The sequence below is a fragment of the Acidovorax sp. FG60 genome (assembly GCF_057808995.1).
Map to the genome: position 1 here is coordinate 1 of NZ_JBMDJC010000030.1, position 48,020 is coordinate 48,020.

Genomic DNA, 48,020 nt, shown 5'->3' on the forward strand with positions numbered 1-48,020 from the left:
CCCCTTATAAAAACACAGCATCCAGGGTGCCACTGGAGCTAAGTGGATACCCCTTTTTTAAATACAGTATTTTTCAGTCCGACACACAATCTGCCGCGCGGGTGGTGCTACGCCCCTTGCATGGCCCGCAGTTCTTCAGACCCACCCCTCCAGCACCAGCTTGCCCCGCGCCTTGCCGCTCTCGATCAGCGCATGTGCGCGCTTCAGATTCGTGGCATTGATCGTTCCAAAGCGCTGGTCCAGCGTCGTGCGAATCAGCCCCGCATCCACCAGCTGCGCCACCTCGGTCAGCAGCCGGTGCTGGCCGATCATGTCGGCGGTGCCGAACAGTGCGCGGGTGAACATCAGCTCCCAGTGCACCGACACCGACTTGCGCTTGAACTTCGTCACGTCGAGCGACACCGGGTCATCGATCAGCGCGAACTGGCCCTGCGGCGCGATGGCCTCCACGATCTGGTCGAAGTGCGCGTCGGTCTGCGTGAGGCTCACGATGATGTCCACCGTGGGGTGGCCTATGCGGGCCAGTTCTTGCGTGAGCGGCTGGCTGTGGTCGATGACGTGGTGGGCGCCCAGGTCGCGCACCCACTGCTGGGTTTCGGGGCGTGATGCGGTGCCGATCACCGTGAGGCTGGTGAGCCGAGCCGCCAGCTGCGTGAGGATGGAGCCCACGCCGCCGCTCGCGCCGATGATGAGCACGGTCTTGTTGGTGGGCTGCTTGCCGGGCGCCACGCGCAGGCGGTCAAACAGCAGCTCCCACGCGGTGATGGTGGTCAGCGGCAGTGCGGCGGCTTCGGCAAAGTCCAGCGACTTCGGCGCGTGGCCCACGATGCGCTCGTCCACCAGGTGCAGTTCGCTGTTGGTGCCCTGGCGGGCAATGGAGCCTGCGTACCAGACGCGGTCGCCGGGCTGGAACAGCGTCACATCCGGGCCCACGGCGCGCACGATGCCGCTGGCGTCCCAGCCCAGCACCTTGTAGTCGGGGCCGTCACCGCTGCGCGAGCTGCTTTTGCGCACCTTGGTGTCCACGGGGTTCACCGAAACGGCATGCACCTCCACCAGCAGATCGTGGCCGGTGGCCACGGGGTCGGGCAGGGTGATGTCGAGCAGCGACTCGGGGTGGTCAATGGGGTAGGCGGTTTGGTAGCCGATGGCTTTCATGGTGCAGGTCCTGGTGTGTGGAGTGGGAGTGATGGGGATAGGGTTGCGTGTGGTCAGCTCAAGCCAGGGCCTCAGCGGCGGGCTGTTGTGCTGCAGTCGTGCGGGCGGCGCTGTAGTCGCTGTAGCCATGCTCGGTGCCGCCGAACAAGGTCGCGGGGTCGAATGCGGCCAGCGGCAGCCCCGCGGCGTAGCGCGCTGGCAGGTCGGGGTTGGCAATGAAGGGGCGGCCAAAGGCCACAAGGTCTGCCATGCCGGATGACAGGATCTGCTGCGCGCGCTCGGGCGTGTATTTGCCCGCCACGATCACGCGGCCGCTGTAGGCATTGCGCAAGGCCTGGCGGAAGTCCTCGGGGATGCTGGGGGCATCGTCCCAGTCGGCCTCAGCCAGGTGGATGTAGGCCAGGCCCAGCGTGTCCAGTTGGCGCGCAAGGTGCAGCATGGTCGGAATGATCTCGGGGCAGTTCATGTTGCGCTGGGTGATGAACGGGGCCAGGCGCATGCCGGTGCGCTCGGCGCCCGCCTCGCTGGCCACGGCGGCGGCCACTTCGCGGGCGAAGCGGGTGCGGTTGTCCATGGTGCCGCCGTAGGCATCTGTGCGGTGGTTGGACGTGGTGCGCAGGAACTGGTCGATGAGGTAACCGTTGGCCCCGTGGATTTCCACCCCGTCAAAGCCTGCCCGCATGGCGTTGGCAGCGGCGCGCCGAAAGTCGTCGATCACACCCGCGATCTCGGCGGTGCCCAATGCCCTCGGCACCGGGCTATCGACCATGCGGCCCACGCCGTCGTCACCCACCACCCAGACTTTGGCCTCGGGCGACAAGGCGGATGGCGCCACGGGCAGGCCATCGGCGTGGAAGCTGGGGTGCGACATGCGGCCCACGTGCCACAACTGCAGCACCATACGGCCGCCAGCGGTGTGCACGGAATCCGTCACCCGGCGCCAGCCTTGCACCTGGGCTTCGGTGTAGATGCCCGGCGTAAAGCTGTAGCCCTGGCCCTGGCGCGAGATCTGGGTGGCCTCGCTCACGATGAGCCCGGCGCTGGCCCGCTGGGCATAGTAGGTGGCCATCATCGCGTTGGGCACGTCACCGGGCTGGGTGCTGCGAGCGCGGGTCATGGGCGCCATCGCCATGCGGTTGGGCAAGGTGAGGGGGCCAAGAGCCAAAGGGGCAAAAAGAGCAGATGTGGCAGTGCGGGTCATGGTCGAAGCGTGTGGAGTGGGCTGGACAGGCTTGTATGGTCGCTTTGTCTTATTTGTTTTTAAATAGGATGTTGATTGAAAGAATATTCAAAGAAAATTTGAAGATGGCCAGCTCAACGCCACGACCAAGACATGAAAAGCCTGCAAGACCTGGACATCTTTGTGCGCACTGTGGACAGCGGCAGCCTGTCGGCCACGGCCCGGGCGCTGGACCTGACCCCGGCAGCGGCCAGCGCGGCACTCAAGCGGCTGGAGGCCGAGCTGGGCGTGCTGCTGTTCGTGCGCTCCACGCGCAGCCTGCGGCTCACGCCCGAGGGCACGCTGTTTCTGGAGCACTGCCGCCCCGCGCTGGCCGCGCTGCAGCAGGTGCAGGGGCAGCTGGCCAGCGGCCGGGCGGGTGCGCTGAGCGGCACGCTGCAGCTGGCGGCGCCGTCCGACCTGGGGCGCAATGTGTTGTTGCCCTGGCTCGACGAGTTCCAAGTCGAGCACCCGGGCATCGCCGTCCGATTGCAGCTGTCAGATCGCATGGCCAACGTGTACAGCGAGCCGGTGGACGCCGCCTTTCGCTATGGCAAGCCCCAGGATTCGGCCCTGGTCGCGCTGCCGCTGGCGGCCGAGCACCGGCGCGTGCTGTGTGCGGCCCCGGCCTACCTGGCGGCCCACGGCGCGCCCCCCACCCCGCATGCGCTGGTGGACCATGACTGCCTGTGCTTCATGCTGGGCGAGGATGTGCACGACCGCTGGCGGTTCTGGGATGCGGCGGGCCAGGAGGCGCAGGTGCGTGTGCGCAGCCACAACGTGGCCAATGACGGCGATGCCGTGCGCCGCTGGGCCGTGCTGGGGCGCGGCATTGCCTACAAGTCGTACTTTGACGTGGCGCACGACCTGGCTGCCGGTCGTCTGGTGCCACTGTGCACCGACTGGACCACGGAGGCGGTCCCGCTGTTTCTGGTGGCCCCCAGCCGCAGGCAACTCACGCCGCTGGTGCGTGCGCTGCGTGACTTCATGGCCACGCGGCTGCAGGCGCTGCAGTAGCAAGAGGTCGCCTCCTGATCTTTGCGTGTCGCGGGCGAGGGAGGAGAGGGGGGCCGCCGGCCGCCAATCGGTGGTCCGGATTCAGCGAGTGCCTGGGGCAGGGCGGTTTTACGCTCCGGTCGGAGTGGGGCGCCAAGCCATCGCTCGCCCGGCTGGCGGCGCAACTGGCGCCCGGCATTTCTCCCCAAGACCCAAAGGCATCTTCATGAATATCGTTCTTTTGCACGGCAGCTGGCATGGCGCCTGGTGCTGGCACAAAGTGGTCCCGCTGCTGCAGGCCCGGGGGCACCAGGTGCATGTGCCTGACCTGCCCGCCCATGGCCGCCACTGGCGGCTGGCGCGGGGGCGTACCAAGCTCTCAGCCATGGCGGCGCATGTGTGCCGGGTGCTCGATGCGCTGGATGGCCCGGCGCTCGTCGTGGCGCACAGCCGGGGCGGCATTGTGGCGTCCACAGTGGCCGAGCAGCGGCACCACAAGCTGGTGGGTGTGACCTACCTGGCCGCCTACATGCTGCGCCATGGCGAGCGGGTGACCGACTTCTTCCGCCAGGACAAGACCTCGCTGGTGGCGCGCCACATCCATGTCAGCCGCAGCACCTTGACCGACCACCTGGCGCCCGAGGCCTACCGCCCCGCGCTGTACGCCGATTGCTCGGACGCCGACGTGGCGCTGGCCCAGGCGCTGCTCACGCCCGAGCCCTCGCTGCCCGCACTCACCCGGCTTTCGCTGACGGCGCCGCGCTACGGCAGCGTGCCTCGGCACTACATCGAGCTGACGCAGGACCGGGCCGTGACCATTGAGCTGCAGCGCAAGATGATCGCGGCCTCGCCTTGCGCCACGGTGTCGTCCATCGAGGCGAGCCACTCTGCGTATTTCTCGCAACCCCAGCGGTTGGCGGACGCCGTGCACCAGATTGCCGGTTTTCGCTGACGGGCCCAGGATGAGCGCGGCGGCCGCAGGGCTATCGCCCACGCGACGCCGCCGGGGCGCGGGTGCGCCGCACAATGCGACCCCCAACGGCGCATGCGCCGGCCTCGCCCAGAAAGACCCCCATGCTGAATTTCGACTTCCACAACCCCACCCACATCGCCTTCGGCCAGGGCCGCATTGCCGACCTGGCCCAGCTCGTGCCCGCTGCAGCCAAGGTGCTGATTCTGGTGGGCGGTGCCAGCGCCGAAAAGACCGGCACCCTGGCCGAGGTGCGCGCCGCGCTGGGCGAGCGCCAGCACGCCACCTTCAGCGGCATCGAGCCCAACCCGAGCTACGAGACCTCGATGAAGGCCGTGGCGCAGATCCGCGAAGGCGGGTTTGACTTCTTGCTGGCCGTGGGGGGCGGTTCGGTGATCGACGCCACCAAGTTCATCGCGGCCGCTGTCCGTTTTGAAGGCGATGACCCCTGGGCCATCCTCGAAAAGCACGGTCGCAACGTCAAGGGCGCCATGCCGTTTGGTTCCGTGCTCACGCTGCCCGCCACGGGTTCTGAAATGAACAACGGCGGCGTCATCACCCACCGCGCCAAGGGCGCCAAGCTGTCGTTTGGTAGCGTGCACACCTACCCCGTGTTCTCGGTGCTCGACCCCACCAAGACCTACACCCTGCCGCCGCAGCAGCTGGCCAACGGTGTGGTCGATGCGTTTGTGCATACGGTGGAGCAGTACCTGACCTACCCGGTCAACGCGCCCGTGCAGGACCGTTTTGCCGAAGGCATCCTGCAGACGCTGATCGAGATTGGCCCGCGCCTGCTGACCGCCCCCGAGCCTGTGTACGACGACCGTGCCAACCTCATGTGGGCCGCCACCATGGCGCTCAACGGCCTGATTGGCGCGGGCGTGCCGCAGGACTGGGCCACGCACATGATCGGCCACGAGCTGACCGCGCTGCACGGCATCGACCACGCGCGCACGCTGGCCATCGTGCTGCCCGCGCTGCTGCACGAGCGGCGTGGCGCCAAACGCGCCAAGCTGCTGCAGTACGGCGAGTGCGTGTGGGGCATCACCACGGGCACAGACGACGAACGCATCACCACCGCCATCGAGCGCACGCGCGATTTCTTTGAAAGCATGGGCATCGCCACCCGCCTGTCGGGCTACGGCCTGGGCGCCGACACCGTGGGCGCCGTGGTGGCGCAGCTGGAAGCGCATGGCATGGTGACCCTGGGTGAGCAGCGCGAGATCACGCCCGCCGTGAGCCGCCGCATCCTCGAAGCCGCGCTGTAAGCCGCCGCCGAGCGGGAGGGCGGGCAGACGCTCGCGCCTCCCGTGGTGCATTTCGCGCCGCGCAGCGGCGTTTCGTCGCAGGGCGCTGGAGCCCGCTGCGGGTGCTGCCTACAGTGCCGTCAAGCCGCCACCTCGGGCGGCCATTGACGAAAGGCGCACCGTGATCCTCATCCTCTTCCTGGCCCTCCGCACCACATGGCGGGTTGTCCGTGCCCCGCTGCTGGCTGCTTTTGTAGCGATGCTGGCCTGGGCCACCCCGGCATCGGCGCAATATGCCGGGCTGCGCACCCTGGTGGTCCCGGGTGCCGAGCCCGTGACCGTGGCCTTGTACTACCCCACCCCCGCCGTGGCGCGCACCATGCCCATGGGCCCGTGGCGGCCCGTGGTCACGCCGGGCGCCCCGGTGGCAACCGCGCCCCTCAAGGGCCTGATCCTCATCTCGCACGGCACGGGTGGCCATGAACTGGGCCACCACAACCTGGCCACGCGCCTGGCGGCCGACGGCTATCTGGTGGCAGCGCTGCGCCATCCGGGCGACAACTGGGAAGACCGGTCGATGATTACCTCGGGCCGCTACTTCAGCGAGCGCCCCCGCCAAGTGAGCCGCGTGCTGGACGCGCTGCTGGCCAACCCCGAATGGGGCCCCCGCATTCCGGCCGGGCGCATTGGCGCCGTGGGCCATTCGGCAGGCGGCTACACCGTGCTGGCCCTGGCCGGTGCGCAGGCCGAACCGGCCCGTGCGGCGCAGCACTGCCGCAGCGTGTCGGACGACCCCGGCTTTTGTAGCCTGGGCAAGCTGCCCGCCCGTGGCCAGACCGCCCAGACTACCAAGGAGGCCCCTGCGGCCGCCACCGCGGTATCCACACAGGCCGGCGCCCCCGCGCTCGATGGTCCGCTGGTCTCGGTGGCAGACCCCCGCATCCGCGCCGTGGTGGCCATGGCGCCCATGGCGGTGGTGTTCACACCAGACAGCCTGAAGGCCATCGGCGTGCCGGTGCGGCTGATGGTGGCCGAGCGCGATGCCGTGCTCACGGGCCAGTACCACGGCGGTTATGTGGCGGCCAATCTGCCCTCCGCACAGGCGAGCACCGTGCCAGGTGCAGGCCACTTCGCCTTCATGGCCCAGTCTGTCTGGCCGCTGGCGTCCGAGGCGGGAGACGCCGCAGCCAACCCCGAAGGCTTTGACCGCGTGGCTTACCATGCCACGCTGGAGAACGAGGTGGCGGAGTTCCTGGCCAGGCAGCTGCGCTGAGATGCTGGGGGGCTTACAGCGCGGTAGTACCGTCCTGTAAGCCAATGCCGCAAACCTGCCTGCATCGCGGGACAACGGGCCCTATGGCTGGTACGGTGGTGGTTTGCTTTTTCCGATCGACCCTCCCACACCGAAAGCGACCTCCATGGCACACCTCCTCATGGTTCTGACGTCCCACGACCAACTGGGCGACACCGGCAAAAAGACGGGCTTCTGGCTGGAAGAGTTTGCGGCACCGTACTACGTGTTCAAGGATGCAGGCGTGCAGATCACGCTCGCATCGCCCCACGGTGGCCAGCCGCCCCTGGACCCCAAAAGCGACGACGAAAACGCCCAGACCGATGCCACGCGCCGCTTCAAGGCCGATGCTTCAGCGAAGCAGCAGCTGGCCAACACCGTGCTCCTGTCCAGCGTGAAGGCCGAGGACTTTGACGCCGTGTTCTACCCCGGCGGCCATGGCCCCCTGTGGGACTTGGCCGAAGACGCGCATTCCATCGCACTCATCGAAAAGACCTTTGCGGCCGGCAAGCCGCTGGCGCTGGTGTGCCACGCACCCGGCGTGTTGCGCCACACCAAGGCGCCCGACGGGTCGCCCCTGGTGAAGGGCAAAAAGGTCACGGGTTTCACCAACACCGAAGAAGACGCTGTGCAGCTGACCCAGATCGTGCCGTTCCTGGTGGAAGACATGCTCAAGGCCAACGGTGGTGTGTATTCCAAAGGCCCTGACTGGGCACCCTATGTGCTGACCGATGGCACGCTGATCACGGGGCAGAACCCGGCATCGTCAGAGCAGGGCGCCCATGCCTTGCTCAAGCAATTGGGTTGATGAGGAAAATGGGCTTCGGCCCCATATTTGCGCCGGGTGGCTGCACCGGGTTATCCGTGTTCCACATTGGAAGAAAAAAAGGCAGCCAGCGCTTTATCCATCAGCGCAAGCAGCTATCAAATTGGAAGTGATCGTGTGGTGATGCCTGGCGCCAGCCCGCGCAACGCGCTCGCTGCATTCAATACGGCAGGATGCCTGGCAACAGCGGGCGGTCCAGCCGGTGGCGCCACCACTTGAGTGCCTCGCCCATGTGCTCGGGTCGCCAGGCCAGCCAGAAGGTTTCGTCCGGGCGGGGCTCCTCCACCTGCAACTCCACCAGAATGCCGGTCTCCAGCTCCACGCGCACACAGGCGCGGGGCACAAAACCGTGGCCCAGACCTGCGGCCTGGCAAGCGATCTTGGCCTGCATCGATGGCACGGTGATACGGCGCTGGCCTGACAGCAACCCCACCGTGCGGTCGTTCAGCGAGCGCGCCCCGTCGCCCACCACCACGGCCGTGTGTTCCAGCAAGTCGCTGCGCGTGAGCGGCCGCTGCAGCTTGGCCAGCGGGTGTGTGGCCGTCACGCAAAAAGCGAAGGCCAGGCTGCCCACGGCCACCGCCTTGTAGCCACCCCCCGCTGGGCCTTCGCCTGCGGCCACGACGATGTCTGCGCGCCCTTCGCGCAGCGCCTCCCAGGTGCCTGTCAAGGCTTCGCTGCTGATGCGCAGTCGGGTGCCGCAGTGCAGGTCTTCAAACGCGCAGATGTCCTGGTTGAACGCGTGCGTGGGGATGAGCGAGTCGTGCATCAGCCGCAGCTCGGACTCGAAGCCCGTGGCGATCTGCCGCATCCGCGATTCGAGCTGCTGCGCGGCGGCCAGCAGCCAGCGCCCCTCCTTGAGCATCTCTTGGCCGGCAGGGGTGAGCGTGACGCGCGGGCCGTTGCGGGTGAACAGGGCCAGGCCCAGCTGGTCTTCCAGCTTGCTCACGGCGTACGAGATGGTGGACGGCACCTTGTGCAGCCGCTCGGAGGCACCTGCAAACGAGCCGTGGCGGGCAATGGCGTCGATGGTTTCAATGGCTTCCAGCGTGAGTTTCAACATGGCCCAATTCCTTGATCTGCATCATCGAAATTATCGATGATGAGTTGGAAAACCTTTCAGCATACGCCCCGGAACGGCGCGAGATACTTTCTTCACCGCAGCACTGAAGCCTTGATGAATAGGGCGATGAGGCAAGAACCTCCCAGTGTGAATCACATCGACGAAGAAAGGACCTGCACCATGCTCGACATCCGCAAAGCCCAACACCGCGGCAACGCCAACCACGGCTGGCTCCATTCGCGCCACACATTCTCCTTTGGCCACTACCACGACGCCAACCAGCAAGGCTTCTCCGACCTGCTGGTCATCAACGACGACCGCGTGGCCCCGGGCAAGGGCTTTGGCACCCACCCGCACCGCGACATGGAAATCTTCTCGTACGTGCTGGAAGGCGCGCTGGAGCACAAGGACTCCATGGGCACGGGCTCGGTCATCCGCCCCGGCGACGTGCAGATGATGAGCGCCGGCACCGGCGTGCGCCACAGCGAGTTCAACCACTCCAGCGACGAGCCCGTGCATTTCCTGCAGATCTGGATCGTGCCCGGTGTGCGCGGCGCCGCACCCCGCTACCAGCAGGTGCATTTCAGCGAGGCCCACAAGCGCGGCCGCCTGCGCCAGATCATCTCGCCCGAAGGGGCTGACGGATCGCTGGCCGTGCACCAGGACGCCCGGGTTTACGCCGGCTTGTTCGACGGCAGCGAGGAGTCGGCCGATCTGGACGTGGGCCCGGGCCGCAACGTGTATGTGCACGTGGCCCGCGGCAGCCTGGACGTGAACGGCGAGCGTCTGTCCGAAGGCGACGGCGCCCGCATCCGCGACGCCGGGGCCCTGCGCTTTGCCAACGGCGAAGGCGCCGAGGTGCTGGTGTTCGACCTGCGGCCCAACGAGCTGCCCACGATGCCGCACTGAGCGAATGGGGGGCCCTGAGGAGTGGGTGGGTGGGCGATGCCGCCCATCACCTGCGCTCCGGCCCGCCGCATTGCCTTGTCTATTTTTTGCTTTTTCTCGACGTCCTTCATCTTCAATTTCCAGGGAGTTCACCATGACCAACGCCAACACGACCGCCGCAGCCAACGCCACCGCCCGCCCCGTCGCCTACGCCAAGCCCGGCGCCACGCTGCTCAACGCCGACGACCACACCCTGGTCATGATCGACTTCCAGTCGCAGATGGCCTTTGCCACGCACTCCATCGATGCAATCACGCTGCGCTCCAACGCGGGCCTGGTGGCCAGCGCGGCCGCCGGGTTTGGCGTGGACACCATCCTCACCACCGTGGCCGAAAAGAGCTTTAGCGGCCCCATGTTCGAGGAAGTGACTGCACCATTCCCCGGCCAGGCGCTGCTGGACCGCACCTCCATGAACACCTGGGAAGACGAGGCCGTGATCGCACGGGTCAACGCCATCGGCAAGCCGCGCATCGTGCTGGCCGGCCTGTGGACCAGCGTGTGCATCGTGGGCCCCGCACTGTCGGCGCTGGACCAGGGCTTCGAGGTGTATGTGATCGCCGACGCCAGCGGCGACATCTCGGCCGAAGCCCACAACCGTGCCATGGAGCGCATGGTGCAGGCCGGCGCTCGGCCCATCACGGCATTGCAGTACTTGCTGGAGCTGCAGCGCGACTGGGCGCGGGGCGAGACGTACGACATGACGACGGGCATCGCGAAGAAGTTCGGCGGCGGCTATGGCCTGGGCATCACCTACGCCAAAAGCATGTTCAACGCCCACGAGGGCTGAAAAGGGCGCATCAGCCTACTGCGCGGCCGGATCCCGCACCTGTGGTCCTTACCGTACAAGAGTACTGGTGCGGTCCTCGGCGCAGGCTTCGGCCGCTCGCTACGGCTGCTGCACCCTTTTTGCGCTCTGCCATTGCTGAAATTCTCTGAGCCCCAAGACATGAACCAACCTGCCACCACTCCCGACCTCATCCTGCGCAACGGCCGCTTCACCACGCTGGACCGCGCCAATCCCACGGCCAGTGCGGTCGCCATTGCGCAAGGGCGCTTTACCAAGGTCGGTGACGACCGCGAAGTGATGGCGCTGGCTGGTGCGGGCACGCGGGTCATCGACCTGGGCGGGCGCAGCGTGTTGCCGGGGCTCATCGACAACCATCTGCACATCATCCGCGGCGGCCTCAACTTCAATATGGAGCTGCGGTGGGACGGGGTGCGCAGCCTGGCCGACGCCATGGCCATGCTCAAAGCGCAGGTAGCCGTGACGCCCGCGCCGCAGTGGGTGCGCGTGGTGGGCGGCTTCACCGAACACCAGTTTGCGGAAAAGCGCCTGCCCACGCTGGCGGAGCTGAACGCCGTGGCGCCCGACACGCCCGTGTTCATCCTGCATTTGTACGACCGCGCGCTGCTCAACGGCGCCGCGCTGCGCGCCGTGGGCTATGGCAAGGACACGCCCGCGCCGCCCGGCGGCGAGATCGTGCGCGACAGCGCGGGCAACCCCACGGGCCTGCTGCTGGCCAAGCCCAATGCGGCCATCCTGTATGCCACGCTGGCCAAGGGCCCCAAGCTGCCGCACGACTACCAGGTCAACTCCACGCGCCACTTCATGCGCGAGCTCAACCGCCTGGGCGTGACCGGCGCCATCGACGCGGGCGGCGGCATGCAGAACTACCCGGATGACTACGACGTGATCCAGGAGCTGGCCGATGCCGACCAGCTCACCATTCGCCTGGCCTACAACCTGTTTACGCAAAAGCCCCAGCACGAGAAGGAAGACTTCCTGAACTGGACGGCCACCTCGCAGTACAAGCAGGGCACGGACTACTTTCGCCACAACGGCGCGGGCGAGATGCTGGTGTTCTCTGCCGCCGACTTCGAGGACTTCCGCCAGCCCCAGCCTGAGCTCGCGCCCGGCATGGAAGGCGAGCTGGAAGAGGTGGTGCGCATCCTCGCGCAGAACCGCTGGCCCTGGCGCATGCACGCCACCTACGACGAGACCATCGAGCGCGCTCTCAACGTGTTCGAAAAGGTCAACCAGGACACACCACTGGCCGGCCTGAACTGGTTCTTCGACCACGCCGAGACCATTTCGGAAAAGTCCATCGACCGCATCGCCGCCCTGGGCGGCGGCGTGGCCGTGCAGCACCGCATGGCCTACCAGGGCGAGTACTTCGTCGAGCGCTACGGTGCCGCCGCGGCCGAGGCCACGCCCCCGGTCAAGCGCATGCTGGAGAAGGGCGTCAATGTGTCCGCCGGCACCGACGCCACCCGCGTGGCCAGCTACAACCCCTGGGTGTCGCTGTCCTGGCTCGTCACCGGCAAGACGGTGGGCGGCCTGCAGCTCACGCCGCAGCGCAACTGCCTCACCCGCGACCAGGCCCTGCGCATGTGGACCGAGAACGTCACCTGGTTCAGCAACGAGCAGGGCAAGAAGGGCCGCATCGAGGCGGGCCAGCTGGCCGACCTCGTCGTGCCCGATCGCGACTTCTTTGCCTGCCCCGAGTCCGACATCGCCGACACCACGGCCCTGCTCACCGTCGTGGGCGGCAAGGTGGTCTATGGCGTGGGCGACTTCGTGCGCTTCGACGACGCGGCCCCGCCGCCCGCCATGCCCGACTGGTCGCCCGTGCGCACCTTTGGCGGCTACGGCGCCTGGGGCGCTCAGGGAGGGCCAGACGGTGCGCCGCTGCAGGCCGTGCTGCGCAACGCGGCGGCGAACTGCGGCTGTGCGAGCAACTGCAACCTGCACGGCCACGCCCATGCCACGGCCTGGAGCAGCAAGCTCCCCGTGTCCGACCTGCAGGGCTTTTGGGGTGCGCTCGGCTGCGCCTGCTGGGCGGTGTGACGGTGCAGCACGCATTGCAAAACGCCGCCACCGCGCCCTGGGTGCAGACGCTGGCGCTGCTGTGCCTGTGCGCCGCGTACCTGCAGGGCGGCATCGGCAAGGCCCGCAACTTTGCGGGCGCCGTGGCCGAGGTGCGCTCGCTCGGCCTGGCCCCCGCCGCGCCCATCGCTGCCGCCACGCTGGTGCTGCAGCTTTCGGCCTCGGCGCTCATCCTGTCGGGCTGGTACCGCTGGCTGGGGGCGCTCGCCCTGGCAGGCTTCACGGCGCTGGCCGCCTTGCTGGCAGACCGCTTCTGGGCCGCGCCGCCCGCCGAGCGGCAGCGCAGTGCCAACGCATTTTTTGAACACTGGGGCCTGGTGGGCGGCATGCTGCTCGTCGCCTGGCACGACCTCGGAGGCCGCCATGTCTGATCACCGCCCAACCAAACCCGACACCACCACCGCACCGGGCAGCTTTGCGCCGCTGGCCATCCCCGTCTTTGCGGTGCTGTGGACCGCCACCGTGCTGGGCAACATCGGCAGCTTCATGCGCGACGTGGCCAGCGCCTGGATGGTGACCGAACTTTCGTCCAGCCCCACCGCGGTCGCCCTGATCCAGACCGCCGCCACCCTGCCGGTCTTTCTGCTCGCCATCCCTGCGGGCGTGCTGTCGGACATCCTGGACCGCCGCCGCTTCCTGATCGGGGTGCAGGTGCTGCTGGCGGCCGTCAGCGGAACGCTGCTCATCCTGGCCAACACCCACACGCTGACGGTGGAGTGGCTGGTGGCCCTGACCTTTGTGGGCGGTATCGGTGCCGCGCTCATGGGGCCCACCTGGCAGTCCATCGTGCCCGAGCTGGTGCCGCGCAGCGAGCTCAGGAGCGCCGTGGCGCTCAACTCGCTGGGCATCAACATCGCACGCGCCGTCGGCCCGGCGGCGGGCGGCCTGCTGCTGGCCAGCTTCGGCGCGGCCATGGCCTACGGCCTGGACGTGCTGAGCTATGTGTTCGTGATCGCCGCGCTGCTGTGGTGGAAGCGCCCCAAGGCCGAGGCCTCAGGCCTGAACGAGCAGTTCTTCGGCGCCTTCCGCGCCGGCGTGCGCTACGCCCGTGCCAGCCGCGAGCTGCATGTGGTGCTGCTGCGCGCAGCCGTGTTCTTCCTGTTGGCCAGCTCCGTCTGGGCGCTGCTGCCGCTGGTGGCGCGCCGCATGCTGGGCGGCTCGGCAGGCTTTTACGGCGTGATGCTGGGCGCCGTGGGCGCGGGCGCCATCCTGGGCGCCGTGCTGCTGCCGCGCTTGCGCCAGCGGCTCGACACCGACGGCCTGGTGCTGCTGGCCTCGCTGCTCACCGCCGCCGTCATGGGCGTGCTGACCGTGGCCCCGCCCCAGTGGGCCGCCGTGGCGCTGATGCTGGTGCTGGGCCTGGGCTGGATCATCGCGCTGACCACCCTCAACGGCGTGGCCCAGGCTGTGCTGCCCAACTGGGTGCGCGGCCGGGGCCTGGCCGTCTACCTCATGGTCTTCAACGGTGCGATGGCAGCCGGCAGCCTGGGCTGGGGCCTCATCGCAGGGCAGGCCGGCTTGCCGGTCACGCTGCTGATGGGCGCGGCCGGCCTGGTCGTGGCGTCGCTCATCCTTCACCGCGTGAAGCTGCCCACCGGCGAGGCCGACCTGCAGCCCTCGAACCACTGGCCCGAGCCCCTGCTGGCGGAGCCCGTGGCGCACGACCGGGGCCCGGTGATGGTGCAGATCGAATACCGCATCGCCAAGCCCGACCTGCCCGCCTTCCTGCAGGCCATGCAGCACCTGTCCCAAGAGCGCCGCCGCGACGGCGCCTACGCCTGGGGCGTGGCCGAACACACGGGCGAGCCGGGCCGGGTCATCGAGTGGTTCCTGGTCGAATCGTGGGCCGAGCATCTGCGCCAGCACCACCGCGTGTCCAAGGCCGATGCCGACCTGCAAGCGGAGGCATTGCGTTTCCATGTCGGACCGGAGCGGCCGGTAGTGCACCACTTTCTGGCACTGACGCCGGGGGGCGTGGGTGAAGAGGGCGCCGCCCCGTCAACGAACGCTTCGCACGCACACTGAGGGGGATTTTTAGTTGGATTGGCCTGTAGCGCCAGTGGAATATGCGCTGAATGCTATCAAATTGATATCGACTCGGTTGCGCAGATGAATGCGATCACACAGATGCCAACGTCGGCGTTTCCACGGTGCTGGCTTCCACCTCCACCAGGCAGTCATAAAACGTCGGCGCGCGGCCCAAGTCCGTGAGGGCCTGGCTGGTGACCTCGTTCACGTTGGTACCGTTCAGCCCCAACTTGCGCCACCAGATGCCCAGGCCATTCACAACCCCGGGCCGTGCGCGGCGCGACACGGTGGCGTGGCACAGGTAGCTGCCCCGGTCGTTGAACACGCGCACCACGGCGTCGTTGGCAATGCCGCGTGCTTCGGCATCGTCGGGGTGGATCTCCAGCACGGGGCGGCCCTCGATGTTGCGCAGGCTCTGCACGTTCACGAAGGTGGAGTTCAAGAAGTTGCGCGCGGGCGGCGAGATCATGGCCAGCGGGTAACGTGCATCCGTGCCCTGCAGCTCGTAGTTGGGCAGGTGGTCGGGCAGGCCGTCCAGGCCCTGGGCGGCCAGGCGGGCGCTGTAGAACTCGCACTTTCCAGAGGGTGATGGGAAGTTGCCTTCGGCGAACGGCGCATCGGGCAGCGCCAGCGTGGCAAAGCCTTGGCTTTCGAGCAGTGCGTAGTCCACTGCGTCGCCAAACGCCTGGCGGCACAGGGCCTCGTCGCTCTCGGCAAAACAGGGCTCGGCAAAGCCCATGCGCGCCGCCAGGTCGCGGAAGATCTGTGCGTTGCTGCGCGCCTGGCCCTGCGGCCCGATGGCGGGGCGGTTGAGCAGCACGTCGGTGTGCCCGTAGCTCAGGTGCACGTCCCAGTGCTCCAGCTGCGTGGTGGCGGGCAGGATGTAGTCGGCGTAGTCGGCCGTGTCGGTGCGGAAGTGCTCCAGCACCACCGTGAACAGGTCTTCGCGCGCAAAGCCTTGCACCACCTTGCCCGAGTCGGGCGCCACGGCCACGGGATTGCTGTTGTAGACCACGATGGCCTCCACCTTCGGTCCGAACGCAGGCGAGGCCTCGCGCAGCAGGTCGTCGCCAATGGTGGACATGTTGATGGTGCGCGGTGTCTGGGCGGGCATCAGGTCGGGCCGCTGCAGCACGGCGCGCTGCGCGGGGAACTGGCCCGAGCTGGACAGCAGCACGCCGCCCGCGCGGTGGCGCCAGGCGCCCGTGAGCGCAGGCAGGCAGGCCACGGCGCGCACCGCATTGCCGCCGCCACGCACACGCTGCATGCCGTAGTTCAGGCGGATGGCGGCGGGCTTCGTCGTGCCGTAGTCCTTGGCCAGCTGGCGGATCTGCTCCACCGGAATGCCGCACACCTCGGCCGCGCGCTCGGGCGGCCACTGCAGTGCGCGCTCGCGCAACTGGTCCCAGCCCAGCGTGTGGCGGGCGATGTAGTCGTGGTCCAGCCAGTCGTTCGCGATCAGCTCGTGCATCAGCGCCAGGGCCAGCGCGGCGTCGGTGCCGGGGCGCAGGGCAATGTGCTCGTGGCATTTGTCGGCCGTCTCGCTCTTGCGGGGGTCAATGCACACCAGCTTGGCGCCATTGCGCTTGGCCTGCTGGGCATAGCGCCAGAAGTGCAGGTTGCTGCCGATGGAGTTGCTGCCCCAGATGATGATGAGCTGCGATTCGGCAAAAAACCCCACCTTCATGCCCACCTTGCCGCCCAGGGTCTGCACCAGGGCCTCGGCGCCGGCCGATGCGCAGATGGTGCGGTCCAGTTGCGAGGCACCCAGCTTGTGGAAGAAGCGGCGGTCCATGCTCTCGCCCTGCACCATGCCCATGGTGCCCGCGTAGCTGTAGGGCAGGATGGCTTCGGGCGCGCGCGCGGCGATAGCCTGCAGGCGCTGGGCGATGTCGCTCAGCGCCTCGTCCCAGGTCACGGGCGCGAACTGGCCGGCCCCCTTGGCGCCCGTGCGCTTGAGCGGCGTGAGCACGCGCTCGGGGTGGTAGCTGCGCTCGGTGTACTTGCTCACCTTGGCGCACAGCACGCCGTCGGTGTGCGGGTGAGCGGGGTTGCCCTGTACGCGGGTGGCCACGCCGTTCTCTATGGTCGTCAACAGGGCGCAGGTGTCCGGGCAGTCGTGGGGGCAGGCGCCGCGCACCTGAGTCGGTACAGATAGAGGGGGATTTGCAGCAGAAGACGTGGGCATTTGGTAGGTTGATCGTTAAACTGGCAATCAGGGTTGGAACGGTTGTGCATATCTAGCCACCCTTCCAAGGAGGCTGCCTACCGGCAGCGCAGAGGGATCGCCCTCGATTCACAAGAGCAGAGATTTCACCATGAACCAACCGGTATTGGGTCGTAGACAGTTTTCCGTGGGCCTGGGCGCTGCAGCGCTGGGGGGCTTCCAGCTGGCACACGCGCAAAGTGAAGGCCGGATTGTGCTGGGCCAGTCTGCTGCCTTCACGGGCCCCGCCGCGCAGCTGGGCGTGCAGTTCAACCTGGGGGCCAAGCTCTTTTTCGACCAGCTCAATGCGCAGGGTGGCGTGGGCAAGCGCACGGTGGAAATCCGCACGATGGACGATGGCTACGAGCCCGACCGCTGCGCCGAGAACACCCGCAAGCTCATTGCCGAAGACGTGTTCGCCCTGTTTGGTTACATCGGTACGCCCACCAGCCTGGCGGCGATGCCTATCTTCACCAAGGAAAAAGTGCCATTCTTTGGCCCCTTCACGGGGGCCGAGGCGCTGCGCCAGCCGTTCAACCGGCTGATCTTCCATGTGCGCGCCTCGTACTACGACGAAACCGCACTCATCGTGCGCCAGCTCACCAACCTCGGCCTCAAGAAGATTGCGGTGTTCTACCAGAACGACGCCTACGGCAAGGCCGGGCTCGATGGCGTGACGAAGGCGCTGACCGAACTCAAGCTCTCGCCTGTGGCCACTGCCACGGTGGAGCGCAATTCGACCGACGTGAAAGCGGCTGTGGACAAGCTGGTGCCGGCCAAGCCGGATGCCGTGGTGCAGATCACTGCCTATGCCTCGGCCGCATCCTTCGTGCGCGCAGCGCGCAAGGCGGGCTTTGGCGGCACGTTCTACAACGTGTCTTTCGTGGGCACGCAGGCGCTGGCCGACGAGCTGGGCAAGGATGGCGCCGGTGTGGTGGTGTCGCAGGTCGTACCTTCGCCCTATCAGCCGTCGCGCCAGATTACCCGCGAGTTTCTGGAAGCCATCAAGAAGGGTGGCGACAAGGTGCAGGCCAACTACTCCAGCATGGAGGGTTTTCTGGCCGCCCGCATCTTCACTGAAGGCCTGCGCCAGGCCCAGGGCAGCGGAAGGCCCACCCGCGAGAGCCTGATCACCGGCATTGAGTCGCTGGGCAGCCAGGTGATTTCGGGCTTTCCTGTCACCTACAGCGCTACGAGCCATGCGGCCTCGAAGTTTGTCGAGATGTCCATGCTGACGGGCGACGGCCGCGTGAGGACCTGACTGCAGCGCCGCAGGCCCCGGCGGAGCGCTCTGCGGCATCTATCTGCAAGGCGATCAGCCCAGTGTGCGTGTGCGCACCAGTCCTTGCATGAAGGCCTCGCAGCGCGCCAGCTGCTCCAGGCTCACGTATTCGTCGGGCTGGTGGGCCTGCTGGATGCTGCCGGGGCCACACACCACGGTGGAGATGCCCGCGTTCTTGAACAGGCCCGCTTCGGTGCCGAAGGCCACCAGCGTGGTGCTTTTTTCGCCGCTCAGCTCCTGCGCCAGGCGCGTCACCGGGTCGTCCTTGCTGCCCAGGAAGCTCGGGATCTCGCAGATGGTCTCGAACGCGAAGCCCGCTGTGGGCGCCACCTTCTTCATCGCAGGCTCCAGCGACTGGGCGTAGGCCACCACCTCGGCCTGCATCTGCGCCGCGTTGGCCGTGGGCAGGTCGCGGAATTCGTAGCGGAACTCGGCGTCGCGCGGCACCACGTTGTCGGCAATGCCGCCGTGGAACTGGCCCACGCTGCTCGTCGAAAACGGCACGTCAAAGCCCTCGAAGCGGGGCTCGTTCTTTTCAAAGTCTTCCGCCATGTCGCGCACCCGGCCCACCACGCGGGCTGCCATCTCGATGGCGTTGACCGAATGGGGTGTGAGAGACGAATGCGCCTCCTTGCCGCGCACGCAGCACTTGTAGCGGTACACGCCCTTGTGTGCGATGGCGGGCACCATGCTGGTGGGCTCGCCCACGATGCAGGCCAGGGGCTTGATGTTGACATCGCGCAGGTCGGCGATGAGCTCTTTTACGCCAAAGCAGCCGATCTCTTCCTCATAACTGAAGGCCAGGTGGATGGCGAAGGGCGCGTCGCTGTTCAGGAATTGCTCGGCGTGCGAGACCGCAATGCCAATGAAGGCCTTCATGTCGGCACTGCCACGCCCGTACAGATTGCCGTCCTTGACCAGAGCGCTCAGTGGGTCCATGGTCCAGTCCTGCCCGTCCCACGGCACCGTGTCGGTGTGGCCCGAGAGGATCACGCCAGCGGGTTTGCCCTCGCCCAGCGTGGCGAACAGGTTGGCCTTGGTCTTGTCGTCGTTGTAGGTCAATCGGCTATTCACGCCCAGCTTGGCCAGGTGGTCGCGGATGAAATGGATCAGCTCCAGGTTGGAGTGGTGGCTGACGGTGTTCATGCGCACCAGGGTTTGCGCGAGTTCGAGGGCGTGGGGGGAGAGTGTCATGTTGCAGTGCAAATAAACCCGGGGTGGCGCAAGGGACGGCCAGCGGGCTAGACTGTGAGATCGTAAGGACACATATCATGAACGTTATTGACTCCATCGTCACCCAGGCGGCCAGTATTGCAGCGGTGCGCCGGGACATTCACGCCCACCCCGAGCTGTGCTTTGAAGAGGTGCGCACCGCCGACGTGGTGGCCCAAAAGCTCACCGAATGGGGCATTCCCATCCACCGGGGGCTGGGCAAGACGGGCGTGGTGGGCATCGTCAAGGGGCGCGACGGTGGCGCCTGTGGCCGGGCGATTGGCCTGCGCGCCGACATGGACGCCCTGCCCATGCAGGAGTTCAACACCTTCGCCCACGCCAGCAAACACCAGGGCAAGATGCACGCCTGCGGCCACGACGGCCACGTGGCCATGCTGCTGGCGGCGGCCCAGCACTTTGCCAAGCACCGCAACTTTGACGGCACTGTGTACCTGATCTTCCAGCCCGCCGAAGAAGGCGGCGGCGGCGCCCGCGTGATGATCGAAGACGGCCTGTTCGAGCAGTTCCCCATGGAGGCCGTGTACGGCATGCACAACTGGCCCGGCATGCCGGTGGGCACTTTTGCCGTCAGCCCCGGCCCGGTCATGGCATCGACCAGCGAATTCAAGATCACCCTGCGCGGCAAAGGCGGCCATGCGGCCCTGCCGCACACAGGCATCGACCCGGTGCCGATCGCCTGCGGCATGGTACAGACCTTCCAGACCATCATCAGCCGCAACAAGAAGCCGGTGGACGCGGGCGTGATCTCGGTCACCATGATCCATGCGGGCGAGGCCACCAATGTGGTGCCCGACAGCGTCGAACTGCAGGGCACGGTGCGCACCTTCACCGTGGAAGTGCTGGACCTGATCGAAAAGCGCATGCGCCAGATTGCCGAGCACACCTGCGCCGCACACGACGCCACCTGCGAGTTCGAGTTTGTGCGCAACTACCCGCCCACCATCAACTCGCCCGCCGAGGCCGAATTTGCCCGCAAGGTGATGGCGGGCATCGTGGGGGAGGAGCGTGTGCTGCCCCAGGAGCCCACCATGGGCGCCGAAGACTTCGCCTACATGCTGCAGGCCAAGCCCGGTGCGTACTGCTTTATCGCCAACGGCGACGGCGCGCACCGCGAGATGGGCCACGGCGGCGGGCCTTGCATGCTGCACAACCCGAGCTATGACTTCAACGACGACCTGATCCCGCTGGGCGCCACCTACTGGGTCAAGCTGGCCGAGGAGTGGCTGGCCCAGCCCGCTGACGCCGCCTGACGAACAGATCCGAGCCATGCCCGCCCTGGCGCCCATCGCGCGCGCCGGGGTGTTTTGTTTCCACCCCCGTCTGAAAGTCCCTGTCCATGATCGGTCTCGTTGACGCGTTTTCGCCCAGTTACGCAAAGGCGCGCACAAAGTTTCTGGAGGCGGCCGCCACTGCAGGCCTGCCCATCGAGTCACATGCCCACCCCCTGAAGGGCCGCGATGGTGAAGACCTGGCCATGGACGTGGTGCGCGACGGCCCGGCCGATGCCAAGAAGCTGCTCATCGTGAGCAGTGCCTGCCATGGCGTCGAAGGCTATTGCGGCAGCGGCGTGCAGGTGTTTGCACTGCACGACGCCGAGTGGCGTGCGAAGGCGCGCGACGCCGGTGTGGCCACGCTCTATATCCATGCGCTCAACCCGTATGGCTTTTCGCACGTGCGCCGCTTCACCCACGAAAACGTGGACCTGAACCGCAACTTCCAGAACTTTTCAAGGCCCTTGCCCGTGAACACTGCCTACCGAGAGGTGCAGCCCCTGCTGCTGCCCGAGCAGTGGCCACCTGGCCCCGACAACGTGGCCGCCGTGGAGCAGTACATCGCCACCAAGGGCGAAGCGGCATGGCAGGCCGCCATCTCGCAAGGCCAGCATGAGTTTCCGCAAGGGGTCTTCTTTGGCGGCACCGAGCCCACGTGGAGCAACCGCACGCTGCGCCAGGTGCTGCGCCAGCACGGCGCGGGTGCGTCGCACATTGCCTGGATCGACCTGCACACCGGCCTGGGCCCCAGCGGCCATGGCGAGCGCATCTATGCGGGCAATGACGACGATGTGGCCGTGGCCCGCGCGCGCGCCTGGTGGGACGGCGGCGGCGCCACGCCGGTCACGTCCATTTATGACGGCTCGTCCACCTCGGCCTTCCTCACCGGCCTGATGTGGACCTCGATCTACGACGAATGCCCGCATGCCGAGTACACCGGCATCGCCATGGAGTACGGCACGGTGCCCGTCCTCGACGTGATGAACGCCATCCGTGCCGAGCAGTGGCTCCACCTGCACCCCGACACGCCCGCCGACAAGGCCGCCCAGATCAAGGCACAAATGCTGGCGGCCTTCTACACCGACACCGATGCCTGGAAGGGGCAGATCATCAGCCAGGCGCGGCAGTCGATGTTCCAGGCGGTGGAGGGGCTGGTTTCTTGAATATTTGGTAAAAAATGCACCTGGCGCTTATCCAGTAAGCGCAAGTAGCTATAAGAAATATAGTATTTCAGCTCCGTGGGGCCTGGTTTTTACGAGGGAGCCGCTGGCGCATGGCGGCTACCATCGTTCCCAAAAACCAGGAGACCCCATGGCGCCACGCCCCCGCACACTCCCCATCCCGCACGCAGCAGAACACGCTGGCCCATGAGGCCGCCCAGCGTGGCACACGTGGCAGCGCAAGCGCAGCAAGCCGATCCACTGCGCGCGCTCAGCCGCAGCCTGCTCCAGCTGGCTGAACAGGCCCAGCACGCGCCGCCGCAGGACCTGCTGCACCAGGCGCTGCAGACGCTGCGCGGGCTGGTGCCTTTTGATTCGGCGTGGTGGGGCGAGGTGTCGGCAGGCGAGTCTGGCGCAGGGGGCGGCGCGCAGGAGGTGCAGGCCGCGCCGCGCAACTGGCTGCACGGCAGCATCGGCCTGGCCCGGGGTTTTGCCGACGAGTGGAACGCCTTGTCCGCTGCGGACGATTTTGCGAAGCATTCCATGCGCCACCTGGGCGAGGTGATCCGCGAGCGCGACCTGGTCGGCGCGCCACCTGAAGACCCGCAGGTGATGGCCTTCGCAGAGCGGCACGGCCTGTACCACTGCATGGCCCTCACGGCTGAGCTGCCGCACAGCGGACTGCTGTTTTTTGTCTCGGTCTACCGGACGCCCACACGCAGCGAATTCACCGATGCCGAAACCGTGCTGTTTGGCGAGTTTGTGCTGCACCTGCTGCAGCACTGGCACCACCGGCTGCAGCGGTTGCAAAGCGATTCGCCACTCCGCCCGTGGGACAGCTTTGCGCTGGCCCAGCCCACGGGCGAGCTGCTGTTTGCGGGCTTACGCATCAGCCAGGCCTTGCGCGCGGCCTACCCCGAATGGGCGGGCACCCGCCTGCCACCGGCCGTGGTGCAGGCGCTGCCCGGCGCGCCCTGCAACCTGGCGCTGGGCAAGGCCTGCCGCCTGCGGCTGGAGCGGTGCGGCCCGCTGGTGGCGCTCAGCATCGCATCGCGCCAGCACAAGCAGGCGCTGGCCCCGCGCGAGCTGAGCGTGGCCATGCTCTACGCCGAGGGGCAGTCGCACAAAGACATTGCGGCCACGCTGGGCCTCACGCCCGCCACGGTGCGAACTTACCTGCGCACTGCCTACGCAGCGCTGGGTGTGCGCAACAAGCTGGAACTGGTGGCGGCGCTGCGCAACGCGTAGGGCGGTGGCCCGCTGCTGTGCGGGCTCGGTAGTTTCCCGCTCCCTCTGCATTTGCAGAGGCCGCAGCGGCAGCTTCTTTTTCTATCGTCCGCACCGGAGTCCCAGGGCTTGCGGTGGCGCTGCCGCCGCAAGCTGGGCTCCTGAGAAAAACACACCACAGGAGACTTTCCGCATGTTCCCGAACCCCACCCGCGCCGCCGTGGCGCAACCCCGTCGCATCGCACTCGCGGCACCCTTGGGCCGATGGCCCGCGCGTGCGCTGAGCGGCCTGGGCGCCGCAGCCACCCTGGCGCTGACGGCCTGCGGCGGTGGCAGCGATGCCCCTGCGCCCCTGGCCAGCAAGCCTCTGGCAGAAGCTTGCGCTGCCTACACGTCAACCACCTTGCCCCATGGCGCCAAGCTCACGCGCACCGAGCTGCGCAAGGCCGAGGGCACGTTGCCCGACGTGTGCATCGTGCGCGGGCAGATCGTGTCCTCGCCCGACTCCACCATCAACTGGGCGGTGGAACTGCCCACGCTGGCGCAATGGAACAGCAAGACGCTGACCATCGGCGGTGGCGGCTTCGACGGATTTATCCCCACCGACGATCCGTGGTACCAGCAGCTGGTGGGCCCATCGGCCAATCCGTATGTGAAGATCAGCTCCGACTCCGGCCACCAGATCCAGGGTTTTGCCTGGGGCAAGAGCGATGTGGCGCTGCGCAACCATGCGTTCGACGCCAACCATTTTGTGCTGGAGGTGGGCACCGCCATCGCCACCGAGTTCTACGGCAAGCGTCCCGTGCGGCGCTACCACATGGGCCATTCCAACGGCGGGCGCTCAGGTCTGATCTCCACGCAGAAGTACCCCAAGGACTACGACGGCGTGGTGGCCATGGAGCCCGCCATCGCCCAGCAGGCGCACCAGGTCAACCTCGGCCCCACGGTGCTGCGCCACATCTTCAAGAGCCGCGAGAACTGGATGAGCCCCGCCAAGATCGCGCTCTACGCCAAGGCCGAGACGGCCGCGTGCGACGGGCTGGACGGTCTGAAGGACGGCATCATCGGCAACGTCGAGGCCTGCAACTACGTGCCCACCGAGCTGCTGTGCCAGGGCGCGGACAGCGACAGCTGCCTCACGGCCGGTCAGATCGAGTCCATCCGCCTCATCTACAGCGACCACAAGACGCCCGTGACCCTGTCGCGCGGCGCAGTGGGCTACCCGCGCTTTGGCCGGGGCGGCGCGTCCACGTCCGATTGGCAGTCGTACATGTTCGGCACCAGCTTCGATGCCCCCGATTCGTTCAACCACATGGCCGTGACGGCGGCTGCGCGCCTGGTGGAGGGCAACCCCAACGCCAACATCCTGAGCCACGACCCCACGCAGTACCAGGCGCAGTACAGCCGCCTGGCCGAGATGATCGACGGCACCGACCCGGACATTGCTGCCTTTGCCGACAACGGCGGCAAGCTGCTGATCTGGTACGGCGCGGGCGACACCTGCGTGTCGATGTACCGCACGGTGGAGTACCTCGACACGGTGAAGCAGCGCCTGGGCGCCAGCAAGGTGCAGAGCTTTGCGCGCATGGTCACCTCGCCCTCCAACGGGCATGACCTGGACGGCGCGGGCACCGAGCCCCGCTCCATCGACCTGCTGGCCGCCATGGACGCCTGGGTGGAAAAAGGCACGGCGCCCGACAAGCTGGTGGCCACCAAGTTCGCACCCGGCACCACCACGCCAGTGGCCCAGCGCCCGGTGTGCGAGTACCCCAAGTTCCCGCGCTACAACGGCACGGGTGACGTGAGCAAGGCGGAGAGCTTTACCTGCTCGGTAACCTGATGGTGCAGGGGGCGGATGGCGGGCTGCGCTGCGGGTGTCCTGCGCGCAGCCCACGGTCTGGGGCTCACAGTCCCAGATCGCTCAGCCCCGCATGGTCGTCCGGCCGACGCCCGAGCGGCCAAAAGAACAGCCGGTCCGCCGCGTTGATGGGCCGGTCGTTGATGCTCGCGTGGCGCACAGCCATCAGGCCCGCATCGTTGAACTCCCAGTTCTCGTTGCCATAGCTGCGGTACCACTGGCCCGCGTCGTCATGCCATTCGTAGGCGAACCGCACGGCGATGCGGTGGCCGCTGAACGCCCAGAGCTCTTTGATGAGGCGGTAGTCCAGCTCGCGCGCCCACTTGCGCTCCAGCAGCTGCCGGGCGGCCTCGCGGCCCACGGGAAACTCAGCCCGGTTGCGCCAGCGGGTGTCCTCGGTGTAGGCCAAGGCCACGCGCGCCGGGTCGCGCGAGTTCCAGCCGTCTTCGGCCAGGCGCACTTTCTGGATGGCGGTTTGCAGGGAGAAGGGGGGAAGAGGCGGACGGGTTTCCATGGGCAGCACCTTGGGGTTGTGGGTCAAGAGGAATTGGTAGACAAGTCTGTCTACATCGCATCATAGCGAAATGTAGACAGACTTGTCTACAATGCCCACATGATTCCCCTGCCGCCTTCTGACTGGAAAGACCTGCCTGCCCGCGACCGCCTGCTCCAGACTGCGCACGCGCTGTTTTACCGCGACGGTATCCGTGCCACGGGCATCGACCGAGTGATCGCCGAGTCGGGCGTCACCAAGGTCACGTTCTACCGGCATTTCCCCAGCAAAAACGATCTCATCTGCGCCTACCTTGAATACCGCCATGCGGGCTGGATCGCATGGTTTTCTGCGGCCCTGGAGCGCCATGGGGGTGCAAAGCGTGGTGGTGCATCCGGCCTGAATGCGGTGGTGGCCACGCTGGCCGAATGGTTTGGACGCGATGACTTCCGGGGCTGCGCCTTCATCAACAGCGTGGGCGAGCTGGGCAGCACGGTGCCGGAGGTGATGGAGATTGCACAGCGCCACAAGCGGGAGATGACGGACCTTCTGGCCACCCTGCTGCCGCCTGGCGCACAGCGGGCGCGCGACGCGCAGGCCGTGACGCTGGTGGTGGAGGGCGCCATCGTGCGTGTGCAGATGGGCGAGCCGGTGAAGGCGGTGCTGGGCAGCGTGGAGCGCCTGCTGGCGGGCCTGGCCGCATAGCCTGCCTGCCCGGAGCTGCGCATCACCTCACGCGTACTGCGCCAGGCCGTGGCCGAAGGACCAGTTCTCCTTGGCCACCTCGACGATGTTGATGAACACGTCCTCGGGCCGCAGGCCCGGGCTCTCGCCCAGCAGCTGCGCGATGCGCGCAAACAGCGCCTTCTTCTGCTCCAGGCCGCGCGTGTTGTTGGCGGTGATCTGGATGAACACCACGTCGTCGCTGCGGGCCACGCCCAGGTACGTGGGGCTGTAGCGGAAGTTGGCGGCGTCGTGCTCGGTGATGGTCATGAACTGGTCGTCCTCGGGCACGTTGAAGGTCTCGCGCAAGGCGCGGTACAGCGTGTCAAAGATCGCCTGCCGGTAGGCCGCAGGCTTGCCGGCGCGCATGGCAATGTGGATGAGGGGCATCGCAAGATCCTTTCTGAACAAGATGCTGGCGAAATCCTATCCATATGAATATGCTATGGATATCTATTTCAGAAATATCAAATTCAAATGGTTGAGCGATCCCTGGATCTGGATGCCGTCGAAGCCTTTGTGCGCATTGCCGAGCTGGGTAGCTTCACGCGCGCAGCTGAGGCCATGGGCACGGCGCAGGCCGCGATGAGCATGAAGCTCAAGCGGCTGGAGGACCGGCTGGGCTGCCGCCTCATCGAGCGCACGCCGCGCCACGTGCAGCTGTCGGCCCGGGGCGCGGCCTTTCTGGAGCATGCGCGTGAATTGCTGGCCGCGCACGACCGGGCGCTGGCCACGTTCGCTCAGGCCCGCCAGCGCCTGACCATCGGCATCAGCGACCATGTGGCCGGGCCGGAGCTGCCCGCGCTGATCGCCCGCATGAACCAGCAAGACCCGCAGCTGCTCATCGAGATCCGCATCGGCTCGTCGGGCGACCTGCTCCAAAGCTACGATCGGCGTGAGCTGGATGCCGTGCTGGCCCGCATGCACGTGGGCCGCAGCGATGGCGAGCTGCTGGCCGAGGAGCCCTTCGGGTGGTTCGCCGCCCCCGGCTGGCAGCACCGTGCGGGCGAGCCTTTGCCCCTGGCCACGCTGGCCGAGCCCTGCGGTGTGCGGGCGATGGCGGGGCAGGCGCTGGACACTGCGGGCATCGCCTGGGCCGAGGTGTTTGTGGGTGGAGGCGTTGCGGCCGTGGCGGCGGCCGTGATGGCCGGGCTGGGCGTGGCGGCACTGGCGCCGCGCATGCTGCCGCTGGGGGCAGTGGATGTGGGTGCCCGCCTGGGGCTGCCTGAGCTGCCGCGTCTGCCGGTGCTGCTGCACACACGCAACCAGGAAGGTCGCCCGCGCGATGCGCTGGCAGCGTTGTCGGCGGCCTTTCGCAGCGCGGTGCGGGGATAGCGCACAAGCCTGTACGCTTGTTGATGGACCCGGCCTTTCACTCCAGCCTGGCGCCTTGCGATGCGCCGTGCCGCGTGTCGCGGTCGTACTGCTTCTCGCGCTCCGCGTGTTCGCGCAGCAGGCGGTGGCCCAGCGCGTTGGCCTGGCGCTCCAGCGTGGCGCAGTCCGGCGCGGCAGGCAGGGCGGCAATGCCTTGGTCAATCGCTTGCGCCGCATCGCGCCCGAACTGCACATGGCCCTCTTCGTGGTGCGACAAGGCGCGCAGGTACCGGTCGAAAACCGCCTGCTGGGCGGGCGTGCCACTGCGCAATTCGGGCAATTGCACTTCGGTGCGCAGCCGGGTGGTCACCTCGGTGATGGCGCAGCGGCCCGATGCCTCGCGCCACCAGCGAAAGGTCCAGCGCACGTTCCAGCGGGTGTAGCCGTGAAAGCGCTGGCCGTCGACGGTGATGGGCGTGGCGGCGTTCAGCGCTTTCCGCAGGGTCTCGCCGGGCAGGGCGCGCACGGGGTAGGGCTGCTGGATATATTCTTCCGTGACGGCGGCATGGGCGGCGCCCGCGCAGACCAGGGCCACCAGCACCCCGGCAAGGTCCACCAAGCGCGCCCTCAGCACCACCGAGGCTCCCCGGTTCACTCGCCCCAGGGCAGCATCAGCGTGAGCAGCGACAGCTGGTCAAACTCGGGCGCAAACGCGTCGATGATCTGCTGTGGCTCGGGGCAGAGCGTGGTGTCGGTGATCACGCCAAACTGCACACCGCCACCGTAGCTCAGGATGGAGACACCGAGGCCGATGTCGCCCGACTGCGGCACCCAGAACATGCACTGGGTGACGCGTGAGCCGCACAGTGTCAGCTGCTCCTTGGGCCCGGGCACGTTGGTCATCACCGCCGTGGTCTTGCGGCCGAACAGATTGAGCAGCGCGTCCTGCGCGGGCTTGATCATCAGCCCCGCCACGGCCAGCATCGCAAAGGCCAGGATGGGCTGGGTGCTGCCCTTGAGCGCGTTCATGCGCTTGCGCACCTCGTACACGCGCTCGACGGGGTTGGCCACGCCAATCGGCAGCACCAGCGGCACTAGCCCAAAGCGGTTGCCCAGCTTCCACGCCTCTTCCATGGGGCGCAGGTTGACCGGGATCATGGCGCGGATCTCCTGCCCCGTGGGGTCGTCGCCCTGGCTGCGCAGGTAGCCGCCGATGGCGCCCGCCACGCACGACAGCAGCACATCGTTGATGGAGCAGTTGAGCGCCTTGCCGATGGCCTTGACCTCTTCCAGCGGGATGGGCGGGCACCAGGCCACACGTTTGGCGCTGCCAGGCTGGCCCTTCAGGCGCGTGGGTGAGTCGTCGGGCATCAGCGCCAGGGCAGCGGCATCGCTCACCAGCTGGTAGGCCACGCGTGCCATGTCCATGGTGCCAGCCAGCCCATGGTGCATGGTCTTCTCGGGGTCGCTCAGCATCTTGAACGACTTGGCTGCGCCGTCACCGGCCAGATCCAGCGCCTTCACCGTCATGTCGGTAAAGGGCTTGATGAGCGCGTCCGCAATCCAGTCCTCGGCCGTGGCGGCCTGCTCGCGCTCCTTGCGGGTGCGCTTGGGCGGTTCGGAGCCGCCGTCCACGATGGACATGGTCACCGAGATCAGCGCAATGCCGTCCGCAATGCAGTGGTGGATGCGCACGATGAGCGCGCTGCCGGGCTGGCCGTCGTCACCCACAAAATCTTCGATCAGGTGCATTTGCCACAGCGGCCGCCGGGTATCGAGCGGCTGCATGGCGAGTTCACCCACACGGTCTTGCAGGGCGCGCTGCATGCTGTGGCCTTGTCGGTGGGGCAGCTTCTCGCGCAGCACATGCGCGGCGATGTCGAAGTTGCGGTCCTCCACCCAGGTGGCGCCCGCCGCGTCTTCCACCACGCGCTGGCGAAAGCGCGGGTACTGCAGCAGGCGCTGCTGCACGCGGTCGCAAAGGGCGTCCCAGGTGATGCCGGGCGACAAGGTCCACACGCCGTTGATCATCATCAGGTTGCTGTGCGAATCCATGCGCAGCCAGGCGGTGTCGACCTTGGTCATGCGTTCGCCCGACAGGCCCAGCATGCCGGTGGCAGCGCGGCGCACGTTCTTCTGCACCACGGTGGCTGCCTTGCGGGCTGCGGGGGGCAGGGCCTGGGCGGCCTTGCGCGCCACCTCGGGGGCCTGGTTGCGCATCGTGCGCAGGGGGCTGGAGCCTTTGCCCGGAGTGGCTTTGCTGGGGGCTGGAATGCGGGTCACCATCGGATGTACACCTGTTGTTTGATTTTTGGGGACTTGCCTCTATGGATTGAGCGGTCCCAGACTGTGCTCAGCCCGTAAGATACAACGCAGCAAACCCTTGCCGACACCGTTCTTTCCCTCCCCCCAAAGATCTCAAGGAGCACACCGACATGGCCGACCTCAACGCCACCTTCGAAGCCGCCGTGGCCAATTCCAAGAACCTGAGCGAGCGTCCCGACAACGCCACGCTGCTCAAGATCTACGCGCTGTACAAGCAAGCCACCGCCGGCGACAACACCGAGAAGAAGCCCAGCTTCTCCGACATGGTGGGCCGTGCCAAGTGGGACGCCTGGGAAAAGCTCAAGGGCACGGGTGCCGACGAGGCCAAGCAGCAGTATGTGGACCTGATCACCTCGCTGAGCTGATACGGCGGTACCCAAAGCAAAAGGCGACTTCGGTCGCCTTTTGCTTTGGGGGCAAAGGTGCCTAACGCCGGACCCACCCCTTGGGCAGTCCCGCTTCCGGCGTCATGCCGTAGACCGGCTCTCCTGGCAGCCCAGCCTGCAGCGGCGCGCGTGCGGCCATCAGGCGCTCCAGGTCTACCCCCGTGTCAATGCCCATGGCTTCGAACATGAACACCAGGTCTTCCGTCACCACGTTGCCCGACGCGCCCGGCGCATAGGGGCAGCCGCCCAGGCCGCCCAGCGACGCATCAAAGGTTCGCACCCCCACGTCGTAGGCCGCCAGGCAATTGGCCAGGCCCAGGCCGCGGGTGTTGTGCATGTGGGCCGCACCGGCCTTGGCGCCCAGCTCGGCGCGCAGGCGCGTGAAGAGGCGGCGCACCTGGGCCGGGTTGGCCATGCCGGTGGTGTCCGACAGGCCCACCTCGTCGGCCCCGGCCTCTGCGCACAGGCTCGCGAGCCAGATCACGTCGTCCTCGGGCACCTCGCCCTGCAGGGTGCAACCAAAGGCGGTGGACAACCCCACCTCCACCAGCATGCCGGGGGCCTGCGCGTCGCGCAGGTGGGCCACGGCGCGCACTTCCTCGACCATGGCCTCGCGCGTCTTGCGCACATTGGCCAGCGAATGGGCGGCGCTGGCCGACACCGGCAGCGTGACCTTGTGCACACCTGCCGCGAGGGCCGCCTCGGCGCCACGCAGGTTGGGGGCCAGCGCCATCACAGTGATGCCAGGGTGGGTCAGCGCGTGGCGCACCACCTCGGCCACATCGGCCATCTGGGGCAGCAGGCGGGCAGGCACGAACGAGCCCACTTCAATCTCGCGCAGCCCGGCGGCCACCAGGGCGTCGATCCAGCGCAACTTGTCGGCCGTGGGCATGGTGGCTTTGACGGACTGCAGGCCATCGCGCGGGCCGACTTCGCTGATGAGGACTTGGGGTTGCGTCATGGTGCGGAATGTTGTCGGACGTGCGTGGAATGTGCCGGATGCGGGAGGATAGCGCCCCCATGCCCCCATGGCGCGGGGCCGACGATTGTGCAAAGTGGCAATTTGTTCTGCCATACCGGCAAACCGCCCCGCAACATGCGGCAGTTTGGGCAATTCCCATTGCTGCGTTGCTCCGGGACACTGCTTGTATCCCACCCGGAGACAAGCACCATGCCTTCCAAGAACCACTTTTCCACCCTCTACCTCAGTGCGCCCGATGTCATCGAGTTGGTGCAGCGCAAAGGCGTCGAGGCCTGCTTGCGCGGCATTGCCGACTACATCCAGTCCGACTTTCTGCGCTGGGGCGCGTTCGACAAATCCGTACGTGTGGCCAGCCATTCGCGCGACGGCGTGATCGAGCTGATGCCCATTGCCGACGAGCAGACCTATGCGTTCAAGTACGTCAACGGCCACCCCAAGAACACGCGCTGGGGCTTGTCCACGGTGATGGCGTTTGGCGTGCTGGCCGATGTGGCCACGGGGGCGCCGCTGCTGTTGAGTGAGCTCACACTCACCACCGCCCTGCGCACCGCCGCCATGTCGGCCGTGGCCGCCCGCGCTCTGGCCCGCCCCGGCGCTCGCACCATGGGGCTGATCGGCAACGGCGCCCAAAGCGAGTTCCAGGCGCTGGCCTTCCACCACCTGCTGGGCATCGACACCCTGCGGCTGTTTGACACCGACCCGGCCGCCACCGCCAAGCTGCAGGCCAACCTGCAAGGCACGGGCCTGCGCACCGTGGTCTGCACCAGCACGGCCGAGGCCGTGCGCGGCGCCGACATCGTGACCACGGTGACGGCGGACAAGACCAATGCCACCATCCTCACGCCCGACATGCTGGCACCGGGCATGCACATCAACGCAGTGGGGGGCGATTGCCCTGGCAAGACGGAGCTGCATGCCGATGTGTTGCGCCAGGCGCAGGTATTTGTCGAATACGCGCCGCAGACGCGCATCGAAGGCGACATCCAGCAACTGCCGGCCGACTTTGCCGTGACCGAGCTGTGGGAGGTGCTGGCGGGCCAGCGTGCGGGCCGGGCCAGCGATGCGGCGGTGACGGTGTTCGACTCCGTGGGCTTTGCGCTGGAGGACTTTTCTGCGCTGCGGTTCCTGCGCGACGCGGCCACCGAGTTGGGCATGGGCCAGCCCATGGAACTGATTCCCGAACTGTCAGACCCCAAGGACCTGTTCGGGGTGCTGCGCACGCGCAGCCCCTTGTTGCGCGCTGCCGCCTGATATCCGCTCGGTCAGTCCCGCCACACCACGCTGCCCGCCGGATCGGCACGCGTGGTGCGGAAATGGTTGGCCGGATGTTCCGGGTCCGCCATGCCGAACGAGATGCCGCAGACGATGGTGCGGTCCTCGCCAATGCCCAGCACGTCGCGCAGCACGCCGGGGTAGGAGGCCAGCGCAGCCTGTGCGATGGAGCCCACGCCCAGGCTGTGCGCGGCCAACATGAAGTTGCTCACATACGCGCCGCAGTCCACCGCACCATAGACGCCCAGCGCCTCGTCGCTGGTGACGATGGCCACATGCGGTGCGCCGAACATCGTGAAGTTCTGCGCCGCCTGGCGGGCCGAGGCCTCGCGGTCGCCCTTGGCAATGCCCAGCGCTTCGTACAGGCCCCAGCCACATTCGCGCCGCCGCTCCTGGTACACCCCCCGGTATTCGCGGGGCCAGGGCAGGTCGGGCGCAGGGGCCGCTGTGGCCATGTGGGCCGACAGTGCGCTGCGCAGGCGCTCCAGCGTGGCGCCACTGGCAATGGTGAGCTGCCAGGGCTGCGCGTTGCACCACGATGCCGTGCGCTGCGCGGTGACCAGGATGGCTTCGATGGTGGCGCGCGGTAGGGGTTCGGGCAGAAGCGCGCGGCAGCTGTAGCGGGTGTGGAGCAGCGTGGAGAGGGTGTCGAATGCCGTGCTGTGGGTGGCAGAGTCCGTGGCGGTGGATGTCATGGTGACGGCCCTGGTGGCTATGCCTTCTTGGTTTTGGCGGCAGGTTTGGCCGCCGCCTTGGTGCCCGGCTTGTCTGCACCTACCTCGGCTGCGTGTTTCTTCTTGTCGGCAGCGGGCTTCTTGGCGCCGGGGTGGGGTGCGTTGAGCAGGGCATCGAGCTGTTCACCAATTTCGGCCTCGATGCGGTCCTTGAACGCGCCGAACAAAAAGCCCAGCTGCGCCTTCATCTCGAACTGGTGGGCATCCACCAGCAGCGTGCCCTTGACGCCCGAGCGGGTGAATGTAAGCAGGTCTTCCGTCTCGCCCTCTTCGTAGGTGCACTCCATGTCGAATTTTTCTTCGGCCTTTTCGGCCCAGGAGAAGGCGACCTTGCGGGCCTCCTTGAAGCCCAGGTGGTGGTCGCGGTGGATATGGATGTCAGGCACCGGGTGTCTCCTTGAGGTGTTGGGTATCAGATAGAAGGGCGCGCAGTGCCTCGTGCCGTTGTGGCTGGGGCTGTTGCGTCAGTTGCCGTACGGCATCATAAAACCGGGGCCAGTCGCGGCCCTCGCGTTCGAACAGGGCTTCGAACGCGGGCACCAGTTCATCGTAGGCAGCCTGGGCGGCAAAGCTGGCGTTGTTGGCCTTGGCCACCCAGCGGTCGTAGCCCGCCACCTGGGCGGTGGTGGCTTGGGGTGCCCCCCCGCTGGATGTGTTCAGCCATTGCGTGCGCAGGGCCGCGTAACCGGTGCGGAAAGCCTCCATTGCTTCACTTTTCATAGCTGCTAGCGCTTGATCATCCAGCGCTAGAGCCTCTTTTTGTCCATAAATGGCTGCCAGCCGAGCGCGGGTGGCGCGGGTCAGCGCGCGGAAGGCGCTGCGCCGTGCCTCGCTGGTGGCAAAGGCCTTGCGGGCCTCCGGGGTGGACTGGGTTGCCAGCCACTGCGCAACGCCGATGCGCTCCACCGCCGTGGCAAAGGACTCGTTGAACAAGGTGTCGTTCTTGGCATAGACCACCTGGTGCGCCAGCTCGTGGAACAGCAGGCGCACAAAGTCGCCCTCGGGCCAGGCGACAAAGGTGGAGAGCAACGGGTCGCCGCCCGCCCAGTTCATATAGCCCAACGTGGAATACGCGGGCACGCCATACACCTCCACTTCCAGCCCCTGGGCGGCCAGCTCCGCTGCCTCGGCTTGCGCGGCAGCCTCGGTAAAGTAGCCCCGGTAGCCAATGCAACCCGTCACCGGGAAGCACCAGGTGTGCAGCATCAGGGAGTACGGCGGCGCGGCCACCACGTTCCACACGGCGGCGGGGCGTTTGAGGTCCGCATAGCGGCGGTAGCTGGCGTTGTCAGGCAGGCCCAGCTCGGCCACGGCAAAGGCGCGGGCGCGCTGCGCCAGTTGCAGCCGCTCGCGCAGCGCGGGCGGGATATCGGTGCGGGCGATCCAGCGGTCGATGGGCTCGGCTGCCTGCATGATCTGCATGTGCCCCTGCACCGACTGCCAGTAGTAGCCCAGCATGCTGCTGGGGCCAGTGGTGCTGGCGCAGCCCGCCAAGGCAAGGCTGATCATGAGGGGAGACACGGCTCGCAGATGGGGGAGAAACTGGCGCATGCGGGCAGTTTATGGGCAGATCGCGCGGGGCGTTTGAAGGGGTGTCAGCAGTGTGGCCGGTGCAGTTTCTAGAATGCAGCGCATGACCGCTGAATCCGCCCCTGACCTGCCTGCCGGCCTGTTTGCCGACGAGGCCGATTGCCCACGCTGCATCTGGTGCCAGGCCACGCCTTTCTATCGCCATTACCACGACCACGAGTGGGGGTTCCCCGTGGCGGACGACCGGCGGCTGTTCGAGAAGATCTGCCTGGAAGGCTTTCAGTCAGGCCTGAGCTGGCTCACCATCCTGAACAAGCGCGAGGGTTTTCGCGCCGCGTTCGCGAACTTCGACGCCGAGCAGGTCGCGGCCTTCGGCCCCGCCGAAGTCGAGCGCCTGGTGCAGGATGCGGCCATCGTGCGCCACCGGGGCAAGATCGAGTCCACCATCAACAACGCGCGCCGCGTGCTGGAGCTTAAGCGCGAATTCGGATCGCTGGCGCACTACGCCTGGCGCTACGAGCCGGCCGCTGCCGACCGGCCCGAGCGGCTCACGCGCGAAGTGGCGCGCACGCTGTCCACATCGCCGGCTTCCATTGCCATGTCCAAGGACCTGAAAAAGCGCGGCTGGAGCTTTGTGGGACCCACCACGGTGTACGCCTTCATGCAGGCGATGGGTCTGGTCAACGACCACCTGGAAGGCTGCCACTCGCGCCCCGCAGCGCTCGCGGCGCGGAAGGCGTTTGTGGTGCCGCGCGGCTGACAGATGGAGTGATAGCTCGTTCAGGCCCGCGCCATGGGCCGCAGAAGCCACAGCGCTCCCAACGCGGCCAGGCCCAGCAGTGTGGTGAGCCATAGGGCAGCTGCCCCGGCGCTGTCCAGCAGCATGCCAAACAGCACCGGTGCAAACGCCTGCGCCACGCGGGCGGGCACCATCATCAGGCCCTGGCGGGCGCCATAGCCTGCTGGCCCAAACAGCACCAGTGGCAGCGTGCCCTTGGCAATGGTCAGTATCCCGTTGCCTGCTCCGTGCAGCACGGTAAATACTGCGGCAGCAGGCCCGCCCAGCACCATCAGCAGGCCCGCGCCCACGGGGTGTGCGGCGGCAGCCAGCTGGGCCGACAGCAGCGGGTGCAGGCGGCGCAGAAAACCAAACTCCAGCAGGCGCGCCGCCACCTGTGCCGGGCCCACCAGCGCCGCCAGGGCCACTGCCGCCTGCAGCGATGTGCCACTGGCCTGCAGCAGGCGAGGCAGGTGGGCTGCCATGGCGGTGCTCGTGAACCAGGTGACCGCAAACACGAAGGACAGCAGCACGGTGGTGCGCAGCGGGTGGGCTGGAGTGGGCGGGGCGGATACGGCCGGTTCCGTGGTGGGCGCTGCGGGGTCATCCGCCGAGGGTTGGTATGCTTTTTCGGCAGCGCCAGCGCGCGGCAGCCAGCCGTTGAGCGGCACCCCCACCAGCAGATGCAGTGCTGCCCAGCCTGCACATGCGCCACGCCAGCCCCATTGCACCTCCATCCAGGCCGACAGCGGCCAGCCCACGGTGCTGGCAAACCCCGCGATCAACGTGATGCCGGTGATGGCGCCGCGTGCGCCCTGGCCATACAGCCGCACCAGCGTGGCAAATGCGGCTTCGTACAGGCCTGACCCCATGGCCACGCCCATCAGTACCCAGGCGGCAAACAGGCCCACGGGGCCTTGCGCCAGCGCCATGCCGACCAGACTGGCGGCAAACAACAGATTGGTGCCCACCAGCACCGGGCGGCCGCCATGGCGGTCGATGCCCCGGCCCGCGAAAGGCCCGAGCAGCGCCGACACGATGAGCGCCACGGAAAACGCGGCGAACACCGTGGGAGTGGCCACGCCCAGGTCGCGCGCCATGGGCGCGGCCAGCATGGCGGGCAGGTAGTAGGACGAGGCCCAGGCCAGCGTCTGGGCCGTGCCCAGGCGCGCCACGGTCCAGCGTTGCGAGGCGGCGCTCATGCCGCGCGGTGGGCCATGGTGGGGGCGCGCGAGGTTGCCTCAGACACGCTGGCCCTGCGCGTTGATGACGACTTCGCCATCCTCCTTGGTGAAGGCGCCTTGTTGGGGCGCGGGCAGGATGTCCAGCACTTTCTCGGACGGGCGGCACAGCCGCGTGCCCAGGGGCGTGACCACGATGGGGCGATTGATGAGGATGGGGTGCTGCAGCATCGCGTCGATGAGCTGTGCGTCGGTGACGCTCGGTGCGTCCAGTTGCAGCTCGGTGAAGATCGCTTCCTTGGTGCGCACGGCGTTGATCACCGGCTCGCCCGTGGCAGCAATCAGCGCCACCAGCGTGGCACGGTCGGGCGGGGTCTTGAGGTACTCAATGACCTCGGGCTCCACGCCGCTGTTTCGGATCATGGCCAGCGTGTTGCGGGACGTGCCGCATTTGGGGTTGTGATAGACGGTGATGGCAGTCATGGTGGGTGCTGTGGATGGCTGACGGGATGGAAAGGGTTACGAATAGGCAGGTTGTTGGCGTGAAAGTTTGCCACTGTGCAGGGGCCAGCCCGGCAACTGCTCCAGCGCGTTCAGTAGTCGATGGCCTGCATTGCCCAGCGCGTCGTCGTTGTGTACCTCTAGGCTGACAGTGCCTGGGGGCGGTGTGTAGGCCATGGCCCGTTGCACGCGGGCCTCCACCTGCTCAGGACTCTCGCGGCCCCGCGACAGTATTCGCTCGCGCAGCACCTGGGGGCTGGCGGTGATGTGCACCGCTACGAGGTCCGGGAAGCGCGCCAGGGCCTCAGGCAAGTAGGCGCGCGAGCCATTGAGCAGCACCCAGTGACCTTGGGCCAGCGGCGCCAGTTGTGCATGCCGCACGCCGTAGCCCAGGCCGTTGGCTTCCCAGTGCAGGGCAAAGGCCAGTTCGTGGCGCAAAGCAACAAACGTTTCTGGCGAAACACTTTCATGGGCTTCGCCGCCCGGCATGGCGGAGCGGCTGATGGTGCGCTGCGCCCAGTGCACGGGGCACGGGGTGGGCAGATGTGCCCGCAACCAGTCCAGCAGGCTGTCCTTACCCGCGCCCGAGGGGCCCATGCAGTAAATCAGTCTGCCGGTGGTCATGCGCCCATCTCCAGGTGGTCCAGCAGCACAAAGTCTGCGCCGGGCGTAGGCTCTGCGAACAAGGCCAGGCTGTTGAACTTGAGGGTGGGCAGGTCCGAGAAGAACTCCTGCGCGGCCTCGAACACCAGCGCCTGCGTTGGCGGGTCCACCTGCGCCAGGCTGCCGGTGAGCGACATGTGGAATCGGAATTCGTCCAGCACAAAGGGGTAGCCCCATTGCTGCAGCAGCGCGTCCTGCCGGGCAGTGAGCCCCGCCGAGCGGCGCCGGGCGAGGTCGGCGTCGGACAAGGGTGCGGCCAAGGGCTGCAGCGCCGTCACGCAGGTGGCGGCGGTCTCCTGGATCTGCGCATTGGCGGGGTGCAACGCCGGGGGCACCAGCGCCAGAAAGTCGTCGATGCGTTGCACCTGAAGGGGCGGCAGCACAAAGGGTTGCAGCCCGCGCGCCACGGACTGCACGGCCTGGTGCAGCGTGATCCAGTCGGTGCCGGGCGCCAGTGCAAACGGCGCCTTGAGCGTGGCGTGCCAGCCGTAGCGGCGGGGCGCTGCGGTCAGGCGGTGCAGGTCGTCCGCCGCCACGCCGTCGATGGCGAGCTGCTGCAGCGGCTGCAGCAGCGCAGCGCAGCGCCCCAGCCAGTGGCTGCCGGCCAGCCAGCCCAGGCTGCCCGGGTTGGGTGCGAAATAGACCGCATAGCGGTGGTGGGTGGGTGGCATTTCAGGCGTGTTCATCGTGGTCAATGGTCAGTTTCACGCGGTCGCCCGCAAACCAGGCGCGGGCCCATTCGATGGGCGTGCCTGCCAGGTCCACGTTCAGGCTCTCTACCTGCAGCACGGGGCGCGACGTGGGCTGGCGCAACTGGGCGGCCACTTCGGCGCTGGGCAGCTCGGCGGTGATGCGGCTTTCGCGGCGCGTGTAGTCGGCCACGCCGTGGGCGGTGAAGCCTGCGGTGATGGAGCCCGTTTCGCGCACAACGGCCGCCAGGTTCTCGAAGCGGGGCAGGGGAAAGTAGCGCTCGCTGATGTGCAGGGGCTGGCCCTCGGCGTCGCCCCGCACGCGCAGCGCCAGCAGCGGGCTGCGCGCGGGCACCTGCAGCGCCTTGGCCAGCGCCGCCGTGGCGCGCATGGTCTGGGCCTGCAGCACCACCAGGCTGCCGCGCAGACCGGCCTGTGCCAGGCCCTGCTGGTGGCGCGTGCGCTTGCCCAGCACCAGGTCCACCGCAAAGTCTTCCACATAGGTGCCACTGCCCTGTGTGATGCGCACCAGCCCCTGGCTGCACAGGCTGGCGAGCGAGCGGCGAATGGTGTGGCGGTTCACGCCGAACTGCTCGGCCAGCGCGTGTTCCGAGGGCAGACGCTGGCCCGGCGGGTAGACGCCGCTGCCGATGGCCTCGGCCAGTTCGGCGGCAATGCGCGTCCAGAAGCTGTCGCGCGCAGGGCGCAGTGGTGGTGCTTGCGGGACCTGCAACGGGGTCGTGAGAGAGGTGGTGCTGGCTGTCATGAAACCTACATGCGCGCTCTTTAAGCTGGCGCCAGTTGTTCAATTTGTCTATACAACTTTCAGGGTACCACTTCCATGTTTCAAGCCTTTGACAACCCGGGGCCGGGCCGCCCCCTGGGCCGCGCGCAGTGGATGGCGCTGCTGGCCCGGGCGCCGCTGGGGCTGCTCGAATCTGCGTTGCACGAGCACGCCACGCGCCCAGCGCGCTGGCTGCGTGCACCAGAGACCGGCCTGATGATGGTGCAGGGCCGCGCCGGTGGCACGGGCGAGCGCTTCAACCTGGGCGAGGTCACCGTCACCCGCTGCGCGCTGCGCGTGGCCGACGCATCGGACGCCGCCGAGGCCACTGTGGGCGTAGCCTACGTGCTGGGCCGGTCGCACCGCCAGGTGCAGCTGGCGGCCCTGGCCGATGCGCTGCTGCAAGACCCTGTTCAGCAACCGGTGCTGGACGCACAACTGCTCGAACCCATCCGCAACCACCTGCGAAATACGCAGGCCGAGCGCCAGACGCGGGCTGCCAGCACCAAGGTGGACTTCTTAACCGTGGCGCGCGAGAGCGGTGCCGACAACGACGAGGACACCGAATGAGCACGACCCCCTTGGCATCGCTGGGTGCCGGATTCTTGAATGAAGCCTTTGGCAGCCAGGCGGTGTTCCGCGCGGTGCTGCAGGCGCTGTCGCACCCCGGCCGCACGGTGGCGGTAGAACACGATGCGCAGGCTCCTGCCGTGGGGCATTCCGCATCGGCTGCCGTGCTGCTGGCGCTGCTCGACAGCGACTGCACCTTGTGGCTCTCGCCCAAGCTGGCAGCCAGTGATGCCGGTGCCTGGCTGCGCTTTCACACAGGCTGCACTGTGGTGGCCGACGCTGCGCAGGCTCGCTTTGTGTGGGTGGCGCAGGGTGATGCGCTGCCTGCCCTGAACCGTCTGGCCCTGGGTGCCGACATCTACCCCGACCAGTCAGCGACTTGCGTGGTCGATGTATCGCGTGCCGCAGCCACCACGACGGACGCGAGTGATGCGTGGCACTTGCGCGGCCCCGGCATCCGGGATGTGGCGGCCTTGCGGGTGGATGGCCTGCCCGACGACTTCGAGGCCCAGTGGGCGGCCAACCATGGGGTGTTTCCACGTGGTGTGGATCTGCTGTTGGCCACTGCAGACCACATCGTGGGTCTGCCACGCACCACGCGGGCAACGCGCGGTGCCACCGCCCTTCAGGAGGCCTGAGCATGTACGTAGCCGTCAAAGGCGGAGAAACCGCCATTCTCAACAGCTACCAGTTGCTGGCCCGCCAGCGCCGGGGCGATGTCTCGGAGCCCGAACTCTCGGTAGCGCAGATCCGCCAGCAGCTCAAGCTGGCGGTGGACCGCGTCATGACCGAGGGATCGGTGTACGACCCCGAGCTTGCGGCACTGGCCATCAAGCAGGCAGCAGGCGACCTGGTGGAAGCCATCTTTTTGCTGCGCGCCTACCGCGCCACGCTGCCGCGCCTGGGCACCACCTGCGCGCTGGACACCAGCCGCATGGTGCTGGACCGGCGCATCTCCGCCACCTTCAAGGACCTGCCGGGTGGCCAGGTGCTGGGCCCCACCTACGACTACACGCAGCGCCTGCTGGACTTCAAGCTGCTGGCCGAAGGCCCGGTGGCGCCGCCTGCCGCTGCGCCAGCTGCGGTGCCACCCGGCCCCACCCCCCGTGTGGTGGATCTGCTCAACCAGGAAGGCTTGATCGAAATCCGCCCCGTGCCCCCGGGCGACCCCGCGCCCACGGACCTGACCCGCGAGCCGCTGCGCTTTCCCGCCAACCGGGCCACGCGCCTGCAAAACCTGGCGCGCGGCGACGAGGGCTTCCTGCTCGCCATGGCGTATTCCACGCAGCGCGGTTACTCGCACTCGCACCCGTTTGTGGGCGAGGTGCGCCTGGGCACGGTGGCGGTGGAGATGGAACCCGAAGAGCTGGGCTTTGCCATCGACATCGGCGACATCGAGATCACCGAATGCGAAATGGTGAATCAGTTTGCGGGCAGCAAGAGCCAGCCCCCGCAGTTCACGCGCGGCTACGGCCTGGCGTTTGGCCACAGCGAGCGCAAGGCCATGGCCATGAGCCTGGTGGACCGTGCCCTGCGCGCCGATGAGCTGGGTGAGCCGGTGGAGTCGCCCGCGCAGATGCAGGAATTTGTGCTGGGCCACAGCGACAGCCTCGAAGCCTCGGGCTTTGTGCAGCACCTGAAGCTGCCGCACTACGTGGACTTTCAGTCTGAGCTGGAGCTGGTGCGCAAGATGCGCGCCGCTGCCGCCCACCCCACAACCCCCGCCGAGGAGGATGCCGCATGAACTCGCCCCTGGAACCCGCCGTGATGGGCCTGCCCGCCGACGCCGCACCGGTGGACGGCCGCTTCAACTTTGCCTACCTGGACGAGCGCACCAAGCGCATGATCCGCCGCGCCATCCTCAAGGCCGTGGCCATCCCCGGCTACCAGGTGCCGTTTGGCTCCCGCGAAATGCCGCTGCCCTATGGCTGGGGCACGGGCGGCATCCAGGTCACCGCGTCCATCATCGGCCCGCAGGACTGCCTCAAGGTCATCGACCAGGGCTCGGACGACACGGTCAACGCGGTCAACATCCGCCGCTTTTTTGAGCGCACCACGGCCGTGGCGACCACCACCCGCACGCGCGAGGCCACGCTGATCCAGACGCGCCACCGCATCCCCGAGACACCGCTGGCCGAAGGCCAGGTCATCGTCTACCAGGTGCCAGTGCCCGAGCCCATGCAACGCCTGGAACCGCGCGAGACCGAAACGCGCACTCTGCACGGCCTGGCCGAGTACGGGCTCATGCACGTCAAGCTCTACGAAGACATCGCACGCTACGGCCACATCGCCACCACCTACGACTACCCCGTGCTGGTCAACGGCCGCTATGTGATGGCGCCGTCGCCCATCCCCAAGTTCGACAACCCCAAGATGCACATGAACCCCGCGCTGCAGCTGTTTGGCGCGGGCCGCGAAAAGCGCATCTACGCCGTGCCGCCCTATACACCGGTGGAGAGCCTGGGTTTTGAGGACCACCCGTTCGAGGTGCAGCGCTGGGATGCCGCCTGTGCGCTGTGCGGCGCCACCGACAGCTTTCTGGACGAGGTCATTACCGACGACCAGGGCGGGCGCATGCATGTCTGTTCCGATTCGGACTACTGCCACGAGCGCCAGGCGCAGCAGGCCGAAACGGCGCGGGTGGAAGGCGACGCCGCATGAGCACCGTGCACATCCGCGAAGCCCTGCAGTCCGACCTGGAGAGCGTGCTGGCGCTTTATGCCGCCATTGAAGACAGCCCGGCCGACGTGCTGACCCTGGAAGAAGCCCTGGCCGTGTGGGCCCAGTTCGCCCGCTACCCCAGCTACCGCCTGTGGGTGGCCTGCGACCCCGCGCAGCACGGCGCCGTGGTGGGCACCTATGCGCTGCTCGTCATGCACAACCTGGCGCACCGGGGCGCGCCTTCGGCCATCGTCGAAGACGTGGTGGTGGCGCAGGACCAGCAGGGCCGAGGCATTGGCCGCCAGATGATGGCCCACGCCATGCAGCAGGCGCGCGACGCGGGCTGCTACAAGCTCGCGCTCTCGTCCAACGCCCGCCGCAAGGGCGCGCATGCCTTCTATGAATCCCTGGGCTTTGCGCAGCATGGCCTGAGCTTTGTTGTCGAGACCCTCACATGAATCACCCCGAACCTTCTGCGCCGCTGCTGAGCGTGCGCAACGTCAGCAAGCGCTATGGCGACCGCGTGGCGCTGCAAAGCGCGTCCTTTGACCTGTGGCCCGGCGAGGTGCTGGCCGTGGTGGGCGAGTCGGGCTCCGGCAAGTCCACGCTGCTCAACGCCATTGCAGCACGCAGCGCCCCGGACGAAGGCACGGTGCAGTTCCGCCAGCGCAGCGGCGAGCTGCAGGACATCTACGCCATGACAGAAGCGCAGCAGCGCCTGCTGGCGCGCACCGACTGGGGCTTTGTGCACCAGAACGCGGCAGACGGCCTGCGCATGGATGTATCCGCCGGTGCCAATGTGGGCGAGCGCCTGATGGGCCTGGGCGAGCGCCACTATGGCCGCCTGCGCGCCACGGCCACGGAATGGCTGCAGCGTGTGGAGATCGATGCCGCGCGCATCGACGACGCACCACGCACGTTTTCGGGCGGCATGCGCCAGCGCCTGCAGATTGCCCGCAACCTGGTCACGCAGCCACGCCTGGTGTTCATGGACGAACCCACCTCGGGCCTGGATGTGTCGGTGCAGGCGCGCCTGCTGGACCTGCTGCGCCAGCTCACGCGGCAGATGCAGTTGGCGGCCATTGTGGTCACGCACGACCTGGCCGTGGCACGCCTGCTGGCCCACCGCATGGTGGTCATGCAACGCGGCCGCGTGGTGGAGGCGGGCCTGACCGACCAGGTGCTCGACGACCCGCAACACCCCTACACCCAGCTCCTCGTTTCTTCGGTACTGCAGCCATGAACCAGTCTTCCATTGCGCCCATTCTCCAGATGCAAGGGGTGGCCAAGCGCTTCACCCTGCACCACCAGAACGGCATCGAACTGCCTGTGCTTGCCCAGGTGGACCTGGCCGTGCAGCCCGGTGAATGTGTGGTGCTGGACGGCCCCTCGGGCATGGGAAAGAGCACGCTGCTCAAGATGATCTACGCCAACTACCGGGTCAATGCGGGGCGCATCACGGTGCGCTCGGCCGATGGCGCCGTGGTGGATGTGACACAGGCCACGCCGCGTGCTCTGGTGCAGCTGCGGCGCGACACCGTGGGCTATGTGAGCCAGTTCCTGCGGGTCATTCCGCGCGTGTCGGCGCTGGACGTGGTGGCCGAACCACTGGCGGAAGACGCCGGGGACGACCCTGCGGGCATCGAGGTCGCGCGCGAGGCCGCCCGCCAGTGGCTGACCCGCCTGCGCATTCCCGAGCGGCTGTGGCACCTGCCGCCCGCCACCTTCTCGGGCGGGGAGCAGCAGCGCATCAACATTGCCCGCAACATGATCAAGCCCAAGCCGTTGCTGTTGCTGGACGAGCCCACCGCATCGCTCGATGCAGCCAACACCGAGACCGTGATCGCCATGATCCACGAGGCGGTGGCGCGCGGGGCGGCCCTGGTGGGCATTTTTCACGACGCGCAGGTGGGCGCCGCCGTGGCCACGCGCCGCGTGAATGTGGGCGACTTTCGGGGAGCATCGTCATGACCGCGACCGTGTTCAAGAACGCCCGCATGGTGCTGCCGGGCGAAGTGTTGTTGGGCAGCCTGCAGGTGGATGGCGGGCGCATTGCGTCGCTGGATAGTGGGGGCACTGCGGCCCTGCAAGGCATCGACCTGGGGGGCGACTACCTGCTGCCGGGCTTGGTCGAAATCCACACCGACAACTTCGAGCGCCACCTGATGCCGCGACCCAAGGTGCAATGGGCCGAGATGCCCGCACTGCTGGCGCACGACGCCGAGATTGCGGCCGCAGGCATCACCACGGTGCTGGACGCGCTGGGCGTGGGCGAGGCCGATGTGGACAGCCTGCGCGGCAGCGCCTGGAACCGTGTGCTCGACACCATCGACACCTGCACCGAGCGCAACCTGCTGCGGGCCGACCACCACCTGCATGTGCGCTGCGAGCTGCCTGCGCCCAACACCATCGACCTGTTCGAGCCGTTCCACGGGCACCCGCGCCTGTCGTTGATCTCACTGATGGACCACACCCCAGGCCAGCGCCAGTGGGAGAACATCGAGCAGGCGCGCACCTACTACACCGGCAAGAAGGGCTGGAGCGCCGAGAAATTCGAGCGCCAGGTGGCGCACGCTGCCACGCTGCAGGCGCAGTACGCCGAGCCACACCGTGCGTACTTCGTGGATTACTGCCGCACACACGGCATCTCGCTGGCCAGCCACGACGACACCACGGTGGCCCATGTGGAGCAGGCCCATGCCGAAGGGGCCGCGATGTCGGAGTTCCCGACCACACTGGCCGCAGCCCAGGCCGCGCACGAACGTGGCTTGCTCACCGTGATGGGCGGGCCCAACGTGGTGCGTGGCGGTTCGCACTCGGGCAATGTAGCGGCGGCCGACTTGGCGCGCCGGGGGCTCTTGGACATCCTCTCGTCCGACTACGTGCCCGGCAGCCTGCTGAGCGCGGTGATGCGGCTGGTGCAGGACGACATCCTGCCCCTGCCACAGGCTGTGGCCACCGTCACCTGCAACCCCGCCAAGGCCGCGGGCATGGCCGACCGGGGCGCGCTGGCGCCCGGCCTGCGCGGCGACCTGGTGCAGGTGCACATGGCCGAGCTGCCCGATGGCGGCCGCCAGGCCGTGGTGCGTGGGGTGTGGCGTGAAGGGCAGCGGGTGCTGTAGAGCGCGTGCAAGTCTTTCCTGACATCCAAACTTCTCCCAACTGTCAAAGCACTGTCACGCCCCACAACCACACTCCGGTTGTCTAGACGACTTAACCCCCAGGAGGCTGCCATGACCGCCGCACTGCACATCCACCAACTGAACAAGCATTTCGCCAACGGCAAACACGCCCTGCGCGACATCAACCTCACCGTGCAGCGCGGCGAGATGGTGGCGCTGATTGGTGCATCGGGCTCGGGCAAGTCCACCCTGCTGCGCCATGTGGCGGGCCTGGTGGTGGCCGATGCGGCCAGCGATTCGCTGATCGAGGTGGATGGTCGCTGCGTGCAGCAGGGTGGGCGCATCCACAGCGACATCCGCAAGGTGCGTTCGCAGGTGGGCTTTGTGTTCCAGCAGTTCAACCTGGTGGACCGCTTGCCGGTGTTGATGAATGTGCTGGTGGGCCTGCTGCACCGCACGCCCTGGTGGCGCGGCTGGCTGCGCATGTTCAAGCCGCAGGAGCGCGCGCTGGCGCTGGAAGCGCTCCACCGCGTGGGCATTGCCGAATGCCATGCACAACGTGCTTCCACCCTGTCCGGCGGGCAGCAGCAGCGCGCGGCCATTGCCCGCACGCTGGTGCAGGGCGCCAAGGTGGTGCTGGCCGACGAGCCCATCGCGTCACTCGACCCGGAGTCCTCGCGCAAGGTCATGGACATCCTGGCCCGCATCAACCGCGAGGACCGCTGCACTGTCATCGTGTCGCTGCACCAGGTGGATGTGGCCATCAAATACTGCCCCCGCGTGGTGGCCTTGCACCACGGTCAGGTGGTGTACGACGGCCCCTCGGCGGCCCTCACGCCCGCACTGCTGCGCAGCCTGTATGGCGTGCACGCCGACGAAATTCTGGCGGATGCAGCGGGTGCCCCCACAGCACCCGTGCACGCCCCAACACCCGTCCCGCAGTGGGCGCCCGCCATGGTCCAGGCCGCCTGAACGGCCTTTTGTTTCTTTTCAATTCCTTTCTCTGGAGTTTTCAACATGTTCAAGAAACTGTGTGCCGCCCTGACGATCGGGCTGGGTTTGACCACGGGCGCGTTGGCCCAGGACATCAACTTCGGCATGATCTCGACCGAGGCCTCGCAAAACCTCAAGGCCGACTGGCAGCCCCTGCTGGATGACATGGCCAAGCAGACCGGTCTGAAGATCAACGCCTTCTTTGCATCCGACTACGCAGGCCTCATCGAAGCCATGCGCTTCAACAAAATGCAGGTGGCCTGGCTGGGCAACAAATCGGCCATGGAAGCAGTGGACCGCGCCAACGGCGAAGTCTTTGCGCAGATGGTGAACGCCGACGGAACACAGGGCTACTACTCGCACCTCATCGTGCACAAGGACAGCCCCCTGGCCACCCTGGATGACGTGCTCAAGAACGGCAAGTCGCTGAGCTTTGGCAACGGCGACCCCAACTCCACCTCCGGCTTCTTGGTGCCCGGCTACTACGCCTTTGCACAGAACAAGATCGACGCGAAGACGCACTTCAAGATCACGCGCAGTGCCAACCACGAGACCAACGCGCTGGCCGTGGCCAACAAGCAGGTCGATGTTGCCACCAACAACAGCGAGAACCTGGAGAAGATCAAGGAGCGCCAGCCCGAGAAGTTCAAGGACATCAAGATCGTCTGGACCTCGCCCCTGATTCCGCTGGACCCGCTGGTGATGCGCAAGGACTTGCCTGAGTCCACCAAGACCAAGATCCGCGACTTCTTCTACAACTACGCCAAGACCGATGCGCGCGAGAAGGAGATCGTGATGAAGATCTCCAAGCTCTCGGGCTTCAAGCCATCAACGAACGCACAGCTCACCCCCATCCGCCAGCTGGACCTGTTCGGCAAGCGCAACAAGATCGAGGCCGACGCGACGCTGGCTGATTCTGACAAGAAGACCCGCCTGGCCGAGATCGACCAGCAGCTGGCGGCGTTGAAGTAATCCGTAGGTTTCTTGTTGCGACCCGGGTGTCTCCATGTCCTCTGCTTTGAATCCCTCGCTGGCCACCCTGGCCGGCACCTCGTCGCCCAAGCGCAGCCTGGCCTGGTACCTGTCGTGGGGCATCCTGCTGGTGTTGCTGGCGGCGTCCTGGAAGGGCGCCGACATGCGCCCGCTCGATCTGTGGAACGACTCGGGCAACATGGTCAGCTATGCGGCGGAGTTGGGGGTGCGGATAAAAACTTGGACTGGTTTTATGCCGCAAGTCCAAGGCTCACCCGGTATTCGATCGGGCTGAGGGCCCCCAGGGAGATCTTGATCCGCTTCTCGTTGTACCAACGGATGTAGTCGTCGAGCACCTCAATGAACTGCTCAACGGTGACGCTCTTCCAGTCTCGAGGATAGAACAGTTCATTCTTCAACCGACCGAAGAAGCCCTCGCACGCTGCGTTGTCAGGCGAGCAGGCCTTGCGGGACATC

The 48,020-nt window shown here is 67.2% G+C and carries 49 protein-coding genes and 1 pseudogene; 31 read left to right on the top strand and 19 right to left on the bottom strand.

Annotation, left to right across the window (positions count from 1 at the left end):
* Positions 1 to 135: 135 nt before the first annotated feature.
* A complete protein-coding gene (locus ACODS0_RS26005; protein ID WP_488838070.1) occupies positions 136 to 1,158 on the bottom strand; it encodes a zinc-binding alcohol dehydrogenase family protein in 1,023 nt (340 codons plus the stop codon).
* A 58-nt stretch (positions 1,159 to 1,216) separates the two neighbouring features.
* The gene (locus ACODS0_RS26010; protein WP_488838072.1) at positions 1,217 to 2,359 is read right to left on the bottom strand and encodes an alkene reductase; all 1,143 of its coding nucleotides are present in this window, start codon (positions 2,357 to 2,359) and stop codon (positions 1,217 to 1,219) included.
* 132 nt (positions 2,360 to 2,491) lie between these two features.
* Here ACODS0_RS26010 and ACODS0_RS26015 point away from each other — a divergent pair, with 132 nt between their 5' ends.
* From ACODS0_RS26015 to ACODS0_RS26035, 5 genes are all read left to right on the top strand, one after another.
* Positions 2,492 to 3,394, top strand: a complete 903-nt coding sequence (locus tag ACODS0_RS26015; RefSeq protein ID WP_488838073.1) for a LysR family transcriptional regulator — start codon at positions 2,492 to 2,494, stop codon at positions 3,392 to 3,394.
* Positions 3,395 to 3,599: 205 nt separating this feature from the next.
* A complete protein-coding gene (locus tag ACODS0_RS26020; protein WP_488838075.1) occupies positions 3,600 to 4,325 on the top strand; it encodes an alpha/beta fold hydrolase in 726 nt (241 codons plus the stop codon).
* A 122-nt stretch (positions 4,326 to 4,447) separates the two neighbouring features.
* A complete protein-coding gene (locus ACODS0_RS26025; RefSeq protein ID WP_488838077.1) occupies positions 4,448 to 5,611 on the top strand; it encodes an iron-containing alcohol dehydrogenase in 1,164 nt (387 codons plus the stop codon).
* Positions 5,612 to 5,771: 160 nt separating this feature from the next.
* Complete coding sequence (locus ACODS0_RS26030; RefSeq protein ID WP_488838079.1) at positions 5,772 to 6,863, top strand: alpha/beta hydrolase family protein; 1,092 nt, start codon at positions 5,772 to 5,774, stop codon at positions 6,861 to 6,863.
* Positions 6,864 to 7,008: 145 nt separating this feature from the next.
* Positions 7,009 to 7,689, top strand: coding sequence for a type 1 glutamine amidotransferase domain-containing protein (locus ACODS0_RS26035; protein WP_488838081.1), 681 nt, complete (start codon positions 7,009 to 7,011; stop codon positions 7,687 to 7,689).
* Positions 7,690 to 7,867: 178 nt separating this feature from the next.
* Here the strand turns inward: ACODS0_RS26035 and ACODS0_RS26040 are convergent, their stop codons facing one another.
* The gene (locus ACODS0_RS26040) at positions 7,868 to 8,770 is read right to left on the bottom strand and encodes a LysR family transcriptional regulator (protein WP_121422074.1); all 903 of its coding nucleotides are present in this window, start codon (positions 8,768 to 8,770) and stop codon (positions 7,868 to 7,870) included.
* 180 nt (positions 8,771 to 8,950) lie between these two features.
* Here ACODS0_RS26040 and ACODS0_RS26045 point away from each other — a divergent pair, with 180 nt between their 5' ends.
* The 5 genes from ACODS0_RS26045 (at position 8,951) to ACODS0_RS26065 (ending at position 14,630) form a co-directional block, all read left to right on the top strand.
* Positions 8,951 to 9,679: a pirin family protein gene (locus ACODS0_RS26045; RefSeq protein WP_488838083.1), complete on the top strand. Its 729-nt coding sequence runs from the start codon at positions 8,951 to 8,953 to the stop codon at positions 9,677 to 9,679.
* 133 nt (positions 9,680 to 9,812) lie between these two features.
* The gene (locus tag ACODS0_RS26050) at positions 9,813 to 10,505 is read left to right on the top strand and encodes a hydrolase (protein WP_488838085.1); all 693 of its coding nucleotides are present in this window, start codon (positions 9,813 to 9,815) and stop codon (positions 10,503 to 10,505) included.
* Between the two features lie 159 nt (positions 10,506 to 10,664).
* Positions 10,665 to 12,566, top strand: coding sequence for an amidohydrolase (locus tag ACODS0_RS26055; protein WP_488838087.1), 1,902 nt, complete (start codon positions 10,665 to 10,667; stop codon positions 12,564 to 12,566).
* Positions 12,563 to 12,976 carry a DoxX family protein gene (locus tag ACODS0_RS26060; RefSeq protein WP_370628616.1) on the top strand — a complete coding sequence of 138 codons (414 nt, stop codon included), beginning with the start codon at positions 12,563 to 12,565 and terminating at the stop codon, positions 12,974 to 12,976. The genes ACODS0_RS26055 and ACODS0_RS26060 overlap by 4 nt, the downstream gene beginning before the upstream one ends.
* Complete coding sequence (locus tag ACODS0_RS26065) at positions 12,969 to 14,630, top strand: MFS transporter (RefSeq protein ID WP_488838090.1); 1,662 nt, start codon at positions 12,969 to 12,971, stop codon at positions 14,628 to 14,630. Before ACODS0_RS26060 ends, ACODS0_RS26065 begins: the two co-directional genes overlap by 8 nt.
* Before the next feature lie 94 nt (positions 14,631 to 14,724).
* Here ACODS0_RS26065 and ACODS0_RS26070 read toward each other — a convergent pair whose 3' ends face one another.
* Positions 14,725 to 16,821 carry a molybdopterin-containing oxidoreductase family protein gene (locus ACODS0_RS26070; RefSeq protein WP_488838092.1) on the bottom strand — a complete coding sequence of 699 codons (2,097 nt, stop codon included), beginning with the start codon at positions 16,819 to 16,821 and terminating at the stop codon, positions 14,725 to 14,727.
* 130 nt (positions 16,822 to 16,951) lie between these two features.
* Between ACODS0_RS26070 and ACODS0_RS26075 the strand changes: the two genes are divergently transcribed.
* Positions 16,952 to 18,100 carry an ABC transporter substrate-binding protein gene (locus ACODS0_RS26075; RefSeq protein WP_218299015.1) on the top strand — a complete coding sequence of 383 codons (1,149 nt, stop codon included), beginning with the start codon at positions 16,952 to 16,954 and terminating at the stop codon, positions 18,098 to 18,100.
* 54 nt (positions 18,101 to 18,154) lie between these two features.
* Here the strand turns inward: ACODS0_RS26075 and argE are convergent, their stop codons facing one another.
* Positions 18,155 to 19,315, bottom strand: coding sequence for an acetylornithine deacetylase (gene argE / locus ACODS0_RS26080; RefSeq protein WP_488838093.1), 1,161 nt, complete (start codon positions 19,313 to 19,315; stop codon positions 18,155 to 18,157).
* A gap of 77 nt (positions 19,316 to 19,392) precedes the next feature.
* Here argE and ACODS0_RS26085 point away from each other — a divergent pair, with 77 nt between their 5' ends.
* The 4 genes from ACODS0_RS26085 to ACODS0_RS26100 all read left to right on the top strand — a co-directional run bounded on the left by ACODS0_RS26085 (position 19,393) and on the right by ACODS0_RS26100 (position 24,852).
* On the top strand, positions 19,393 to 20,604 hold the full coding sequence (locus ACODS0_RS26085; protein ID WP_488838095.1) for a M20 aminoacylase family protein: 1,212 nt from the start codon (positions 19,393 to 19,395) through the stop codon (positions 20,602 to 20,604).
* 86 nt (positions 20,605 to 20,690) lie between these two features.
* A complete protein-coding gene (locus ACODS0_RS26090) occupies positions 20,691 to 21,788 on the top strand; it encodes a M14 family metallopeptidase (protein ID WP_488838097.1) in 1,098 nt (365 codons plus the stop codon).
* Positions 21,789 to 22,007: 219 nt separating this feature from the next.
* Complete coding sequence (locus tag ACODS0_RS26095) at positions 22,008 to 23,033, top strand: helix-turn-helix transcriptional regulator (protein ID WP_488838098.1); 1,026 nt, start codon at positions 22,008 to 22,010, stop codon at positions 23,031 to 23,033.
* A gap of 172 nt (positions 23,034 to 23,205) precedes the next feature.
* Positions 23,206 to 24,852 (top strand): tannase/feruloyl esterase family alpha/beta hydrolase, encoded by a 1,647-nt coding sequence (locus ACODS0_RS26100; protein WP_488838100.1) that lies wholly within the window; start codon positions 23,206 to 23,208, stop codon positions 24,850 to 24,852.
* A gap of 64 nt (positions 24,853 to 24,916) precedes the next feature.
* Here the strand turns inward: ACODS0_RS26100 and ACODS0_RS26105 are convergent, their stop codons facing one another.
* A complete protein-coding gene (locus tag ACODS0_RS26105; RefSeq protein WP_121423017.1) occupies positions 24,917 to 25,384 on the bottom strand; it encodes a nuclear transport factor 2 family protein in 468 nt (155 codons plus the stop codon).
* 99 nt (positions 25,385 to 25,483) lie between these two features.
* On the opposite strand from ACODS0_RS26105, the gene ACODS0_RS26110 reads away from it, so the two are divergent.
* A complete protein-coding gene (locus tag ACODS0_RS26110) occupies positions 25,484 to 26,068 on the top strand; it encodes a TetR/AcrR family transcriptional regulator (RefSeq protein ID WP_488838102.1) in 585 nt (194 codons plus the stop codon).
* A gap of 27 nt (positions 26,069 to 26,095) precedes the next feature.
* Here the strand turns inward: ACODS0_RS26110 and ACODS0_RS26115 are convergent, their stop codons facing one another.
* Positions 26,096 to 26,476, bottom strand: coding sequence for a tautomerase family protein (locus ACODS0_RS26115; protein WP_488838104.1), 381 nt, complete (start codon positions 26,474 to 26,476; stop codon positions 26,096 to 26,098).
* An 87-nt stretch (positions 26,477 to 26,563) separates the two neighbouring features.
* Between ACODS0_RS26115 and ACODS0_RS26120 the strand changes: the two genes are divergently transcribed.
* On the top strand, positions 26,564 to 27,421 hold the full coding sequence (locus ACODS0_RS26120; protein WP_488838106.1) for a LysR family transcriptional regulator: 858 nt from the start codon (positions 26,564 to 26,566) through the stop codon (positions 27,419 to 27,421).
* A gap of 37 nt (positions 27,422 to 27,458) precedes the next feature.
* Here the strand turns inward: ACODS0_RS26120 and ACODS0_RS26125 are convergent, their stop codons facing one another.
* Positions 27,459 to 28,055 carry a DUF922 domain-containing Zn-dependent protease gene (locus ACODS0_RS26125; RefSeq protein ID WP_488838108.1) on the bottom strand — a complete coding sequence of 199 codons (597 nt, stop codon included), beginning with the start codon at positions 28,053 to 28,055 and terminating at the stop codon, positions 27,459 to 27,461.
* The gene (locus ACODS0_RS26130; protein WP_488838109.1) at positions 28,052 to 29,686 is read right to left on the bottom strand and encodes a wax ester/triacylglycerol synthase family O-acyltransferase; all 1,635 of its coding nucleotides are present in this window, start codon (positions 29,684 to 29,686) and stop codon (positions 28,052 to 28,054) included. The genes ACODS0_RS26125 and ACODS0_RS26130 overlap by 4 nt, the downstream gene beginning before the upstream one ends.
* 149 nt (positions 29,687 to 29,835) lie before the next feature.
* Between ACODS0_RS26130 and ACODS0_RS26135 the strand changes: the two genes are divergently transcribed.
* Complete coding sequence (locus tag ACODS0_RS26135) at positions 29,836 to 30,090, top strand: acyl-CoA-binding protein (protein ID WP_055397012.1); 255 nt, start codon at positions 29,836 to 29,838, stop codon at positions 30,088 to 30,090.
* A gap of 61 nt (positions 30,091 to 30,151) precedes the next feature.
* On the opposite strand, the gene ACODS0_RS26140 is transcribed toward ACODS0_RS26135, so the two are convergent.
* Positions 30,152 to 31,072, bottom strand: a complete 921-nt coding sequence (locus ACODS0_RS26140; RefSeq protein WP_487261749.1) for a hydroxymethylglutaryl-CoA lyase — start codon at positions 31,070 to 31,072, stop codon at positions 30,152 to 30,154.
* Between the two features lie 210 nt (positions 31,073 to 31,282).
* On the opposite strand from ACODS0_RS26140, the gene ocd reads away from it, so the two are divergent.
* A complete protein-coding gene (ocd, locus tag ACODS0_RS26145) occupies positions 31,283 to 32,344 on the top strand; it encodes an ornithine cyclodeaminase (RefSeq protein ID WP_488838112.1) in 1,062 nt (353 codons plus the stop codon).
* A gap of 11 nt (positions 32,345 to 32,355) precedes the next feature.
* Here the strand turns inward: ocd and ACODS0_RS26150 are convergent, their stop codons facing one another.
* The 3 genes from ACODS0_RS26150 to ACODS0_RS26160 are packed head-to-tail and all read right to left on the bottom strand — an operon-like array spanning position 32,356 to position 34,650.
* Positions 32,356 to 33,060, bottom strand: coding sequence for a nitroreductase (locus ACODS0_RS26150; RefSeq protein ID WP_488838114.1), 705 nt, complete (start codon positions 33,058 to 33,060; stop codon positions 32,356 to 32,358).
* Between the two features lie 17 nt (positions 33,061 to 33,077).
* Positions 33,078 to 33,485 (bottom strand): polyhydroxyalkanoic acid system family protein, encoded by a 408-nt coding sequence (locus ACODS0_RS26155; RefSeq protein ID WP_487261753.1) that lies wholly within the window; start codon positions 33,483 to 33,485, stop codon positions 33,078 to 33,080.
* Entirely contained in the window at positions 33,478 to 34,650 is a 1,173-nt protein-coding gene (locus ACODS0_RS26160) for an aminopeptidase (RefSeq protein ID WP_488838116.1), read from the bottom strand. Before ACODS0_RS26160 ends, ACODS0_RS26155 begins: the two co-directional genes overlap by 8 nt.
* A gap of 73 nt (positions 34,651 to 34,723) precedes the next feature.
* Here ACODS0_RS26160 and ACODS0_RS26165 point away from each other — a divergent pair, with 73 nt between their 5' ends.
* Complete coding sequence (locus ACODS0_RS26165) at positions 34,724 to 35,389, top strand: DNA-3-methyladenine glycosylase I (RefSeq protein WP_121422093.1); 666 nt, start codon at positions 34,724 to 34,726, stop codon at positions 35,387 to 35,389.
* Positions 35,390 to 35,409: 20 nt separating this feature from the next.
* Here ACODS0_RS26165 and ACODS0_RS26170 read toward each other — a convergent pair whose 3' ends face one another.
* Genes ACODS0_RS26170 through phnF form a run of 5 tightly spaced genes read right to left on the bottom strand, consistent with a single transcriptional unit; the run spans position 35,410 to position 39,207 of the window.
* Positions 35,410 to 36,609, bottom strand: coding sequence for an MFS transporter (locus tag ACODS0_RS26170; protein ID WP_488838118.1), 1,200 nt, complete (start codon positions 36,607 to 36,609; stop codon positions 35,410 to 35,412).
* 39 nt (positions 36,610 to 36,648) lie between these two features.
* Positions 36,649 to 37,071: an arsenate reductase (glutaredoxin) gene (gene arsC, locus ACODS0_RS26175; protein WP_218298997.1), complete on the bottom strand. Its 423-nt coding sequence runs from the start codon at positions 37,069 to 37,071 to the stop codon at positions 36,649 to 36,651.
* A gap of 36 nt (positions 37,072 to 37,107) precedes the next feature.
* Positions 37,108 to 37,713 (bottom strand): phosphonate metabolism protein/1,5-bisphosphokinase (PRPP-forming) PhnN, encoded by a 606-nt coding sequence (gene phnN / locus ACODS0_RS26180; RefSeq protein ID WP_488838121.1) that lies wholly within the window; start codon positions 37,711 to 37,713, stop codon positions 37,108 to 37,110.
* Positions 37,710 to 38,438 carry a DUF1045 domain-containing protein gene (locus tag ACODS0_RS26185; RefSeq protein ID WP_488838123.1) on the bottom strand — a complete coding sequence of 243 codons (729 nt, stop codon included), beginning with the start codon at positions 38,436 to 38,438 and terminating at the stop codon, positions 37,710 to 37,712. The genes phnN and ACODS0_RS26185 overlap by 4 nt, the downstream gene beginning before the upstream one ends.
* Complete coding sequence (gene phnF, locus ACODS0_RS26190) at positions 38,425 to 39,207, bottom strand: phosphonate metabolism transcriptional regulator PhnF (RefSeq protein WP_488838125.1); 783 nt, start codon at positions 39,205 to 39,207, stop codon at positions 38,425 to 38,427. Before phnF ends, ACODS0_RS26185 begins: the two co-directional genes overlap by 14 nt.
* A gap of 75 nt (positions 39,208 to 39,282) precedes the next feature.
* Between phnF and phnG the strand changes: the two genes are divergently transcribed.
* From phnG to ACODS0_RS26245, 11 genes and pseudogenes are all read left to right on the top strand, one after another.
* The gene (gene phnG / locus ACODS0_RS26195) at positions 39,283 to 39,795 is read left to right on the top strand and encodes a phosphonate C-P lyase system protein PhnG (protein ID WP_488838127.1); all 513 of its coding nucleotides are present in this window, start codon (positions 39,283 to 39,285) and stop codon (positions 39,793 to 39,795) included.
* Complete coding sequence (gene phnH, locus ACODS0_RS26200; RefSeq protein ID WP_488838129.1) at positions 39,792 to 40,433, top strand: phosphonate C-P lyase system protein PhnH; 642 nt, start codon at positions 39,792 to 39,794, stop codon at positions 40,431 to 40,433. The genes phnG and phnH overlap by 4 nt, the downstream gene beginning before the upstream one ends.
* A gap of 2 nt (positions 40,434 to 40,435) precedes the next feature.
* On the top strand, positions 40,436 to 41,539 hold the full coding sequence (locus tag ACODS0_RS26205; RefSeq protein WP_488838131.1) for a carbon-phosphorus lyase complex subunit: 1,104 nt from the start codon (positions 40,436 to 40,438) through the stop codon (positions 41,537 to 41,539).
* Positions 41,536 to 42,456: an alpha-D-ribose 1-methylphosphonate 5-phosphate C-P-lyase PhnJ gene (locus tag ACODS0_RS26210; RefSeq protein WP_488838133.1), complete on the top strand. Its 921-nt coding sequence runs from the start codon at positions 41,536 to 41,538 to the stop codon at positions 42,454 to 42,456. Before ACODS0_RS26205 ends, ACODS0_RS26210 begins: the two co-directional genes overlap by 4 nt.
* Positions 42,453 to 42,914, top strand: a complete 462-nt coding sequence (locus ACODS0_RS26215) for a GNAT family N-acetyltransferase (RefSeq protein WP_488838135.1) — start codon at positions 42,453 to 42,455, stop codon at positions 42,912 to 42,914. The genes ACODS0_RS26210 and ACODS0_RS26215 overlap by 4 nt, the downstream gene beginning before the upstream one ends.
* Positions 42,911 to 43,699: a phosphonate C-P lyase system protein PhnK gene (gene phnK / locus ACODS0_RS26220; RefSeq protein ID WP_260666074.1), complete on the top strand. Its 789-nt coding sequence runs from the start codon at positions 42,911 to 42,913 to the stop codon at positions 43,697 to 43,699. The genes ACODS0_RS26215 and phnK overlap by 4 nt, the downstream gene beginning before the upstream one ends.
* Positions 43,696 to 44,427 (top strand): phosphonate C-P lyase system protein PhnL, encoded by a 732-nt coding sequence (gene phnL / locus ACODS0_RS26225; protein ID WP_488838137.1) that lies wholly within the window; start codon positions 43,696 to 43,698, stop codon positions 44,425 to 44,427. The genes phnK and phnL overlap by 4 nt, the downstream gene beginning before the upstream one ends.
* A complete protein-coding gene (locus ACODS0_RS26230) occupies positions 44,424 to 45,578 on the top strand; it encodes an alpha-D-ribose 1-methylphosphonate 5-triphosphate diphosphatase (protein ID WP_488838139.1) in 1,155 nt (384 codons plus the stop codon). Before phnL ends, ACODS0_RS26230 begins: the two co-directional genes overlap by 4 nt.
* Before the next feature lie 111 nt (positions 45,579 to 45,689).
* Positions 45,690 to 46,550, top strand: coding sequence for a phosphonate ABC transporter ATP-binding protein (phnC, locus tag ACODS0_RS26235; RefSeq protein ID WP_056745669.1), 861 nt, complete (start codon positions 45,690 to 45,692; stop codon positions 46,548 to 46,550).
* A gap of 45 nt (positions 46,551 to 46,595) precedes the next feature.
* The gene (gene phnD / locus ACODS0_RS26240) at positions 46,596 to 47,543 is read left to right on the top strand and encodes a phosphonate ABC transporter substrate-binding protein (RefSeq protein WP_488838141.1); all 948 of its coding nucleotides are present in this window, start codon (positions 46,596 to 46,598) and stop codon (positions 47,541 to 47,543) included.
* 34 nt (positions 47,544 to 47,577) lie between these two features.
* Positions 47,578 to 47,763, top strand: a pseudogene (locus tag ACODS0_RS26245) (phosphonate ABC transporter, permease protein PhnE); the annotation flags it as partial.
* A gap of 31 nt (positions 47,764 to 47,794) precedes the next feature.
* On the opposite strand, the gene ACODS0_RS26250 reads toward ACODS0_RS26245, so the two are convergent.
* The coding region (locus ACODS0_RS26250; RefSeq protein ID WP_488838143.1) for an IS3 family transposase at positions 47,795 to 48,020 on the bottom strand (226 nt) is incomplete at its 5' end.

Excerpts from the sequence above, each read along its gene's own strand:
- ACODS0_RS26055 (WP_488838087.1), top strand. The coding sequence starts at position 10,665 with ATGAACCAACCTGCCACCACTCCCGACCTCATCCTGCGCAACGGCCGC.
- argE (WP_488838093.1), bottom strand. The coding sequence starts at position 19,315 with ATGACACTCTCCCCCCACGCCCTCGAACTCGCGCAAACCCTGGTGCGC.
- ACODS0_RS26170 (WP_488838118.1), bottom strand. The coding sequence starts at position 36,609 with ATGAGCGCCGCCTCGCAACGCTGGACCGTGGCGCGCCTGGGCACGGCC.
- phnC (WP_056745669.1), top strand. The coding sequence starts at position 45,690 with ATGACCGCCGCACTGCACATCCACCAACTGAACAAGCATTTCGCCAAC.
- ACODS0_RS26050 (WP_488838085.1), top strand. The coding sequence starts at position 9,813 with ATGACCAACGCCAACACGACCGCCGCAGCCAACGCCACCGCCCGCCCC.
- ACODS0_RS26040 (WP_121422074.1), bottom strand. The coding sequence starts at position 8,770 with ATGTTGAAACTCACGCTGGAAGCCATTGAAACCATCGACGCCATTGCC.
- ACODS0_RS26210 (WP_488838133.1), top strand. The coding sequence starts at position 41,536 with ATGAACTCGCCCCTGGAACCCGCCGTGATGGGCCTGCCCGCCGACGCC.
- ACODS0_RS26075 (WP_218299015.1), top strand. The coding sequence starts at position 16,952 with ATGAACCAACCGGTATTGGGTCGTAGACAGTTTTCCGTGGGCCTGGGC.
- phnF (WP_488838125.1), bottom strand. The coding sequence starts at position 39,207 with ATGACAGCCAGCACCACCTCTCTCACGACCCCGTTGCAGGTCCCGCAA.
- ACODS0_RS26165 (WP_121422093.1), top strand. The coding sequence starts at position 34,724 with ATGCAGCGCATGACCGCTGAATCCGCCCCTGACCTGCCTGCCGGCCTG.
- phnL (WP_488838137.1), top strand. The coding sequence starts at position 43,696 with ATGAACCAGTCTTCCATTGCGCCCATTCTCCAGATGCAAGGGGTGGCC.
- phnN (WP_488838121.1), bottom strand. The coding sequence starts at position 37,713 with ATGACCACCGGCAGACTGATTTACTGCATGGGCCCCTCGGGCGCGGGT.
- ACODS0_RS26160 (WP_488838116.1), bottom strand. The coding sequence starts at position 34,650 with ATGCGCCAGTTTCTCCCCCATCTGCGAGCCGTGTCTCCCCTCATGATC.
- ACODS0_RS26100 (WP_488838100.1), top strand. The coding sequence starts at position 23,206 with ATGTTCCCGAACCCCACCCGCGCCGCCGTGGCGCAACCCCGTCGCATC.
- ACODS0_RS26215 (WP_488838135.1), top strand. The coding sequence starts at position 42,453 with ATGAGCACCGTGCACATCCGCGAAGCCCTGCAGTCCGACCTGGAGAGC.
- ocd (WP_488838112.1), top strand. The coding sequence starts at position 31,283 with ATGCCTTCCAAGAACCACTTTTCCACCCTCTACCTCAGTGCGCCCGAT.
- ACODS0_RS26010 (WP_488838072.1), bottom strand. The coding sequence starts at position 2,359 with ATGACCCGCACTGCCACATCTGCTCTTTTTGCCCCTTTGGCTCTTGGC.
- ACODS0_RS26005 (WP_488838070.1), bottom strand. The coding sequence starts at position 1,158 with ATGAAAGCCATCGGCTACCAAACCGCCTACCCCATTGACCACCCCGAG.
- ACODS0_RS26120 (WP_488838106.1), top strand. The coding sequence starts at position 26,564 with ATGGTTGAGCGATCCCTGGATCTGGATGCCGTCGAAGCCTTTGTGCGC.
- ACODS0_RS26150 (WP_488838114.1), bottom strand. The coding sequence starts at position 33,060 with ATGACATCCACCGCCACGGACTCTGCCACCCACAGCACGGCATTCGAC.
- ACODS0_RS26025 (WP_488838077.1), top strand. The coding sequence starts at position 4,448 with ATGCTGAATTTCGACTTCCACAACCCCACCCACATCGCCTTCGGCCAG.
- ACODS0_RS26035 (WP_488838081.1), top strand. The coding sequence starts at position 7,009 with ATGGCACACCTCCTCATGGTTCTGACGTCCCACGACCAACTGGGCGAC.
- phnH (WP_488838129.1), top strand. The coding sequence starts at position 39,792 with ATGAGCACGACCCCCTTGGCATCGCTGGGTGCCGGATTCTTGAATGAA.
- ACODS0_RS26185 (WP_488838123.1), bottom strand. The coding sequence starts at position 38,438 with ATGAACACGCCTGAAATGCCACCCACCCACCACCGCTATGCGGTCTAT.
- ACODS0_RS26020 (WP_488838075.1), top strand. The coding sequence starts at position 3,600 with ATGAATATCGTTCTTTTGCACGGCAGCTGGCATGGCGCCTGGTGCTGG.
- ACODS0_RS26135 (WP_055397012.1), top strand. The coding sequence starts at position 29,836 with ATGGCCGACCTCAACGCCACCTTCGAAGCCGCCGTGGCCAATTCCAAG.
- ACODS0_RS26230 (WP_488838139.1), top strand. The coding sequence starts at position 44,424 with ATGACCGCGACCGTGTTCAAGAACGCCCGCATGGTGCTGCCGGGCGAA.
- ACODS0_RS26110 (WP_488838102.1), top strand. The coding sequence starts at position 25,484 with ATGATTCCCCTGCCGCCTTCTGACTGGAAAGACCTGCCTGCCCGCGAC.
- ACODS0_RS26105 (WP_121423017.1), bottom strand. The coding sequence starts at position 25,384 with ATGGAAACCCGTCCGCCTCTTCCCCCCTTCTCCCTGCAAACCGCCATC.
- ACODS0_RS26070 (WP_488838092.1), bottom strand. The coding sequence starts at position 16,821 with ATGCCCACGTCTTCTGCTGCAAATCCCCCTCTATCTGTACCGACTCAG.
- ACODS0_RS26085 (WP_488838095.1), top strand. The coding sequence starts at position 19,393 with ATGAACGTTATTGACTCCATCGTCACCCAGGCGGCCAGTATTGCAGCG.
- ACODS0_RS26090 (WP_488838097.1), top strand. The coding sequence starts at position 20,691 with ATGATCGGTCTCGTTGACGCGTTTTCGCCCAGTTACGCAAAGGCGCGC.
- ACODS0_RS26065 (WP_488838090.1), top strand. The coding sequence starts at position 12,969 with ATGTCTGATCACCGCCCAACCAAACCCGACACCACCACCGCACCGGGC.
- ACODS0_RS26045 (WP_488838083.1), top strand. The coding sequence starts at position 8,951 with ATGCTCGACATCCGCAAAGCCCAACACCGCGGCAACGCCAACCACGGC.
- arsC (WP_218298997.1), bottom strand. The coding sequence starts at position 37,071 with ATGACTGCCATCACCGTCTATCACAACCCCAAATGCGGCACGTCCCGC.
- ACODS0_RS26115 (WP_488838104.1), bottom strand. The coding sequence starts at position 26,476 with ATGCCCCTCATCCACATTGCCATGCGCGCCGGCAAGCCTGCGGCCTAC.
- ACODS0_RS26130 (WP_488838109.1), bottom strand. The coding sequence starts at position 29,686 with ATGGTGACCCGCATTCCAGCCCCCAGCAAAGCCACTCCGGGCAAAGGC.
- ACODS0_RS26015 (WP_488838073.1), top strand. The coding sequence starts at position 2,492 with ATGAAAAGCCTGCAAGACCTGGACATCTTTGTGCGCACTGTGGACAGC.
- phnK (WP_260666074.1), top strand. The coding sequence starts at position 42,911 with ATGAATCACCCCGAACCTTCTGCGCCGCTGCTGAGCGTGCGCAACGTC.
- phnD (WP_488838141.1), top strand. The coding sequence starts at position 46,596 with ATGTTCAAGAAACTGTGTGCCGCCCTGACGATCGGGCTGGGTTTGACC.
- phnG (WP_488838127.1), top strand. The coding sequence starts at position 39,283 with ATGTTTCAAGCCTTTGACAACCCGGGGCCGGGCCGCCCCCTGGGCCGC.
- ACODS0_RS26140 (WP_487261749.1), bottom strand. The coding sequence starts at position 31,072 with ATGACGCAACCCCAAGTCCTCATCAGCGAAGTCGGCCCGCGCGATGGC.
- ACODS0_RS26205 (WP_488838131.1), top strand. The coding sequence starts at position 40,436 with ATGTACGTAGCCGTCAAAGGCGGAGAAACCGCCATTCTCAACAGCTAC.